Raw genomic sequence first — 47,868 nt, 5'->3', positions numbered from 1 at the left:
GCTCTATTGGTTGGTCCTGATCCTGGGGTCCAAATTACTGCCATGATTGATTCTCCTAATTCTGGATTTCTAAGTGAACAATGAGCTACTAGTAGTTCAGTTTTAAGAAAAGTATGAAAATACTAGTGTTCTTCCAAAGCTTTTACTTTCTGTGCCAATGCCAAAATTGTCTGCTGCTGCTCTTGAACAACTTTGGTTAGTACCCCTACAATATCCATAGAACTGAGTCTTTTTCTATCAGGGGTTGCTACAAGCTCTGGAACATCTTCGGCGATGAAGCCAATATGTTGTACTTTTTCTGTGTCAGCTTTGTACTTAAACTTGACAGGGCTTAGGTCAGCTAGTGTCTCAAGTGCTTCTTTACTGGAAAGTTCAGTAATATTTTCCTTCAATTCTCTGGATGATCCCTGGGCGAATACACCAGTGATTGAGAGATTGCCAGTTGTAGTCAAGGTCATCACATTACCCCTGACTGCTGGGTTAAAGAAATTCATCACGTTGTTGGAACCACCAGTAGCGATATCCCAAGCGGATTTACCAAACGTCGAGAACCGCAATCGGGCGAAATCGTTATTATTAATCTGTACGATAGTAACTTGAGGATTATTACTTGAAGCTACACGAACCTCAGCGAATGTTCCAATTGTCTGTGCTTGTGCTGGCTCATTACCAACAACAAGGGGAAGACCTTTGGCGGCGGCGGCTCCAGCAATGAATGCACCACTTGCCTTAAGAATTTGACTGCGAGAGAACTTATCAGTCACGGTGATACAGCGGATTGTTAGTTGTGGGTTTCTTTAAAACTGCTAGTGTAGAGCTTAAAAATTAGATGCCCAGACAGTAAAGCTTACAGTCATGAAGAACTTGACTTATAATTTGTCGCTGCGGTTAAATAATTCGTCGCTCTACACCTGAATCTAAATTAAGCTTTTAATAAGAAAAACACAGCCAGAAAAAGACTTTAATAGTATGAAGTCGAAAAGAAAATTCAAATTACTTGGTATTATTTGGTCACAAAAAGTCTGTTTTGTTGTAGAACAACAAATTATTTGACCAGAGCGACAGATTGTTTGTCACCAATCCAAATCCTTCTGCATCGCCGCGTCTACTGCGGTCGCTTCCATCGTCTTACCTATCACCGCCAAAATTCCCCACTGCATTTGGCATCACCGTACCAAAACGGGAAAGTTGTACGCGCTTGGCTGAAAGCTTTCCCCCATAAGCATCTTAGCCACCCATTTTTCAAGAACACCCGTAAGTGAAATTGAGCCGAGATAGGTGTAATTTGGCGTAGATACAACGAAGCTTTCAGCAGAGGCAAGATAGACTGAAAGTACTGCGATGAATGACTTTCAGGCTATAAAATTCCCAAAAATACTAATACTAGTATAAGAAAGCCAAAAAACTAAACAAGAACTAACCTAGTAACAAAAAGATGAAAATAAGGCTTTATCTAGTAATCGCATATTTATCGAGCATTTGATTCGCAAGCTTTTGATATTTCGTATAGCATCACAAAGATTTCGCTTAATATTAAATACTTACGAACAGATTATATTAACAGTGTGTGGGTTAGTTAGACTCAGAATTGGCAGTTTAGTTCTATCAAATTAGCTGCTAGCAATAATCCTGGCTTTAAAAAACAAGGAGTTCATTTTTATGCCTCTAAACTATCACTAACTATCTCAAACCCTTATAACTGCGTTTTCGCAAAAATATCAAAATTTTGCCTCAAAGCTTTGAACACTTTGGCTTTGGAGTTTTCGGACAAGTCTATTGATTCGTTTAATACTTTCCAAACATACTCTGAGACTTACGGAACAACTTGATATCTGCTGTTGAGTCAGGATTACCTACTTCTACCTCGACATATTTTTATATTAATTTTAAGTAAATAAGTAAAAAAAGTATGAAAAAGTCCGTTAAAGTCATATCTAAAATAAACTTTATTACTTTTTTTACAGATGAGTGCTGAAGAAGGATTAGTAATTTTAGATACATTTCTGAAAAAAAGCTTAAATGAAGTTCAGGAATTAGTATTTCGGAAAGCTTGGGAAGGGCAAACTTATTCAGAGATAGCAGAAACGTCTGGTTATGACGCTAATTACATAAAAGATGTAGGTTCTAAATTATGGAAGTTACTATCACAGATTTTGGATGAAGAGGTCACAAAAAGTAATTTTAGGTCAGTTTTAAGAAGGCGATCGCGTCGCACCGACTCAGCAGAATCACAAAGTAGCGTTTTTCAAATAAAATCTCAGAATGCACAGGCAGTATTGAGAAATTATCAGCAATTAAGCAAAGAAAGAGGCGAACCTGAAATTATCTCTGAGAATAGGGGTATATCAAGCTTTTCTTTAGAAACCAGGGAACTAGAGCCAAAAAAATCCCTAATCCTCAATTCCGATTTCTTAGAAATCCCTAGTGGTTCAGTACCGCTCAATTCCTATTTTTATGTTGAACGTCCTCCTATAGAAGAACGCACCTATGCCGAAATAAATAAACCCGGAAGCCTGATCCGAATCAAATCCCCTAGCCAAATGGGGAAAACCTCCCTGATGCACAGAATTCTTGGTTATGCAAGACAGACTGGGGTACAAACTGTGCTGATCAGTTTGCAGAGAGCAGATAGTCAAGTTTTCACTAGCTTAGAAAAATTCCTCCGGTGGTTTTGTGCCAATGTCAGTCGGCAGTTAAACCTAGAACTAAGGTTGGATGATTATTGGGATGAGGATATTGGCAGCAAAGTAAGCTGCACCTTATATTTACAAGGATATGTGCTACAGCAAATCGATTCTCCGATAGTTTTGGCTTTAGATGAAGTGAATCGAATTTTCGAGTATCCAGAAATTTGTAGCGACTTTCTACCACTGCTGCGCTCTTGGTATGAGGACGCTTCTGAACTGGAAATCTGGCGAAAACTCCGATTAGTGGTAGTTCATGCCACTGAAGCTTATATCCCGTTAGATATTAATCAATCTCCTTTCAATGTTGGGCTAGCGATCAATTTATCAGAATTTAGTTTAGAGCAGATGCAGGATTTGGCACTGCGTCATCGACTCGATTGGGCTAAAGACGAGGCAGGAGTGAAAAATTTAGCTCCTCTACTCGCTATGATTGGTGGTCATCCCTATCTTGCTCGCATTGCTTTTTATAACTTGGGATGTCAAGAGCTAACCCTAGAACAGCTACTGGAAGAAGCTCCCACAATTGCCGGAATTTATAGCAACCATTTACGGCATCATCTAGCAAACCTCCAAGGACATCCGGAACTAGCAGCATCACTCAAATCGGTAGTTACATCTGTTGAAGGTGTGCCTTTAGAAGCGATCGCTGCCTATAAATTAGAAAGTATGGGTTTGGTAAAACTTAAGGGAAATCGGGCGATACCTAGATGTGAATTGTATCGATTATATTTTCGTGAGCAATTAAATTAAGTTATAAACTACCCACCACAATATGCTTGGCATACTCTGGGTTTTTAAAGCCCAGATACCTGATTAAGTGTTAAGTCACCTAAGTTTCAGTGGGCGTTTTCTGGAGGTTTTAAATGAATATGTATGAATATCAAGTTGGCGGCAGTCTCAAAACAAATGCTCTCACCTATGTGGAACGACAGGCTGACATTGAACTTTATAATACTTTGATTTCCGGTGAGTTTTGTTATGTATTTAGTTCTCGACAGATGGGCAAGTCGAGCTTGCGGTTACGAACAAAGCATCGATTAGAACAAGCAGGTTTTAGTTGTGCTTCTATTGATATGACCCGCATCGGCAGCAGTAATATTACTCCTTCTCAATGGTATAAGGGCATAATAGTTGATTTATTAAGAGGTTTTGATCTATGGGAAAAAGTAAATTTAAAAGCCTGGTGGTCAGAGCGAGAAGATTTATCTGCATTGCAGAGATTGAGTCAATTTGTCGAAGATATTTTGTTAGTCCACCTCAAGAGTGAAAAAATTTTTATTTTTGTCGATGAAATTGATAGCGTTCTGGGACTAAATTTTCCAGTTATCGATTTTTTTACTCTTATTCGGTCTTGCTACAACCAGCGAGCCGAAAATCCAGAATATAACCGCTTAACCTGGGCGCTGTTCGGAGTAGCAACGCCCTCGGATTTGATTGCTGACCAAAATTGTACCCCATTTAATATAGGTAAATCTATTGATCTGCACGGCTTTATGTTGACAGAAGTTGAACCATTAGCAGCAGGTTTAGAGGGTAAGGTAGCTAATCCTATGGCTGTTCTCAAAGAGATTTTGGCTTGGACGAATGGTCAGCCGTTTCTCACTCAAAAGTTGTGTCAGATAGTGGTGCAGGAAAGAAATAGCGAAGGAGGGGAGAAGCATAGAAGCTTGGAAACTGATGATCGCTACAAGTTAGATCATCATTTACCCATTATTAATTATCATCTGATAAATTTTTATTACCAATTTCCATCGTTAATTTTAGAAAAATTAGTGCAAACGCACATCCTTGATAATTGGGAAGCCAATGATGAACCGGAGCATTTGAAGACAATCCGCGATCGCTTACTCAGAAATGAGCAACGTACTGGAGCTTTGTTGGGACTTTATCAGCAAATTTTACAGGGTATTCAAATATCCTCTAATGATGGAGAAGAGCAAATCCAGCTGCTGTTGTCAGGGTTAGTGACCAAAGTGCAAGGGCAACTAATAGTCAAAAACCGCATTTATCAAAAGGTTTTCAACCAAACTTGGGTTGAAAAACAATTAGCCAAATTGCGACCCTACTCCCAAGCATTAGATGCCTGGATAGCCTCAGAGCATGATGACTATTCACGGCTATTGCGCGGGCCAGCTTTGCTTGAGGCTCTAGCTTGGTCACAGGGCAAAAGCTTGAGCGATTTGGATTATCATTTTTTAGCGGCTAGCCAAGAATGTGATCGACGAGAAGTTGAGACGTGGTTAGAGGCAGAGCGTGCTAAAGAAGTTAAAGCTCGATTAATTCAAGAGCAAAAAGCTGCCAGATTTCAAAGATTATTTTTTGTGGGCGCACTCGTTTGGGTATTAATACTCGCTTTAGGATTGGGGATAGTAACTTTCTTCGAGTATGGCAAGGACTGCTCACAGAGAGTCTATCGTGTTCGTTAAAAACTTATTATTAGGGCTTTAGAAGTTCCCCCCTTTTTAAGGGGGGCTAGGGGGGATCTAGGTTTCAGGCTTCAGTGCGTAAGTCCTAGTAATTATAATCGCTATTATTAAACTGAAGCTGTCAACCACCCAATTGTATCGACATTATTGCTGTTGAGCATTGCAGTAAACCCTAGTAAAATACGACGGTATAAGGGGAAAGGTAGCGGGAGCATTCATTGGCGAATGATTTCCAAGAACGGCAGAGATTACCCACAGGCGTACTATCATTATGAATTTTGGAGTCAGGGCGATCGCTTGATCAAGTCGTCGAAGTACATTCCCAAGCGGTTGCTGAATCGAGTTCAGCAGATGGAGCGGAAGAAAGCGGCGGTAAAGGAGATATTACAGGTATTGGGAGTGAAAAATGATAATTCTGAGGCTGTCAGCCCAACGGCTGTTGAAATCTCTGGGCTAATCGAGCCGGAACACGCATCAGTAGGTTACGGGATGATGGCAACCTAGAAGCACCATTCTAGGCAGTTTTGAAGTGTTTGGGAGAGTTGAAGCGCCCGTATTTGATTGAGTTTGAGGAAAAACTATTAGGTTTTATTGAACAAGAATATGGGATTGTAGATTAGGGCAGAGTTGACCTGGATCTTTGAACATACATTGGCATTCATACAGTCGCTATTCCATAACACAAAAGTATTTCTTGGCTCATAAATCTGAACATTATCTCAAATCACCAACCAGGTCTATGGACTCTAGTTTTTTTAATAAGAAAGTCTACAAAAAGTATTAAATTGGCTATATCTACTCAGGTAAGAGGTAAGTTCTACGAGTATGTTATTTAGAACCAAAGCCAGTCAAATTGCTAAAGGCTTTAAGAATCACCAAAGAGCTAAACAAACTTTTACCGTAGTGCCAAAAGTAGCTAGCCATTGCTATGTATTCATGGCATTGATACTCAGCTTGATAAATTTTGGCTGTACTAACACCTCAAAATCTGACCAATCCTCTGTTATCGAGTCCTCTTCTGAAAGTAAAGTCTTGAAAGTATGGTGGGATAAAGGCTTTACTGTAGAAGAAGATGAAGCGCTACAACAAATCGTTAGTAACTGGGAAAAACAAACTGGCAAAAAAATCAAGCTTTCTTTTTTTACCAATGATGAGCTACCAAAAAAAACTAAAAGGGCAATAAAAGCTGGCAATCCGCCTGATATCTTGGTCGGTTACAATGCAAAAACGGAGTTGAATCCACGACTTGCCTGGGCAGACAAATTAGTAGATGTCTCTGATGTAATTGAACCAGTCAAAACTTTTTATCCTGAGACAACGCTAGAAGATGTTCACTATTACAATAATGTCGCTAAAAAACGGAGTTACTATGCAGTCCCCCTTCATCAAGGGACAATTCACATCTTCTACTGGCGAGACTTACTAAAGCAAGTAGGTCGGAGTGAAAACGATATCCCCAAAGATTGGGATAAATTTTGGGAGTTTTGGAAACAAGTACAAGATGACCTGCAAGCAAAGCAAAAACAACTGCAAAAGCAGAATATTTACGGGTTAGGTTTTACTTACTCCATTGGAGCTTCTGATACTTACTACATGTTTGAGGAGATTTTAGAAGCATACGATGTCCAGCTTCTAGACTCCAAAGGTCAACTCCTCATTGATGACCCTAAAGTGCGTCAAGGCATTATTAAGAGCTTAGAGTGGTATGCAAAATTTTATCAACAGGGGTACGTACCCCCAGATGCGCTAAATTGGTTAAATCCAGACAATAATCGCAACTTGCTAAATCGTGCTGTTGTTATGACACCCAATAACACCCTAGCGATTCCTATTGCTGTGCGTCAAGATCGCGATACCTACCTTAACAAACTTGGGACTCTAGAATTTCCTAATAAACCCAATGGCAAACCTATGCGCTACTTAGTCCTCTATAAAGAAGCAGTTCTGTTTGCTGAGTCTAAAAACCAGAAAATAGCCAAAAGTTTTCTAGGTTATTTAATCCAACCAGAGGTAATGGGAAGTTACCTTAAAGCTAGTGGAGGTCGTAATTTCCCAGTACTTAAGTCTGTCTGGAAAGATCCTTTTTGGACAGACCTAACCGACCCGCACATTTCGGTTGTGGCAAAGACATTAATCACGCGCCAAACGCGCTCATATTACAGTGCCCAAAACCCTGCCTACTGCATAGTTTTAGAGGAAAATGTTTGGGGCAAAGCTCTCCAACGAATACTTGTAGATCGTATCACCCCAGAGCAATCAGCAGATGAGGCAATTAAGCAAATCAAGCAAATTTTTGCTCAATGGCATTAAGTCAGAGAAAAGGCAAGTTTAATTATATAAACTTATTTGTTGCTAACTTCAAGAATATATTTCTTGCATAAATGGCAGATAAAAAGGTAGTAAGTTTTATATCGACATCAGCAGCGCTAACTTTTGCCAAAGGTCTGTTGGATTTCAAACCTGAAAACTTCTCGTGTTTTTTCTCGGTTATTTTTTTTCGAGTCGCAAAGTGACCATAACTTATGAAGTTCTGGAATCAGCACCTGACCAATAAAGTTGCCAGTTCATTCTTGCTCTTGTCCCTGGTAAGCGTTGGTGTGGTTGGAGGAGTTGCCTTTATCAAAGCGAGGGAGGCTTTAAAGCAAGCTGCCTTTGATCGACTCAATGTAACTGCAACGCTTAAAGAGGAAGAAATAACCCGGTGGTTTGAAGACCAACAGCGAGATTTTCTACTTACAACTCAGTCTCCAGATGTACAAGAGAATCTTAAGATACTCTTAAGTAGTGAAAAAAGTAACGCAAATTATGAGGCTGCTTATATTGTTGTCTCTAAATATTTAATTAGAGTCGTCAAACTTAAACCAAATCTTAAAGAAATTTTCATTCTCGATCGCAGCAATCGAATTATTCTATGCACTGACAAAAAGCGTGAAGGTCAGTATGAAATTTTAGGCAACATTACTTATATTGAGGAGGTTGAACCAGGAGATACTTTTAACCCAAATTTCTACGTTTCACCGTTGACTGGTAAACCATCGGTTACCTTGGCAACATCTTTGCGTAACACCGCAGGGGTAAGACAAGGTGTGATTTTAGCTCATCTGAACCTAGACCGAATTGATAATATCGTCCGGGAACGCACAGGCTTGGGTAAAAGTGGCGAAACTTATTTAATTGGCTCCTTAATAACTAAAAACACCTTTATTTCTAAACCGCAAGCCAACACGCAAGACTTCCCCGAAGGAATTAGCAGTCAAGGCATTGATGAGGCAATGAGTGGAGTGAGAAGCTTTGGGCTTTATCGCAACTATGCTGGAGTGCCAGTTATTGGAATGTATCGCTGGCTCAATGAGCAAGATTTGTCTTTACTGGTAGAAATGCATCAAGAAGAAGCCTTTGCCCCCGCTCGTCAACTGGCAGCGACTATTGTATTAGTAGGGTTGGTGTCTGTGGGGGGACTATTGATCGGAGTGTATTGGCTGACGCGACAGTTGAAAATCTCTCGCGAACAGTTAGAAAATTACAGCTACCAATTGGAGGTGAAAGCCCAAGAAGCCGAAACTGCCAACCTTACCAAAAGCGAATTTCTGGCAAACATGAGCCACGAACTTCGCACTCCCCTCAATAGCATCCTTGGCTTCACCCAACTCATAACGCGCGATCGCTCTATCAATCCTTCTCATTTGGAACATCTAGGAATTATAAGTCGCAGTGGCGAGCATTTGCTGACCTTGATCAATGATGTGTTGTCAATGTCCAAAATTGAGGCAGGTCGAACAACATTGAATGAAAATAGTTTTGATTTGTATTCTTTACTTGACTCCCTCCAAGAGATGCTGCAAATAAAAGCAGAATCCAAGGGATTACAACTGATATTTGAGCGTAGTCCCAAAGTTCCCCAATGTGTGCATACAGACGAAAGTAAATTGCGTCAAGTCTTAATTAACCTCCTTGGTAACGCCATCAAATTTACTCAATTCGGTGGTGTTACTTTGCGCGTGAGAGAGAAAACTGAAAATTTGGAAACTTCTAATCCTCAATTCTCAATTCTTAGTCACCTTCATTTTGAAATAGAAGATACTGGTCTTGGCATTGCACCAGTTGAGCTGGACAATTTGTTTAAACCATTTGTCCAAACAGAAGCCGGTCGTAAATCTCAACAAGGAACAGGTTTGGGTTTAACTATTAGCCAACAATTTGTGCGCCTCATGGGTGGTAACATTACTGTTAGGAGTACTTTAGGTCAAGGAACAATTTTTACTTTTGAAATCAAAATTAGCCCAGCAGAAATAACTGAAGTTCAAACTCGACAGTTATATCAGCGAGTAATTGGTCTAGAGGCTAATCAACCGAAATACCGCATCTTAGTAGTAGAGGATAAATGGGAGAATCGCCAACTCCTAGTTAAGATGCTTGTATCGCTTGGCTTCGAGGTGCGTGAAGCTGAAAACGGTAAACAAGGAGTAAGCATCTGGGAAACCTGGGAACCGCATTTAATTTGGATGGATATGCGGATGCCAGTGATGGATGGGTATGAAGCCACCAAACAGATCAAGGCTCATTTAAAAGGTCAGGCTACTGTGATCATTGCTCTGACTGCTAGTGCCTTTGATGAAGAACGAACTGTGGTTTTATCTACAGGCTGTAACGATTTTGTGCGTAAGCCCTTCCAAGAAGAAGTAATTTTGAAAAAGATGGCGAAATATTTAGGGGTGCGTTATGCCTATGAACAAGAAGCACCTAAACAAGTCCAATTAGCAGAAAGTTCTGACCTTGAGCTTTTCTCATTAGAAAAAGCGTTGGCTAAAATGCCCTCTGGGTGGATAGCGCAGTTACACCAAGCGGCACTACGTACAGACGAAAAGTTGATTTTCAGCCTGATTGAGCAAATTCCTGAAGAATCTGCACCTCTAGCTAATGCCTTGGCTAATTGGGTCAATAACTTTCGCATTGATAAAGTCATTGATTTAACACAACCAGAACAAAATGGATAAAAATCAGGTTCAGCCACCCAAAGCAAATATTCTACTTGTTGATGATACTCCAGACAATCTGCGACTTTTATCTGCCATGCTAACTCAACTGGGGTATGAAATTCGCAGAGTAATTAACGGGCAAACAGCTTTAAAAACAGCACAAGCTGCTCCACCCGATTTAATTTTGCTCGACATCATGATGCCAGATATGAATGGCTATGAAGTCTGTCAATATCTGAAAGCTTCAGAGAAAACCCGCGACATCCCGGTGATTTTTATCAGTGCTTTGGATGAAGTACTCGACAAAGTTAAAGCCTTTGCCGTCGGGGGAGTGGATTACATCACCAAGCCGTTTAGTGAAGAAGAGGTTTTTGCCCGTGTTGAGAATAACCTGACTATCCGCAGGCTACAAACGCAACTCACGGAGCAAAATGTACGTCTGCAACAGCAAATTATCCTTAGCGAAGCTTCCCAAAAAGCTCGCCAAAAAGCAGAGTCAGCAATGCGACTAAGCCAGTTCTATTTAGACAAATTTAAATATCCTATCTATTTTGTGAATTCGGATGCCCAGTTTGTATATGTGAATGAAGCAGCTTATCGTACTCTGGGGTATACCCGCGAACAACTGCTAAGTATGACTGTTCATGATATTGACCCAAATTTTCCAGCAGTTACTTGGCAGTCAAAATGGCAAGAATTTAGATATAAAAACTCTTTCACTTTTGAATCTACTCACCTTACTCAAGATGGTCGAGAAATAAGCGTGGAAATAACCATCAATTATCTGGAGTTGGACGGTCAAGAATACCATTGTGTCAGTGTCCGCAACATTTAAATTCGTTGACACGGGTAAGATCACCGAAGCTGACGTTTGCCGCCACATAACAGCTAAAACCCTTGCTGTGTAAGAGTAAGAGATTGTAAAATAATTCTGTACAGTCCCACTGTGATAATGAGCGCTCCATCATATCAGGTCGCTCACAAGCACTCGTAAGAGGTTAGAGTGATTGCATATTTGTCAAGAGGGTGCAGGAAAAGGAGACAAAAAATGTTGCTTAATTTTTGCCAAGTTATTCTGTCGTTACAATAATTTTTCATTGCACATCTTAAATGTCAAAAACTTATTTGATCATGATAATCAAATAGAGAGGGAAGGAGGCGAACGTCGTTCGCATCCTACGCACGATTATCATTTTTATTTGAGTGATTTTGAGTATTTGGACTGATTGACAAAATGCATTTTACGTTAACCTCTCACGAATGATACCAAATTGTAATTTCCATCGATTTACAGTTTGAGCTAGATGATTCACATTTTCCATCTAATTTCTGCGACTTCGCACCAGATTTACTACCAACACCTCACCCCATCACTCTAATAGCCCACATCAGCAAGACTTTCCTTTCGGCAAAAAAGAGAGAATCAATTGGGGAGACGATGGACTAGCCTCATCTAGCTCCCGCGATCGCTCTTTATCTCGGTTAATTCTGGAACTTTAATAACAGTTATGGTGATTGTTGCTATCGCTGGGTTTTCCTCAAGAGGAAGATTATTTGATGGTGTACTGTGGATAATCTACTTGCCCATCATTTATTGCGGACGCATTTCTGACCTCAATCTTCAAGAGACGAAAATTAAGTTAACTCAGATTGGTATAGTCATATTATTGAAGCGCAATCTAATAAACCTTTATTGGTTGATCGTAATTTAACGCCAATTTTTTACATGGAGGTACTGCTGATGGCTACTCTGCACCGTTCACCAACTGATAACTGGCTGACGTTACCTGTTGCTGCATGGCAGGATACTTATGAAACACTGCATCTGTGGACTCAGATTGTTGGCAAAATTCGGTTAGCATTAACTCCTAAAATCAATCATTGGTGGCACTCAACTTTGTATGTCACACCCTGTGGACTCACAACCTCGACAATTCCCTATGGCAGCCGCAATTTTCAAATTACCTTTAATTTTGTGCTTCATCAACTCGTAATTGAGACAAGTGATGGTACGACAAGAATCATCGAACTGGCTCCCCAATCTGTGGCTAACTTCTATCAAGCTGTAATCAATGCTTTAAAAGAAATCTCAATTGAAGTGCGGATCTGGACAATGCCCCAAGAAGTTGCTGCTCCAATTCCCTTTGAGCAGGATGAGAAACATACCGCCTACGACAGGGAATATGCTCAACGGTTTTGGCAAATTTTAGTTCAAACCGAGCGCATCTTGACCCAATTTCGCTCTGGTTATGCTGGAAAATGTAGCCCAGTACATTTTTTCTGGGGCAGTTTTGACTTAGCAGTGACCAGATTTTCCGGGCGACGCGCTCCACAACATCCAGGTGGTGTACCAAATATGGCTGATTGGGTAACGCGGGAAGCGTACTCGCATGAAGTTAGTAGTTGTGGTTTTTGGTTTGGCGGTGGCGGACAAGAAGCTTTATTCTATGCCTATGCTTACCCAGAACCTGAAGGATTTAAAAATTACCCCATTGAGCCACAAGAAGCGAGTTATAGCTCAGACATGAGAGAATTTATCCTGCCCTACGAAGTAGTGCGCCAGGCTAACGACCCAGATGCAATGGTACTTAAGTTTTTACAATCTACATACGAAGCAACAGCCAATTTAGCACAATGGGATCGTGCTGCATTAGACTACGCTCCAGTGCTGAAAAGCTAATTTCAAACAATCTTTATCAGTAAATCTGTTCAAAATTCAATACGGCTTTTAAAAACACCTGCCGCGATCGCATTAAAGGTTGATGTGTGTAGTCAGCCCAAACAAGAGTAGCCTTGAAGCTAAAACCAGCACTCCAGTTAAAATTTGCCGCAGATTTCAAGCAGGCGCAGATCCACCAAGTGCATTTCTGCAAGCATCAGCAGTTTCTGTACCAAAACCACCAGCTTTGACATGACGGAGCAGCGATTGGATGATTGGCATAGCGATGCTCATCCCAAATAAAGCATTGAACCCTGCCACAACCACTGGTGCTGACAACACAACTGTAAATTCTGGAAATAACGCTAATACAGCCACTAAGATCAGAAAAACAATTGGTGTCGCAATCCCTGCTGCCTTTGCAGCTTCTAAAACTAAGTTTTTATACTCTTCTACAGTAATGTCGCCCCGATAAAGATCCAAGGAATATGAAATCGCTGTGACTATAACTTGGGTAAGAATAGCGGTTCCTGTCGCAGTGATCCCCAATTTAGCAATTGTTCCAGAATTGCAGATAATAGAATCTACCGCATTATAAACCCGAATATAAAACTGCTCTCCAACAGTCATAACTTCGGCACCGCGACGGAGATTATCAATACCTACTTCCCACAGGATGTTGTTAGCACCATTTGAGCCACCTTGGGAGCGTGGAATGATATGGCTACCATGCTTATCGCTCAAGAATTCACGGATAGTTTTTTCGTCTCCTCCAAGCTTTGATGTGCCTGGAATTTTCTCAAACAGCTTCATGACATCTGTATCAGAGCGAGGTAAATCCCCAGTTCTCAGGCCAGCACGATACCTCAATCTATATGCAATCTTGGGCATCTCTAGGGCTAGTTCTGCAGCTGTCTTAGGCAAGTTTTGTAATGCCTCAGCTATAGCTACACTCGAAGTTGTCACACCAATAGCAGTGCCTTCTAATGCTTTACTGATATTTTGTACAGCTTGAAAACCCTGCTGTGCTGTTGCAGGTAAATCATTAATTGCATTAATACTTGAGGTAGTAATCTCTACAGTAGTATTTTTGATTCCATCAACTACTTCCTCTATCCCCTTTGCTGTATTAGTTGTTGCTTCTTGCGCTTTATCTTTGAGCGTATCTGCCAAATTTCGTGCTTGGTTGATGAAATCCATGTTCGAGTAAACTGTTGTTTTGATAATTTAGTATTTAGTTCAGCTTCTCTCGTCAAAGCTAAGAACCACATCAGCATTAATCATGAACTTTCAAGAAAGTATCTAAAGAGATAGTAAAGAACTTATAGCTTTAGTCTGTGGTAAGCCAAAAACTTAAATATGCTCAAAGTCGCGGATGCCGTCTATGATGCGATAGTACTTGGGATTGCCTTGAAATAGCCAGTATGCCATATTGGTAAGTTAATTAATTTTTGATTACTCGTCTTCATCTACGGCATCGCTAAATGCTGAATCATCCACAGCCAATACAGGCTTGTCCATAGCAGCTTCAATTTTGGTAAGTATCATCCGTTGACGCGATGCCATGACTGCGGCGAGAGGAATAAGTTGAGTGCGGTAAGGTAAATCGCCAGTTGAGAAAAACTATTGATTATCTCCGCTATCTGTTAAATGAGTCTGGTGAGCAGCAATTGGTGATTTTGTAGGATGGCGCTACTTATCATCGCTCCAAAGAGATTCGAGGTTTTTTGGAAGAGATTAATCAAGGCTTAGAAACTGAACAATGGAAAATACACTGTGTTCGTTTTGCTGCTAATTGTCCAGAACAAAATCCGATTGAGGATATTTGGTTACAAGCCAAAACATGGGTTCGGCGTTTCTGTGCGTTGATACCAACATACTCACATTTAAAGTGGATGTTTGAGTGGTTTATTCGACACACTACTTTTGATTTTGCCATTCTTCAGATGTACGGAGTTTGTTCAAAACTCAAATAGGATTCCTATATCTGATGCAATCAGTAATCACTTCAAGCAAAATGCGTTAATTTGAGTGTGGTTAAGCCAAATAGCATGGAACAAACCCACTAAAAAAATTAAGCCAATAATACTACTAATGAAAGCTACTATGATTTCATGCTTTCGTATAGCTTTTTGTATATTAGCGTCGATGACGTTTTCTAATTCTTTGTATAACATTGGATTTAATTTAGCTAAAAAAATAATTTTGTGGGACTTTATATTGACATAAGTTTGAGTATATATAAAATCTAAAACCTCTAACTTATTAAATAAAAGTTATTTTCAAGCAGAAGGAATGTTAAGCGATATAGTTTCAAACCAGCACCTGAAACACCAAAATATAATATCGCTAAGGTATAAATTGGTTAGAAAACTGTAATAATGCTTACCTGATTAATAGCCAAGTCATATTGTGCTTCATAACTCCTAATGATTACTCGTAAATACCATAAAGCTTACTCTTTAAATGTTCAAAATATCCTCAAAATACAATAATTTAACATCCATGAAGCTTGGCTTTTGCAACTAGGCGAAGCGATAACCCATTTGGTTTCATCCCTATATTATTAAAATAGGAGAAAAGAAAAATTTAATTTTTTCTCCTATTTATTTCATGCGTTATACCAATTTATCAAAGCTAATCTTGTTTGAAATAAAGATTGCTACTAGACTAACTTTCAAGCCAATAACTATGAACAAATAAAGCTTGGTATAAATTATTTACGCATGACGAAATAGCTAAATAACAGCGATGCTAAAGGCGTTCAAAGTAGGTACAGTAATCAATGTTGCTAGTAATTGCTGAGAAGAACTGCCACTACCATCTTGGTCAAAGAATAATTGACCAGTTCTGTCATTATAGATAAAACGATCATTTTCATCTAATGAAGAAGTTCCTAAGACAAAACTACTAGTAGCTAAAGAACCTATACTTAATTCTGAACCAAAGCCACTAGCTGAGATATCAATCCTATCTTCACCAGGAGTGAAATCTAAGATTAAGTCACCCCCCTCGATTGGACTAAAATATTGAAATCGGTCAAAACCTGCTCCACCTATTAGCACATCTAGATTACCGCCACCTGTTAAAATATCGTTTCCGGCTCCTCCGTCGAATACGTCATTGCCAAAACCACTAATTAAGGTATCATCTCCGTCTCCGCCAAGAGCACCATCATTACCATCACCACCATCGATGAAGTCATTTCCTAGACCTCCAAGCAAGACATCGCTACCATCATTACCACTTATGATGTCGTTACCATCCCTTCCTTGCAAGGAATTATCTAAATCATTACCGATGATTGTGTCATTTTCAGATGTGCCGATAACATTAATAAAGTTCTCAACATTGAGTGTTAATGGTTGTAAATTGGGAATACCAGAAACAATTACTTTATCTTGAGACAAATCAGTAGAAATTGAAATCCCTGGAAGAGCTGTGGAACTATCAATAATGTTAGATTGACCAATACTACCAATAATAGTTTCAATGTTCGTAACTTTGTCAGTTCCCAGAGTTCCTTTTTGAATATCGCCAGCGATCCCTACAGATACATATTGTCCTAAATTGCTGTAGTCAACAATATCTATGCCTCCTTCGCCCTGAATAATGTAATTTCCTGGACTACCAATAAATCGGTCATTATTTCGAGTTCCCAAAAGAAGATCGTCCCCAAAAGTAGGTGTAACTTTTGGACCTTCAGGAGTACCTTCAATTATAGCTAGATTTTGTGCCATGATTTTTTCCTCAAAAGTAAAAAAGAAAACTGTACTATGCAGAAGTTGCTGTCAGCGTGATTAGATGAATTTGATAAAATCAAGCTACAGATTGCCAGAGTTTTACCCAAATTAAATGTAACTTTTTTATTACAAATTATGTAGATATAGCATAATTTGTAATTTCAAAAATAGCATTTTTTGAATAATAATAATTACTCTGGTTTAGCTGTTAGCTAAGATATTTGTAAAAGCCTTAAATTGGAGACTTGAGACTAGAAAAATGTGACAAAAATATGTTTATTCTTCAAAGCCTCTTCTATAATTTTTCCGTTAATTACCCAGTCTCCAGCCCCTTTCACCTTATAGTTTCCTGCCACTAATTAGACTCCAGTAACCACGGCTTGGTTGAATTTTTATATCAGTAAAACCTGCTTCCTTTAGCATTACTGACAACTCATGGCCTGAGTATTGCTGACCTTCAGTCCACAAAAGCATAGCCATGTTATAGGCAGCAGTAGGATAAGGGCCAGTTTTCTGATCATCGTAGAGCATTTCATGGAGAAGAATCCGACCTCCGAATTCAAGACTATCGAAGCTCTTTTGAGTAAGAAAACGACATTTTTCTGGCGACCAATCATGGTAGATATCGCTATAGAAATGGAGATCAGCCACTGGAAAATCATCGTTCCACCAGTTAAGTGTTTGTGTTTTAATCCGACTCTGCAAGCCATAGTTTGTGATTATTTCTTGAGCTACTTCACATACTGGAGGTAAATCAAGAACAATAGCTTGTAAATTTGACCATTTTAAGGTTGCACCAATGGCATGAGCGCCCGAACCTCCGCCAATATCAACCAGCAATTTGTGTTCTGACAAATCAATAAGTTCTGGCCAAGCTAAAGCAGATCCCATACTGTGACCGTGCATAGCATAGGTGAAAGCGCGTGCCTTTTCAGCCTGTTCTTCATGAGAAACAAATAGTTGTCCATTGTCGTAAACTTGGGCAGAATTGGTAAGGACAGCTTTTTTTAAGCTTTCAACCGAACACAGCTGATCGTTAGCAAATAACATCTCTAAAAAGCCTCCAAAATACGTAGGGCTGCTTTCTAGGAGATAGTCTTGTGCAAGAGAAGTGAGAGAATAAAAACCATTTTGCACTTGCACCAATCCGATGGATGTAAGTACTGTTAAAAGGACTTCTGCTGGACGCTGTTGAATAGCGATCACTTCACATATATTTGTAAGAGTAAGCGGTTTTGAAGCTAAAAGAGGAAACAATTTGAGATTGTGAGCAACAAGAAGCACTCGATTTCTTGCACTGGCGAAGACAATGTTCCACAATAACCGTTCATCTGTGCTGGGTTTAGGAATGGTAACAGAAACAGTTTGATTCATAATATTGAGAAAATTTTGATTGGTGGATTATCTAAATAGCTAGAGTCAAAAAGGAGCAGATGGGATGGGGAGCATAGCAATACGGTTTGGATAAGCTCTTTCCCCCCTGCTCAAGAACAGCCTGCCTCAATGAATAAATTCCTTAGCTAAACGTGGGGAGCATAGCGGAAAAAAGACTGCCTACAAGAGGCGGGACATGAACAGAAAATCTTTTTTCTCTTCTGCCTTCTTGTCAAAGATCAAGAGTCAAAAGTCTAAAATATTAACAATTCACTATGTCTATGACACTTGCGTAATTCCAGCTAAGGTACGAGCATGTTCTTGGGCGCTGCGTAAGCAATGATTCAGGAAACCAGCATAAGCATCAAGGGCTTTACCTCCAATCTCAACCAATACGTTCACATTCTCAGGGTATTCTTGGAGAAAGTTCTTGAGAAGTTTGGCATTAAGTTGGGTATGACCGATATCTACGCTTACGTGCTCTTCCATGAAGGTCAAGCCTTCAGTAATTTTTGAGCCGAGAACTTTTTGAGATTGCTGAATCAACTGCGAACCGTAGCGCACGGATAGCATTTCGATTTCATATTCAATAGCTACCTGAGCAAAAGGAGTATTACTAGCAATCACATCTTCATGGAGTTGGCGGTAACGATGGGTACTTTCAGCTATTGGGAGTGAGAGGAACCATTCTGCGTTTAATTGCTGTGTGTAGCGAGTATTCCAGCTAGCAACTAAAGAGTGAGTATCTTCAATCATCATCAAATGATGACCGGCTTCCTGCTGGGCATGGGTACGCAGCAATTGACCTAGTTCTGTGTATCCTAATTGTAAGCAGCGATCGCCAGCCCGATTGATCCAATCTTCTACTGCATCAGTCATGGCTACACCGTGGGCATTGAAGTAGATTAAATACAGCTCCAAAACTGTAGAATCGATATCTGGAGAGAAAATTTTCTCTAAACCAGAGTTTTGCTCGAATCGTAATCGTGCACTTTCAATTTGAGATTCATAAATTGCATACAGATTTCGTTTGACTTGTGTTTCCAACATAAACATCTATCCTTGATTAAAGTTTGATGGACAATTGAAGCATTACTGATGAACTTTTTTGTTCATCCGTAAGACTTGTGATTATGAGAAAGCTAGATTGATGCTTTCTCATAGCTATAGCCAGAGCTATATTTTTATCTCATACTCTCCAGGAATTGGAGAATGCTGATACCATTGAGCCGGAATATCAATGTCTGGAATTATGAGGCGGCTTTCCATAGGTTCGCTACCGGCTCGGTAAAATTCATGAATTTTATAAAAAGGAACTGGCTTGATGATGCGAGTATGGATATTTAGAGCATCTGAAAAATATTTGAAGATTGAGACATTTGCACAAGCAACTAAAAGATGTGGTTTTTCTTCGTTCATGTGAATGAAGTCTTTAGAGTGCGCTACTCCCATCAATAATTTTCCAATGCCTTTATTGCGCCACTCATCTTTGACAACAAATTTGCTCAATTCCCTAATATTTTTTCCTGAGTATCTGTTGGCTACTCCAACTGGAATCAAGAGCTGTTCAATATCCTCTTCAGTTACTTTAGCGTATCTTTCAGGATTAGTACTGTGTAGATATAATCCCATACATGCTACTAATTCATCATTAACTAATCCCATTAAATAATGATGAGGATACAATTCGATCTTAGCTTCAATATCATAGTGTGATTCCGAGAATGTAATTCCCAGCTTTTTGTAATATATCTCTGATATTAAAGACTGGCATTGATGGTTTTCAAGGGGAGATTTTGCAATTTTGAATTTACAAGTAAGCTTTGTAGCAACTTCAGTTTGCTGTATTAAATCAAGAGTCATGTTTTATTTCCATGATTGATAGAGGGAAAATGAGGCATACATAATAAATAAGCCCTGTATATAATTAACTATTTGTTAGCATCTTGGCTGGAGAAAGATTTGGCGTTATTTCTTGTCTCAAAAGCATTTTCAAAACTTTACCAGTTGGATTCTTGGGAATTCCAGAAACAAAATCAATAGCTTCGGGAATCTTATAAGTTGCTATTTTTGGAGAACAGAATTCCTTGATTTGTGCTTCTGTAATTATTTGACCAGCCTTAAGCACAATGTTAGCTTTAACTATCTCGCCTTTAATGGGGTCAGGAACACCATATACAGCAACTTCGGCAACTGCTGGATGTTGATAAATGATATTTTCAACTTCAGTTGGATAAACTTTAAATCCTGATAAATTGATCATATCTTTCAAGCGGTCAACAATATAGAAGAATCCATCCTCATCCATACGGCCAATATCACCAGTATGGAACCAACCATTTTTAATTACTGCCGCAGTTTCTAAAGGACGATTCCAATAGCCAAGCATGACATTTGGCCCTCGAACTATAATTTCACCCAACTTGCCTGGTTGTACCTGATGACCATAACTATCAACAATCTGGATTTCTACATTATCAATTGGAGTACCAATTGAACCCAGTTTGTAATTCAAGTCATTGTTATAAGTCGCAAATGGTGATGTTTCCGTTAAACCATAACCTTCATGGATAAAATCTCCATATTTATCATGCCATTTTTGGGCGATTTCAATTGGCATTGGTGCAGCGGCTGAAAAGTAATAACGTATGCTCTTGAGATGCTTCGCAGAGATATCTTTATTCAGTATTTTGATAAATACTGTGGGCACGCCAAAAAGCATTGTAGCTTGATATTCACGAAGGCTTTCAAGTAGTTTTTCGAGGTCAAAGCGACGGTATAGAATAATAGTTGCACAGGCACTAAAACCAGTATTTAAAATGGCGTTTTGACCAAAACAATGGAACAGTGGCAAATATAGCAGTAAGCGATCGCTATTACTAAGACGATAACACCGATTCGCTGCGTAGCTGTTAGAAATGACATTGCCGTGGGAAAGAGTAGCACCTTTAGGAAAGCCTGTCGTACCTGAAGTATAGAGAATACAAGCAGGGGCATGGCGTTCCATCTCTAGTGCAGGTGACTCTGGAGAAGCATTAGCTATCAGTTGTGCTAAAGTTGTTCCCTTATTGGCTTTCCCTTCAGCAATGAAAATATGTTGTAATTCGGGTAAGTCTGCCTCTGATATCTGCTCACTTTGGGATTCTGTGGTAATGATAGCTTTGACTGCACAATCGTTGAGAATGTAACTAACTTCAGCAGTTTTCAACATAACGTTGATGGAAACTGCAACAGCGCCAATTTTAAGAATGCCAAGATAAGAAATCACAAACTCTGGAATATTTGGCAAAAACAAAGCCACGCGATCGCCTTTTTTAATTCCTAATCCTTTTAAACCGTTTGCTACTTGCCCTGCTAACTCATCAAGCTGTTTGTAAGTAAAAGATTTATCTTCAAAAATCAGGGCAATCTTATTAGGCAATAAGCGATGTCCTCGCTCCACATAATGTGCGATGTTCATAATTGTAAGTAATTAGGATTGTTGAATGCGGTGACGATTAGCCTCTAGATGATGCTCTAGGCAATAAAATCATCAATCAAACTACTCAATTTTAGTTGGTCACAAGATTGTTAATAGCAGCGACAATTTGTCCACCAGAGGCGATATCAGCTGCAATCCGAGCAATATGTAAGTCTAGGCCTTGTTCGTGGTCATTCCAAATGTAAGGACGGTCAGCAGCAGGTGGCTGTCCGACTACATCCCGAATTGCTATATACAAATCTCTTGTAGCAGGTGATAGGCAAGCACGAGCGTCATAATGTTTAGCGACTGCATAGGTGCGTAAGTCAACTGCTTGCACCACAAACATCAGTGCGATCGCCATATATTGTTGGAAAATTTCTACAGAGTGTCGGGCTAAATTTGCAGAAGCAAAACCTTGACTATTGATATTTTGATTAAATTGTTCGGCATGCGTAGGAAATCTGTCGGCTATGGAATTGCCGTAGAAGGTCAATAACGGCATGATAGAGTTTCCGGCTATTTGCAGACCCTTTAGCCCCATGTTCACACTACGTTCGCTGTTCCCTACTAAAGATGCTGGCAGTCCATTATTAAATTCTGGTGCTACCAAACAGGCTATTTGTACATCCAAATGTTTAGCCAACAACCCAATATAGTGACGCAGCTGATCCATACCGATGCTGACGTACTGTCCTAAGAAGTTACCACCGTGATAACTAGCTTGGTTTTCTACATCAATCAGTGGGTTGTCTGTCGCTGAGTTAATCTCTACTTCAATTTGTTTGCTAATTTGCTCAATACCATCAATAATCGGCCCTAAATATTGGGGTAGACAGCGCAGCGAATAACGGTCTTGAATTAAATGCGTACCTCGATAATCGTGAGAACCATCTAATTCTTCACGAACTAAGGAAGAACCTGCAAGCAAGTTGAGCATTTGAGAAGCAGCCCATTTTTGCCCCGGATGCGGTTTTAACTGATGAATAAATGGGTGAAAGGATTGATTAGTTCCATTTAAACCTTGAATAGCTAAGGCATGAGTCCCCATTGTTAGGGTTAATAAAGTTTTGGTATCGTAAACGCAATTAGCAGCGATCGCAGTCATCACAGAAGTACCATTCATCATTGCTAACCCTTCTTTCGGAAGTAGTTGCAATGGCTCTAAACCGAGCTTTTTCAAGGCTGTGGGAGCATCCATTTCTGTACCATTAAAATCAACGGTGTAGCTAGGATCTAGACCAATCATTGCCCCAGTAATGTAAGATAGTGGCACTAAATCGCCACTTGCACCGATGGAACCAAATTCATAAACATGGGGTGTAACACCAGCATTCAAAAACTTTTCTAAACGCTGAATCAGTTCTAGACGGATACCAGATGCACCATACAAATGTGAGTTTATCCGCAACAACATGGCAGCGCGGACATCAGCCAGTGGTAATCTCTGCCCTGCACCTGATTTGAGAAACCAGACAAGGTTATTCTGCAATAAAGGTGCACACTCAGGCGAGATGACAACATTAGCCATACCACCAAAGCCGCTAGTCACACCATAAATAGCCTGACCAGTTTCAACGGCATGAGAAATATAGTCACGAGAAGCTTGGATTCCTTGTAATACATTCTGATTATCGGTCACGCGTACCAAAGCATCATGACGTGCGACGCTAACGACTTCATCAATTGTCAGAATTTTTTCACCAACAATAATTGTTTCGTCTATCTTTCCTGAGAAAGAAGCTGAATATTTAGAAGTCTTGTCTGTGCTTAAGGATACTGTATTCATCGGAGTTGTTTGGCTCTAAAATTGCAGCTAGTCGTAGAAATATATTGTTTGATCGGTGCGATCCGGCGTTGCTGTCGGAAGTTGGATTGACTTGCTTACCTTAACTGAAACATTTCTATACTTACCAGAGGTAAGGTAAGGTTTTATGCAAAAATGTTGTGTAAAGCCAGCAACACCACTGATCTAAAGTTAAACGAAGCTAGAAACTCGTGTAGTGAACTTTGGCGTTGCAACTGTGCTATTGCTTTTAGACCAACGACCAAAGAATTTGCTGATGCTGGCTAATTCTTGCATTAATTCTTCAAATGCTTCCAATGTCAAAGACTGTGGCCCATCAGAAAGTGCTTTGGCTGGATTGGGGTGTACCTCAATCATCAAAGAATCTGCACCGGCAGCAATAGAGGCCATAGACATAGTTGAAACAAACTCTGATTTACCAGTAGCATGGCTAGGATCAATCATAATTGGTAAGTGAGTCAGGGTTCGCAATACTGGAATTGCAGATATATCTAAAGTGTTGCGAGTATATTGTCGGTCAAAAGTGCGAATTCCTCGTTCGCATAAGATCACATTGGGATTACCTGCTGCCAGAATATACTCGGCTGACATCAACCAATCTTCAATAGTGGCTGCAAGTCCGCGCTTGAGCAGAACTGGTTTACCTGTTGCTCCTACTTTCTTGAGGAGCGAGAAATTCTGCATATTGCGGGCACCGATTTGCACCACATCTGCAATAGATGCAACCTTATCGATGTCACCTGTATCCATGACTTCTGTGATGATCCCCAGCCCGGTGACAACGCGAGCTTGAGCTAACAACTCTAAGGCACTCTCACCATGACCCTGGAAAGCGTAAGGTGAGGTACGAGGTTTGTAGGCTCCTCCTCGTAAAAATTGCGCTCCTGCTGCTTTGACTCGCTGTGCCGTTTCTACAATCATCTCTTCGTTTTCTACGGAACAAGGCCCAGCTACTAAAACTAAAGAATGGTTTTGACCAAAGGTTACAGGTCCATTGGGTGTTGGTACAACGATCTCACTAGGTTCACCATAGCGAAATTCTAATGAAGCCCGTTTAAAGGGCTTATTCACTCGAAGAACCTGCTCAATAAAAGAACTCAAATTTTGGATTTGTCTCATGTCAATCTCTGTCGTATCACCTACCAAACCAATCACTACTTTATGCTTACCTTCCAATTTTTCTGGTGTAATGTCCCAACGACGAAGTTCAGAGCTTACACGCTCAATTTCTGCTGATGGACTGTCAGACTTCATAACGATAATCATTAATTTAAAACTCTCCTTAAATATGGTAAATAATGGGGCTATGCTTGAGACTATGTGAATGTCTTCACTTGAATAGTCAAGTTGAGGTTAAGGCTGAAACAACGGTAAATAAGGCTTTTGATAATTTACTTTACAAAAGTTTACAACGTGTCCCTATTTGCACGTATCTCGGCCGATACCCTATTACGAGCGCCAATTTGGATCACATCTGCGACTTGAGCAACTTTGTCTAGATCAGCTGTATCCATGACTTCTGTAATGAATGGCACTAAGAAAAGCTGAAACACTTGCGGTTTAAGCAGTTTGCAATTGTTTGCGTAATTCATGCCGTGGTTTGGTCATTAAGGGGTCAAGAAATTTTTGGACAACTTGTACATCTGATTCCACTGTCTGGAGCAAGGCACAGCAATGGTGTAGACGAGCGCAAAGAACACGCTCATTTCATCGGCGATCGCTTCCATGACGCTGCATCAAGGAGATCCATCCCTACACTGTTCAATAGTTTTAAAGGCTGTAGTGCTTATAGAGCTTTTCTTAGTGCCATTCAATAATAGCCATTTGAGTTTCTCCTTGATTTAAATCTAGTTAAGGCAAAGGTATTTGGATAAATCTTCCATCGCCTTATTGGTACGCCTCCAGTAATATTACTGGGGACTAGCAGTTACACATTCAATTAGAAGTTATTTGATATCAGGTAAGCAAGTTCAGTTTCAGCTCTTCATTTCACTGGTCTAAATTTGAGCTTGACAAAATCTATGTAATAGACATCTCTAGAAATTAATTATGCGTTACCTGAAACCCTTGTAGAGACGTTGCTTTGCGACGTTTCTACATTCATTTTCGGAGATGTCTAATATACAAGAAAAATTCTGTAGTGGTCTGTCAATTTTCTATTTGTGGATAAAGACGCTTGAAACGGATACGGGCATCCGCTGTTGTGAACTGCCAATTTACAGACCTTTGTGAATGATTGCGTTGAATATACCAAGCCGTTGTTTCTTGTTCTAAAGTTTCGAGATCAGGAATCCGACGATCTAGGCATTGTCGGGTCATTGCGGACAGGGAGCTATGCGGTTTTGTCAGATCCTGCGATCGCTAAATCATTTTATCCGTAAAACAAATAAATTTATACTTATTAAACCGTATTAAGACTTAAAAAGTAAAGATGAGTTTGAGTAACAAGTTGCAAGACTCTCTTTTTTGACCCAAAAAAAAGCTAGGATTCCCTTTGAGCAATAATTTCGAGACAGGGATTATCTATCTTAATGGAAAAATATATATGTGCAACTCTAGATTTGAGTATTGCCTATGGATACCAAATCTTGTAGGGTCTGCCGTCTCTCTTGACTTAACCGGACAATATAGGTCTTGAGCATAATCAGTTATTTAGAATATCTGGTGAGGTTTACAGTTAATAGTCTTTCTATTTCCCTCAAACTCACAATTTTTAGCTTGACAGACCAGTAGTGTAGTAGGGTAAAATTTAATTTGCGTAGAGTCGCCAGTCAGAGTACAGTAAAATGCTGAATGCGTGTGCTTATTGTTGTCTAAATGGCTAGCCTCAAACTTTCGCTTAATGGACTGCAAATTGTCAAACAAGCTCGTCAAGAAAAAGGTTGGACAATTGATAATCCACGCTTTTTAGAACAAGCAAGTGAAATTCTCGAACCTGGGCGTGACTGGGAAAATGCAGAAGTATTTGCTGTGGGTATATCTTTACCGACATGGAAACGCTTCCTCAAAGGTAATGCCATTGATGCCTCTGTATTCAAAGCATTTTGTCAAGTTTTGAGTTTGAATTGGCAAGACTTGCTTGAACGTCCCCTCAACTCGTCTCTATCTGATAAAACCCAAATCCCAAATATTCTTTTGTTCTTTGGGCGGCGTTACGAACTGGCGACACTCACCCAGGCAATTAAGCAAGGAACGCGCTTGATTGCAATTACAGGGATGGGGGGTATCGGCAAAACGGCTGTAGCAGCAAAACTTGCCACAGCTTTGCAATCTAGTTTTCAGCAAACTCTGTGGTTTGGGTTTCATCTGACTCCACCAACGATAGATTCGCTTCCACCTCTACTACCCCAAACCCTGTTTGTTTTTGATGGTTGGGATCGGATTTTGGGTGGCAATCGCGCGGGGCAATATCGTTTAGAATACGAATCTTACGCTGGTTTTCTGCGCTCTGTAGTGCAAACGAATCATTCGAGTTGTGTGATTTTGACCAGTCGAGAACAACCAGAGGGATTAAATACTTTGAGTGGGAATGGTGCAGTTATTTTCCCACTCAGTGGTTTGATGGAAGGGGCAATTGAGCTTTTGCAGCATCATCAACTCATCTTTGATGCCCAGCAGTGGATTGCCTTGGTAAATCAGTATGGTGGCAATCCCTTATTTTTAAACATGGCAGCAAATTTTATTCAGGAATTATTTGCTGGGGATGTGGGAGAGTTTTTAGCTTCTGGAACCTTAGTTACGGGTGAATTTGAGCCATTAGTGGCGCAATGGTTGAGGCAGATTTCGATGCTGGAACAAATCCTAATTAAGTATTTAGCTACACAAGCGCAGGGATTGACTCGTGAAGAAATACTATTACATCTTGAAAATCATCTTTCAAATGGAGAAATTTTGGCTGCGCTTTTATCCTTAAAGCGCAGGGCATTAGTAGAAACTATCAAAGACGATAATAAGGAACGCTTTTTTTTACAACCGGTAATTTTTAAATGCGTCCAGCGTTTATTTCTCTCGAAAGAGTAGCAGCCAAACTCATTTAACCGCCACCACATCCGCCACCACCTCCATCTTCATGCAGAATTGGTATAATTGTGATCGCAACTGAGAATAATTTAATTGTAAAGATTGTGTATAATTCTCAGTAATTTCAATGCTGTTTGCATTTAGCCAATCCTGAATTTATGGCATACTGCATCAATCCAGATTGTTCGCAACGAGAAAATCTCGATAATTGTGCAGTATGTAAAAACTGTAAAACGCCACTTATACTGCAAAATCGTTACCGAATTAAGTATCCTCTGCAAATTGATAGGTATCGCTATACAGAAGTATTTGTAATCGAAGATTTAGTTAATCAGGCTCAACCCAAGGTTCTCAAGTCACTCAAGGAAGTAACGCCGGATTTACTGCGATTATTTGAGCAAGAAGCATCAATTTTAACAAGTTTGCAGCATCCTGGTTTACCTGTTGGCGAAATGCTATTTCCACTAGTTTTGCATACAGGTCGCCAATTGCGCTGTTTTGTCATGGAGAAAGTTGAGGGTGAAGATTTACAGAGTTGGCTTGATCACCATCAATACTTAACATCCTATAAACAAGCATTAGATTGGCTAAAACAATTGACGCAGATTTTGCAATTTGTGCATGAAAATGGCTATTTTCATCGAGATATCAAACCGTCAAATATTATGCTTTGCCCCAATGGAAAATTAATTTTAATTGATTTTGGGACGGCGCGGAATTTGTTGCAAACTATTGTCAATGGAAAATCGATCACGGTGATTCATTCTGTTGGATATACTGCTCCTGAACAACTTGAGGGACACGCTGTTATCCAGTCGGATTTCTACGCTCTTGGTCGGACTTTTATCTATTTAATCACAGGTATTGACCCAGCTGGCGATCGCCGTCAAGATTTACCCAATTGGTTTAAGTACGTTTTGGATAAACAAACCCCTAAAAGATTTATTGATTTGATTCAGGCGATGACGAGTTCTCATCCACATAAACGTCCGCCAACAACTCAAGCCATTCTAGAAAAGATTGAAAATATTGATAAGTATTCATTGGTGCGATGGCAAAAATTATTACTGGGTGCGACTTGTTGTGTTTTGCTGTTCGTTGTTGCAAAATCGCTGTATGAGGCAACAACTCTAGCTCAGACTTGCGATTATATCCTAGACGATCATCTCAGTTGTGGTGAAGAAAGCCTAATACCTGCAAGCTATTGGGGAAATGATCAGCCACCACTAGCAAAGCAATTAGCTATTGAAGAGTATCGCAGCAAAAATTTTTCGGCAGCTTATGATCTATTTAAAACTGCTTTTAATCAGGAGTCAGATCCAGAAACTTTAATTTACCTCAACAACGCCAAAATTCAAATGCAATTTCCACCAGTGCAGATTCGCACGATCGCAGTTGCAGTTCCCCTGGAACGTCGTACTACCATAGGTCTAGAAATACTCAAGGGTGCTGCTCAAGCTCAGACTGAGGCATTGAAAAACGGTCTATCCTTACGGATGATTATCGCTAATGATAGTAATCGTGACGATAGTAAAGCTGGAAATGATGCCCGCAAAATTGCTCAACAATTGGTGAAATATTCAGATTTACTGGCTGTTTTGGGTCATTACAGCAGCGAAGCCACTAAACAATCCCTACCAATTTATACCCAAGCAAGAGTAGTTTTAGTTTCTGCAACCAGCACTTCAGATAACCTCAAAAGTCCTTTTTTCTTCCGTACCATCTCCAGCGCTCGGATTACCGCCCAAAAAATGGCAACTTACGTGTTCTCTCAATTACAACAGAGACAAGTTGCTATTTTTTACAGTCAGGGCAGTGAGTATGCCGAATCTCTATCTGGGGCATTTCGAGAAGCGGCTAAACCGGGTCATGTTATTGATCACGAACCAGCCTTCAATCTCGCCACCGATCACTTTGATGCCAAAGCGGCATTAAATCAAGCAAAAACCAAAGGTGCAACGGTGATTGTCCTTCTCCCAGATCCAGGAATAGGATTGTATAACGCGATTCCCAATGCTTTACGAGTAATTAAGTCCAATGTCAACCAATCTTGGATTGTTGCGGGTAGTACTCTCTACACTTCTGACTTACTCAAACCAGATAAAGGTCTGTCGCTACAGCAAATCCAACGCGTAGTATTGGCGATCACATGGCATCCCTTAAATGATATTAACTCCTTGTTTGTACGCCAAGCTCAAACCCTCTGGAAAATTGCTCCAACTGATATTACCTGGCGAACCGCCACCAGCTACGATGCAGTATTGGTATTAAGCAAAGCCTTGAGAAAAAATCCTACCCGCATCGGCATTCAGAAAACACTTGCAATGCCTCAATTCTGCGTTACAGGCGCAACGGGAGTCATTCAATTTCAAGGGGGCGATCGCCTCAATGGCAAAATTATAATGGTTGGACTGCGATGGCTACGCCCGCCGCAGGCATCGCTACGATTGATTGAGAATCAGCAAAAAAGTCACAAAAAAATGCCGAGACTAAGAATATCTAATAAAAATGAAGAGCGATCGCACTGTGCTAACTTCTAAGTTTGCGTTGGTTGTGATTATGGGAGAGAAGAATAGAGCGATCGCATTAAGGCGTAGATATAGCGAAAACACTGTTGGCGAATTCAAAAGAGACATCTCAAAAAGGAGTAGATCAACATTAAATTCCTACAGTTGGGCATGAGTCAAAATGTCGATGCATCCCCAAAATATTCCTGACATACCCATTGAAACTGTACAGGTGGCTCGTGCTGCCAATCCATTGCGAGATCCCTCAAGGACTTCATCTGCTGACATTGCTGGGGCAGGTAGTTGAAGAACTTCAGGTGCTGCAACCCAATTGTGTACTCGCCATCCCAGACTCTCACGGTGCAACTAAACTCATTCACTACGCTGACAATTGCCCAACAGCCACCCTTTCCTCTGAGTTCTGGGTTGTCCTTGGCAAGGATTTGACAGACTTCCGCAATTTGGTAACTGCTGGGTACTTAGGTGCGTTCCATAATTTGTTGCACCCATATTGAACAATGCAATGCGATGAGTAGTACTTTACCATCGGCTCGTTGTACGCTGTCTGCTAAACCTCTTGTTTTCGCCCAGATGACATTAATTAAGTTTAGCCTTACATTTACTAATCCTTTAGTAGAAGTATATTCCCGACCAAAACTTTTCTTAAGAAAGAGGTATTAATTAAAAACTTTATTAACAATTGTAAAGATCATCCGTGAGAGGTTAACGTAAAATGCATTTTGTCAATCAGTCCAAATACTCAAAATCACTCAAATAAAAATGATAATCGTGCGTAGGGGGGAGAGGGAAGGAGGCAAACGACGTTTGCCTCCTTCCCTCTCTATTTGATTATCATGATCAAATAAGTTTTTGACAGTTAAGATGTGCAATGAAAAATTATTATAACGACAGAATAACTTGGCAAAAATTAAGCAACATTTTTAGGTAAATTCAGTAATCAAGCCAGAAAATAAAAAGCTGAGTTTACTACTATGCCCTTCCTCTGCAAAATGAAACTCTGACCACGCACAACGGCATAATACACCTACTATAGATAATATTGAACTCATACTTAATTTATTAAAAAAGCAATGAACCTTAAATTTTAATGCTGATGCAATATTTTATTTTAAATACCCAATATCATAATTGCCATATCCTGGCAATATTTGGGATGATTAACTATATATACTCGCTTAATAACAGTAACCAAATCGCTATAAACTTAGGAAGAACCAGTATTTAACTCTGTTTAGATAACTTGAGACAACAATCGCTAATAAATGTTCACTGCGGAAAAGAATTGTGCTTGCTTAATATTACAACAACAACAGATATAGCAACATGAAGCCGGGAGCATCCCAGTTTTTTGCAAAGAGGGCGAAAATAAGTCAGGATAAGTAAGGCGAGTGTATTTATTTACCGATGACTCCAGAAAAAAAGCAAGCACTTCAAGAACATATTCAGGCGATCGCTAAAATATTGTACGAAGACACATCACCAGAAAGGCTAACTAACTTAGCAGGAATTGAAGAAGCAGTAAGGAGTCAAATGCAGAAGCACGTCATGCCAGAAGTAGGGGTTTTTTTATCGAAACGGTTACGAGCACAAAAGTAGGGTATAAAAGACGACTAAAAAGTATTTTGGGAGAATTGCCAATCACAAGTAAGCAAGCGGAGAAATTGAAAGTTCCTTCTAGCAATCAATTTATTAAGTTTATCAAACCATAATTTAGGGGCTAGGAGTCAGAATTCAGTTGAGTATTCTAACCGGAGTTAACGGAAAAGTCTCCGGTTCTGCTCCTGAATTCTGGTTTCTGAATTCTTCTTCGATATATATCTTTTACCTTAAACAAACTAAAAGATATTACTTATAAGCATTTTTCTATTCATAAAGATTAAATTGTGTTTAAGGTTACGTTTAAATTTAATAATATACCCTCACTTTTATAGATACAACTTTTGTAGGAAATAGATAGTATCAGAGATATTTTATTCTTCGCTTCATTCCAATAGAGATTTAATAAGGATTAAAAGCATGAAATTTCAAGTAGAATGCAATACAAGCAAAAGTAACAAAGGATGCCTAATTTGTCAGCAAAAGTTTCAGACCCATAAAGCTAGATTAATTATATGCAATGACCAAGGCGAAGGCTATGGAGATATATGCCATCACTGTATATCTAAAGGCGAAAATTGGATTCAATTTCATCTCCAAGAGTTCAGCCAGAAAATGCTAGTTTTAAAATGAACGAGAGCATATAAAAAAATGACCAAAACGGTTTCAAGCTATGATTAGTCATTTTGGCTTAGTATATGACTAATATTTGATTTTTGAAAAAAATCTGTACAACTCGAAAAGGCTGATTTCCTATTTCCTACTTCTTGCTTATCGCGCTTGTGCTGCCCTTCTCTGCGAGACGCTTCTCTTTCAGAGACGCGAACGCGCACCATGCAAATAAGTATGGCTACGCCACGCTGCGCGAACAGAAATCAAAGCGGATTGCTATAGTTTACAAGAGAAGAGTATACGTGAGACAACTGAATGAGTGAGTTGCAAATCGGTACTAGTGGTTGGGTTTATAAGCATTGGATGGATATTTTCTATCCGTCAGATTTGCCTAGTGACCAGCAACTTTCATTTTATGCACAACACTTTACCACTGTAGAAATTAATTTTTCCTTTTATCGTTTGCCAGAACGGTATGTGTTTGAAAATTGGCGCGAACAAACACCATCTAATTTTATTTTTGCTGTCAAAGGTAGCCGCTATCTCACCCACATGAAGAAACTAAAAGACCCGATAGAACCACTATCTCGTCTCATGGAACGTGCATCTGGATTGCAAGAAAAGCTCGGCCCTATTTTATTTCAATTTCCTCATACTTGGCACATTAATCTTGAGCGTCTTCAGCCATTTTTGGAATTACTGCAAACTTACCCACAACAACAATTTACCCTTGAATTCCGTCACACAAGCTGGTTGATTCCCCAAGTTTACAAACTACTGGAAAGTGCAGGTGTAGCCCTTTGCCTACCTGTAAGCCCAACGGTTCCTCTTGATGTGTGTTTAACTGCTCCTTGGACATATATCCGTATGCATAGTGGGCAATGTGATGTTGGCTACAGCGATGAAGAGCTATCTACATGGGCCGAGCGTATCTGTTTATTCCTTACGCAGGGGATTAATATTTATGTGTACTTCAATAACGACCCCAATGGACATGCTATTCGTGATGCTCAGAGATTGTATATTTTGCTGGGATGTTGTTGAAATAAATATTGGTCTTAACTTGATATTAGAGGCAGGCAAGGAAAGGCAACCCCTGCCCCTATTAATAGTTAAAAACTTATTCCTTTACTTCTATGAGATTAGTTGGCTGCCTGATGGGAAATAAGACTCGCATTAACTGAACCACTGGTACTGAGCGCTGCTCTTGAACAAAAACTAAAAATACAAGTGCAGCCATCCGTAGTAAGCCTGAGAGAACAAACAGCCCCAGCAAACCTTCCATAAAAGGTAGAGTCACTAGAAAGCTACCAAGAGTGATACCCATTGCTCCAGTTATACCAGCAACTGCTCCTGCGATCGCAAAGTAACTAGATTGATAACGCAGGGGTGCTATTCCCATCATCAGATTGTTGGTACACAAATCAATTGCCGCCCACGTCCCGCCAGCTAGTATATGCAACAAGGGTAACCAGATCCAAAAAGAAATTTGATCACTTCCAACTCCTAGCCACAACAAAGGTGTTACCGCCACCAAAACTCCCACTAATAGCAGTAGCGGACGATTCCCAATTCGGTCGGCCAGTTTCCCCCACAAAAGCAGCATTAACATATTCGCACCAGTTCCTAAACCGTGATAAATCGTTACCACACTAATATCTATATCCAAGTTATCCAGCATATAGAGGTTAAAGAAAGGAGCGCTGATGTTAACAGCAAAGCACCAGATGCTTAGGTAAAGTACAAACTTGCAAAAATTAGCATCTTTGAGAAAACTAAAATCTATACCATGAGACTGGGGTTGGGATGTGTCTGAACCCGTGGCTGTTAAAAGCTGCGGATTTACATCGGTCATCCAGAACTGACAGATTTGACTGATTAGCCCTAGCAAAATTCCTAGAACCAACATTGCACCATAGCCTTGAAGTGTTCCACCAGGCCAAACCGATACTGCTAAACCTAGCAACGGCACACCAATGAGGTTAGTCAAGCCGACAATGCTATTGCGAAAGCCAAAATATCGCCCCCGCAACCGTTGAGGTACTAACACAGCAGACCACCCAAGCCAAGGCGCACGACCGAAAGCTTCAATGATGTTACCTAGCAATAGAATTGCCAATGTCAACTGTACTACTTGGTATCCAGCCAGATGAGATGAAGTAACCAGCACAATCGCTGGCAGAAGAATCAACCACACCAACCGCGATGGGATGAAGATAGATATGAAATACCATCGAAAGCTGGTAGTTCTGTTTACCAAATATGCTCCCAGTGGTTGAAGCAGATTCACCATCTGAGGAATAGCGGCGAGCAAACCAATTTCTACTGGCCCAGCACCCAACTCTAGCAAGAAATTACTGAGCAACGCGCCGCCGATGACACCATAAAAAATCGTAGCAAAGACACTCTCATAAGTAAGCGCTGTAAGGCTTGTGCGAATTTCTGGCTTAGAAATTTTCAAAAACAGTTTCGGAGTTGGAAAAAGTACCGTCTCCGTTAATGCCCTATCCTCTGAAATTTCTTGAATGGGGACAGGGGGAAGAGAACTAGCTTCTACTGAAATGTCATCTTCTTGGGACTGAACCATATTATCTAATCAATATTTAAAGAGTTAAATTGTTATAACTACTATTAGCTACAATTAGTAAAACTTATATAATATTTCATCAATAAGCTTTAACGCATTGCAATTCCTTTATTGTCCGAAAGGCTAAGGCGTGTTCTAAAACCACTCGTTTAGCCTCTTAAAATTTTTGGATGCCTCTAAATCCAAGCCACTTGCTTTACTTGGGGAGACACCAGACGCTCTTCGCCCCTTCTCCCAAAGGCAGAGGCTAGCGCCTACCGTAGGCTGCCCGAACGCGAATTTATCCTCAAGAGAAGGGCTGTAAGGAGAAGACCGCAAGACCGCATTTCCTTAAAAAGACTTGATTTAGAGTCTCTTAAAGCCCCCTTTTCAAGGGGGGTTGGGAGGATCTAAGACTTTAAAAACACGCCCTAGTTCATAATAAGTATTGACTATATATTGCTTTCGCAGAGAAGACAGACATATAGCTGCGCTTGAGCTTCTAATCAAAAGAGCCAATTAATTGACATAAATTTAATTCTATCTATAGAGATTGCGCTAGAAACTTCCTTATATAAATATTTTTAGCAGGTAATGAATATTTTGTGAAGATAAAATAATTGATATTTCCCAAATTCACTCTTAAGAATTAATACCTTTGCAGAGGAATCTTAAAATTTACCTGGCACTAGTACACATAGACATAAATAATACTAAATTATAACCAATAATCAGGATTGGGGTTTAAGTTGAACTTCTTTGAGTAATTTTACTAGATGACATGGAGATAGAATTTCCAAGATACACTGATTGTCTATTTAACTCCTAATTCCAGCCATGTAAAATAAGGAATATGGAACCAATTGCATAAGCCTTGAGGAAATTATTCACTGGAAATTTCTATCGTGAGGTATGATTGCTCATCTTACGGAATGTGCAACGATGGGCTATGCCCCGCCGGAGGCGATCGCAGTACGAGTAATCAAAATTTTTTATGGCGCAGACGGAAATTAACGATATATCGGCAGATAGCTCCTTAGTTGATCCAGAAAAAGACCTGCTAGGACATGCGAACTTTGCCAAGTATCTAGCGGAAAGTATTTGCAGAATGACCTATCCTGAAGGTTTCGTTATTGCAGTTTATGGTTCTTGGAACTCTGGCAAATCTACATTATTAAACTTTGTAGTTCACTATCTTCAGCAAAAGCCAGAGGAGGAAAAACCAATCATCGTTCCTTTTAATCCCTGGTTATTTTCTGGACACCAAAATATTACAAGGCGATTTTTTGACCAATTAAAAAACGTTTTAAGCCAAGAGTCATCTGTGCCAAAAGGTTTGAGAGAGAGAGTAGCTGATTTTGCCGCCGTTATTTCAGACATTCCTCTACCTTATGCTCAAACTGGCAAGGCATTAGCAACATTATTGGACGATAAGGATAAAGAAGCTGGCGAATTAAAAGAAGAAGTAGAAGACACGTTAGCACAGCAGCAACGGCGAATAGTCGTAACAATTGACGATCTTGATCGGTTGGCTGCGGAAGATATCAAGCAGTTATTTCGTATTTTTAAAGCAATGCGAAATTTTACTAATCTTGTCTATCTTCTGGTTTTTGATAAAGAAGTTGTAATAAGAACAATTGCAGATACTAAAGAAATATCTGAAGAAGCATACTTAGAAAAAGTTATTCAAGTTAGTTTTGAGTTACCTAATCCTGATAAAACTTCACTTCGCAGGCTGCTTTTTGAAAAACTGGATCATATATTTTCTCAAACACCAAAACAACAAATCAACCAAACTCGCTGGGGTGATATTTACTTTCAAGGAATAGAACATTTTATTACTAACATCCGCGATATTACTCGTTTTATTAATACTTTAACGGTGACGTATCCAGCAGTAAAAGATGAAGTAAACCCTGTTGATTTCCTTGCCATTGAGTCTTTGCGAGTCTTTTGCCCAAAAATTTATAGTATAATCCATCAAAATCCTCATATTTTTGTAGGAGAGGTAAACCTTTCAATAGACGAACTCAAGAATCTTCTGAATACCTGGATTGCTCAACTACGAGATGAAGACAAGCAGCCCGTTAAAAACCTGCTAATGCAACTTTTTCCTAAGTTAAAATTCATTTTGGGTAATACTTCTCTAGATGAAAAGCAAGAGTTGGAATGGCGCGAACAGCTACGTGTGTGTAGTTTAGAAATATTTCTTATTTACTTTCGTCTGTCGTTATCAGCAAGTGAATTGTCTAATATTCAGATAAAAATTATCCTTGGTTTGGTTGAAAATACAGAGAAGTTTAGAAATTATTTGATAGAACTTACTAAACAAAAACTTCCAAACGGCACAACGCAAGCCAGGGTGTTTATAGAACAGCTAGAAAATTCCACTGAAGAAATTCCTGTGAATTACATCCCTTCAGTTGTAGAAGCTTTGTTTGATGTCAGCGAGCAATTATTATCTCAAGATGATGAATCTCATAGCATTCTTGCTTTTAGCAATGAAGTTATCATTAGTCGTTGTATCTCGCAACTCTTGCGTCAAATTAATGAAACATCACGGTTTGAGTTGCTAAAAAAAGTAATTACCCAAGGGAAAGCATTACCAATAATTAATCATGAAATTGCAATACTAAAAGAGCAACAAAGTCAATATGGTACAGATAAATCTAACTATGATGAGAAATGGCTAGTGAATGCACAGCACCTCAAAAAACTAGAAGAAATGAATGACAGCATAGAGGTAAAAACTGATACTAACTATGAATAATATAAAATCTGGATTTATTTATAGTGTTTCTTGGTTGCATACAATAAAGTGGGTTAAAAATAAATTTACTTCTTGGTAATAAAAACACTACTACTAGATATATAAATATTCTATAACCCACGAAAGATTTAGATATCTTCAGCACTTTCTAATATCAGGGAATATACTTTAATACCCCCATTGCACTCATGGAATCGTATGACGTTGTAATTATTGGCGCTGGTCATAATGGCTTAGTTTGTGCTGGCTACCTTCTAAAAGCTGGTTACAGCGTCCTGTTATTAGAAGGGCGATCGCTCCCCGGCGGCGGTTCTACAACTGAAGAACTTATGCCTGATGAAGCACCTGGTTTTAAATTTAGTCCTTGCGCGATTAACCATCTGTTTATTTTCTTAGGGCCAGTCATCCAAGAGTTAGAACTGCATAAGTACGGCTTGGAATATCTTAGCTGCGATCCAGTTGCCTTTTGCCCCCATCCAGATGGGAAGTACTTCTTAGCTCACAAATCGGTGGAAAAGACTTGTGCGGAAATTGCCCGTTACAGTCAGCGTGATGCTGAAAAATACGCTGAATATGCCGATTTTTGGCAGCGCTTTATCACAGGGATTGCTCCTTTCTTCAATGCACCACCTAAATCAATTGTTGATATTGCTGGTAATTACAATCTCAATAGTCTGCAAGACTTATTTTCCCTTTTAGGTGGCTCTAACACAACCCTTGATTTACTGCGTACCCTACTCAGCAGTGCCACAGATAATATTAACGAGTACTTCGATTCTGAGTTTGTCAAAGCACCTCTGGCTAGACTCTCAGCCGAACTGAGTTCCCCTCCCTCACAAAAAGCTATGTCCTTTGGGGCAATGATGATGATGTTGCGTCATAATCCCGGTATGGCAAGACCGCGTGGTGGTAGTGGTGGACTTGTGGAAGCTTTGGTGAAGCTGGTACAAAGTGAAGGTGGTACGATTCTCACCGACCAAAAGGTAGAAAAAGTATTGGTAGATGATGGTAAAGCTGTTGGTGTGCGGGTTGCTGGTGGCAAAGAATATCGTGCGAATAAAGGTGTAATTTCAAGTATTGATGCCAAACGCTTATTCTTGCAACTAATGGATAGTAGCGATGTTGATAATAGCGATCGCAACTTGCGCGAAAGGTTAGACCGCCGCATCATTAACAACAATGAAACCATCCTCAAAATCGATTGTGCTTTATCTGAACCATTGCGTTTTGTCCACCACAATCACCAAGATAACTATCTGATGGGTTCTATTCTGATTGCTGATTCCGTCAATCATGTAGAACAAGCTCATAGTCTGATTACCCTGGGCAAAATTCCTGATGAAGACCCATCGATGTATGTAGTGATGCCTACTGGACTCGACCCATCGATGGCGCCAGAAGGCAAGCACACATTATGGATAGAGTTTTTTGCACCTTATCAAATTGCTGGTGCAGATGGTACGGGGTTAAAAGGTACGGGTTGGACGGATGAACTGAAAAACAAAGTTGCAGACAGGGTGATTAATAAACTGGCGCAATATTCCCCCAATCTGCAACATTCAATCATCGCCCGTCATGTAGAAAGTCCGGCTGAGTTGGGAGAACGGTTAGGGACTTACAAAGGTAATTATTACCATATTGATATGACGTTAGAACAGATGCTTTGCTTCCGTCCGTTGCCGGAATTAGCGAACTACAAAACACCAATTGATAACTTGTATCTTACTGGGGCTGGAACTCATCCGGGTGGTTCAATTTCTGGTTTGCCGGGACGCAACTGTGCGCGTGTGTTTTTGCATAATGAGCAACCCATCGCCCAGAAAATCAAGGAAGCGGGAGGTTCAATTAAATCTGCGTTTGCATCTCTCTTGAGGAAGGAATCGGATTAAGAGGCTGTTTGAAAAGTGCTGGGTGATGTATCACAAACTTTAGATCCTCCTAAATCCTCCTTAAAAAGGAGGACTTTGAGAAAACTTTATTGGCATTGCAGGTCGATGCAATGGCATAACGAGTCAATGCAATGGCATTGCAGGTCGATGCAATGGCATAACGAGTCAATGTAATGGCATTGCAGGTCGATGCAATGGCATAACGAGTCAATGCAATGGCATTGCAGGTCGATGCAATAGCATAACGAGTCGATGCAATGGCATAACGATTCGATGCAATAGCATTGCAGGTTAAGGTATAAAGCAGCTTTAAAAGACTTTTGTGTACACGGTAGCCTTATTAAGGAGAGGAATGACCCATGAGACAGGATGAGGTTTTTGTTTTGGGTAAATTTTGTAAGGTTTTTTAATCAAGTTCCTGATGCTTCTTCGCCCAAAGGATCAAAAGTCTAGACAATGCTTACAGATCCTTCCTGTGACGCTTTCAGATTCCCCAATAGACAGAGAACTGCAACTGTAATAGTAACTAAGATGTGGATGTAGGAGAGTGATTAAGGAATATTTACAATGGCAACTGAAACTAATAAAACGATTGAACTATCTACTGAAGCTAAAGCCTATAACGGTGTCGATCGCAATGCTTGGATTATTGGGTGGAATCCCCAACAAGAGTTGTGGAATGGGCGTTTAGCGATGATTGGCTTTGTTTCTTACCTACTTTGGGATTTAGCTGGCTATAGCTTAGTACGTGACGTACTCCACTTGGTTCGTTAAATCTTTGCTTATATTTATCCCCTGTTGTGGGAAATCAATAAAGAACAACTTAGTAGCCTCTTAGTACTTAACTTACTGGTGATGTAAAGTCTAATGCCAAGGTTATAGATGGACGCACTAATACAATTGCGAAGGAGAAAATATGATAACTAAAGATACAATACGTGCATTAGGAGTATTTGCTAATTCTCAAGGAATAGAGCAGGCAATTAATGAATTGAAAACTGCAAACTTTCCTATGGAGAAAGTTTCTGTCATTGCTAAAGATGCGGATCAGGGCGATCGCGTAGGTGAGGCGCAGATGAGCGATCGCATCGGTGATCAAGATGTCAATACAAGCGGGCCAGTAAGAGAGGCACTGGCAGCAAGTACTTGGGGTAGTGTGTTAGTTGGTTTGAGTAGTCTGGCACTTCCTGGCTTAGGAGCTGTACTCGCAGCAGGTTCTGTAGGTGTAGCATTAGTCAGCAGCGTAGGAGGTGTTGCTGTGGGAGCCGCAGCAAATCAGAATTTACTCAAGGCATTAGGCGATTTAGGCATACCCGAAGAGAAAGCCAGAGTTTATAGCGATCGCCTCCAGCAGAGTTATTATTTGCTCATACTAGAAGGCTCACAAGAAGAGATTCATCGCGTTGAACCAATATTACGCGATCGCGGTATTGAATATTGGGGCGTTTATGATTCCGCGCAGGCTTCAAATGGTGAGGGAAACTAGCACTTTGTTCAAAACAAAAAGGTTTGTCATAGGTGTTGCTATATCTGTGCATTGAATCCAGAATTTTTAACGAATTCTGATAGCGATTATTGTGCGGATTATCTTAAGAAAAATAACGGAGTAAACCTGATGCGTACACAGCAGCATACCTGTGAAATCAGCCAAGTCCTAAAAACTTTTGATGCCTTAATCCAGCTATCCCAAGCTAGCTTTGACTATCAGTTAGTGCTGGCAGATATTTGGATAAAGGCATTTTCGGAACTGACGCGGGAGTTGGCCTCTTACGAAGCCAAGGGTGAAACAATTGAGGATTGGCGACAGTTTCTGGAAGTCTGGAGTAATATATTTGACCGAGAATTTGCACAGAAGTTCCGTTCAGAAGATGCCCAGGCAATTCAAGGGAAATTCTTGAAGGTAGGCATGAGTTATTGGGTTGAACAACAACACCTGCTAGAAGGAGTTCGCAAGAATCTTGATCTGCCGATTTGTAATCAGGGGGATGAAAGTCAGATTTAATTACATCTACTTATTTCTACCTTTTTTGTTAATCCTAAAGCTAGATGTGGTTTTTGGGATTAGAGGCGAAATTGTAATAAGTAATCAAATAAGATAAGAACATGAACACTGAGAACGTAACCAATTCTAACAATACCGAACGGACAACACTTGAAGGTGGAAGCAAAGAAGCTCTCAATAAGAAAACCTCTGCCCAATTTCTACTTAGCACATCACTGGGAGTTATAACAATTATCCTAGCTGCTGTAAGTGCTTATTACGGGCTTATTCGATTCTAATCCTATTTATTGAAACACGAAATTTTTGTTTTTTTGATGACATTGAAGAATTTCAGATATAACATAGTCCTCAGCAAAATGTATGGTAGTGCTTTGAGTTTATGAAAAACCCTTATTTGGGTGGAAGCACTGCCATATTTTTCTGAGGTTTGAACTTTACTTTTTTTCATCCAAGATGTTATCAAAAAACGATGCACGAGTCTATCGAACTAATCGAAAAGCTGGTTAAGGGCGTAGATATTTTTAACCGCCTGCGCGAACAAGAGATTGACATTGGGGTTACACCTAAGCAAGAAGTCTACCGGGAAGACAAGGTAGTACTATATCACTTCCAATCACAGGCGAAAAACTTATTTAATATTCCGATCCTAATTGTTTATGCGTTAGTTAACCGTCCCTACATTGTAGATTTACAAGAGGGGCGATCGCTTGTTGCCAATTTACTCAATCTTGATCTAGATGTTTACTTGATTGATTGGGGATATCCTAACCAAGACGATCGCTGGCTGACTATTGATAAATACATCAATGGGTATATTAATAACTGTGTAGATGTCATCCGCGATCGCCACAACTTAGAGCAGATTAACTTATTGGGAATTTGCCAGGGGGGAACCTTCAGTCTTTGCTACAGTTCCCTTTACCCAGAAAAGGTAAAAAACCTGATTACTATGGTTACGCCAGTCGATTTTCACATCAATGAAGGACTTCTCAATGTCTGGAGTGGAACCAGTTTAGGGACACAAGCATTAGATGTGGATCTTCTAGTTGACACTTTAGGTAACATTCCTGGCAACTTTCTCAACTTTGTCTTCGTAATGCTGAAGCCTTTTCAGTTAGGTGTCAAAAAGTATATTGACCTACTGGAGATTGTTGAGTATGAGGACAAACTACTCAATTTTCTCCGCATGGAAAAGTGGATTTTTGACAGTCCAGATCAAGCTGGAGAGACTTTTCGGCAGTTTATTAAGGACTTCTATCAAGGAAACAAATTAATTAAAGGTCAAATTGAGATTGGCGATAAGCGAGTAGATTTGCGAAATATCCGCATCCCAATTTTAAACATTTATGCCGAACAGGATCATCTAGTTTTACCAGCATCATCTTTAGCTCTTGAGAAATATGTTGGCAGTGTTGACTATACAGTGCGCTCGTTTCCAGTTGGACATATTGGTATGTATGTAAGCGGCAAAGTTCAAAAAGACCTACCGCCAACGATTGCTGATTGGCTGAAGGCGCGAGAATAAAATATTCGCTTTCTCAAATGTTTGTATTCTAAAATACAAAATTGTTTAATATGACGTCCTTTCTTTGGGTGGACGACTATACTATTTTTTATTTCTAAAGATTGATTTTTTGCTAAAAATATTATTGTAAATTATTGTTAAGTAAGTTAATTTTGTTTTTTAAATGCACTGAATTTAGTAAAACAATCATTAAATTCAAAGCAATTATTAGCAAAATTATAAATAGGAATCTATTTAAAAAATACATTTATTTTATTACTTTCAATTTTTAATTCACCAACGTGATGAGAAGTATGGAAGAAGTTTATATTGTCTCAGCAGTACGCACACCGCTTGGTAGGTTTGGAGGTGTCTTAGCAGATTTGTCTCCAGTAGACTTAGGTGCGATCGCCATGCGTGCAGCCTTAGAACGAGCCGGAGTATCAGGAGAAGCTTTAGACTTGTATATTTTTGGTAATGTACTTAGCGCCGGACATGGACAGTCATTGCCTCGTCAAGCAGCTTTCAAAACTGGGATTCCGCAAAAGGTGAATGGATATGCAGTAAATATGGTGTGTTCATCAGGAATGATGAGTGCTATTAACGGTGTTAGTGCAATTCGTTCTGGTGATGCCCAAATGGTACTTGCTGGAGGCATGGAATCTATGTCCCAGACGGGGTTTTTGTTATCGCAACGAGCTAGATGGGGATACAAATCCTTATTAGGTTCACCAGAACAACTCACCGATGTTTTACTCCAAGACGGACTCACCGATCCCATCAGTGGGGAAACGATGGGAGAGCAAGCAGAACAACTGGCAACTGCTTACCAAATTACGCGGGATGAATTGGATGAAGTAGCTTTCTTGTCCCAAGCTAGAGCAGCCGAAGCGACTGAGAAAGGCTTATTTCAACAAGAGATTGTACCAATTGAGGTTGCGGGTAAGAAAGGTTTGCAAGTTGTAGATCAAGATGAAGGAATTCGCCCCGAAACCACTTTAAAAACCCTTGCTGGACTTAAGCCTACTTTTAGATCGGATGGTGTGTTCACGGCTGGTAACAGCAGTCAAATATCCGATGGAGCAGCAGCTCTAGTTTTGGCAAGTAAAACAGCAGTAGAACGCTACCAACTCAATCCTGTAGCACGGCTGATTGGCGGAGTCTGGACAGGGGGAGAATCTTGGCGGTTCCCCGAAGTTCCCATCATGGCAGTGAACAAACTTTTAGACAAACTCAAAATGAAAATCTATGATTTTGATTTGTTTGAAAACAACGAAGCATTTGCTTTGAGCAATGTATTGTTCAATCGGGAGTTGGGCGTTCCTTATGAAAAATTAAATGTCTATGGCGGGGCGATCGCTTTAGGGCATCCCATTGGCGCTTCAGGAGCGCGAATCTTAGTAACACTGCTCAACGCTTTGCAGCAGCAAAATGGGCAGTTTGGATTAGCAGCAGTTTGTCACGGGACTGGTGGCGGTACTGCGATCGCACTGGAGAGGCTGAGATAAGTCGTAATTCGTAGTTCGTAATTAAGAGTGCCAGATAGGAATTTTGAATTGGTTTAAGTTATGGCAGGTTTGGGATTGGAAGATCAAGTGGTTTTGGTAACTGGCGGTAATCGGGGAATTGGAGCTGCGATCGTCAATCTGCTTTTGGAGTTGGGAGCTAAAGTAGCTTATACCTACCGCAGCGATGACAATCCGCAGATGGGGAGTTTGGCAATCTCAGCCGATGTCACCGATAAAGCAGCTATGGAGGCAGTGACACAAAAGGTTGAAGAGCAACTTGGCCCAATTTACGGGGTTGTCGCTAATGCTGGAATTACACGAGACAATTTTTTCCCAAAACTGACAACGGCAGACTGGGATGCAGTAATCGACACTAACTTGAAAGGAGTCTACAACACCTTAAAACCCGTTATTCCCAAGATGTACGAACGGCGTTCTGGCTCTGTTGTCTGTATCACTTCAATTTCCGGCGAACGCGGAAATCTCGGTCAGACAAACTACGCAGCATCCAAGGCAGGAACGATTGGCTTGACAAAATCTTTGGCTCTAGAAGCGGCGCGTTACGGAGTGCGGGCTAATACTGTGTCACCGGGATTTATTGAGACTGATATGCTCACCCCGATTTCAGATAAAGTCAAGCAACGAATTTTATCTGAGATTCCCCTGTCTCGCTTTGGGAAACCAGAAGAGGTTGCTTGGGCAGTAGCGTTTCTGCTTTCGCCAATAGCCAGCAGCTACGTCACTGGTTCAGTTGTACGAGTCAACGGCGCTCATCATACATGAGTGGGGCATGGGGGATTGGGGACTGGGGGTTATTAGGTAATATCTTCTCCCTTGCTCCCTGCTCCCTCCCCCCTGCCTCTTCAAAGCCTCAGTCTTTAATAAATGACAAATTCAAAATATTGGGAGTAACTCAACTGTGGATATGGGATTTGAAAAGCGGCAAATAAATGTAAATGGACTCAATATTCGCTACTTGAGTGGCGGTAATGATGATCCACCGTTAGTGCTGCTACATGGAGTCGGTGATAGCGCTATAGATTGGTCTTGGGTAATACCTACCTTGGGAGCTAAACATCGTATCATAGCCATAGATTTCCCAGGTTCCGGGGATAGTGCTAAACCCAAGCGTGAATATTCGCTGGAATTTTTGACAGAATTCTTAGCCGATTTTCTCAACGCTTTAGAAATTCAACGGGCAGTATTAGTAGGTAATTCTTTAGGTGGTTTGATTGCTTTGCGCTATGCATTGTCAAACCCCGAACGTGTACCAGCATTAGTACTGGTAGACAGTATGGGATTTAGCCAAGTGGTCAACCCAATTCTGTCAAATTTGACTTTGCCCTGGTATGGAGAGTTAGCGATCGCCTGGAGCAAAACACCTTTGGGCGCAAAGCAAAGGGCTTGGTCACGGGCGGCGTTGCTTTTTGCCAATCCCTTGCAAGTTCCCAACGCATGGTTAGCAGAACAAGAGCGGCTAGGGCTTGTTCCAGGCTTCCTAGAAGCCAATTTATCTATACTGCGTTCTCAACTATATGTTTTAGGACAGAAGCAGATAGCACTTGAATACCTACCAAAGATAGAGATGCCTACCCTGGTTGTATGGGGTATTAATGACTTAGTTTTGCCAAATTACCAAGCTCAAGATGCAGTCAGCCGTCTAAAGCAAGGACACCTAGCTTTGATACCCAATTGTGGCCACTTACCCCAAGTCGAGCGTCCCGAATTATTTACCGACGCATTAAACCAGTTTCTTGCTTGTCATTTGTGAATGGGGACTGGGAACTAGGGACTCTAGGAATGAATTTTAATTCCCAATCCCCAGTACCCAATCCCCAATCCCCAATCCCTTTTAAGGAGTAACTACTTATGAAATTAAAGCCAATCAATCAACAGGTTGTTTCCGTCGTTGGAGCCTCCAGTGGTATCGGACGGATCACAGCTCTTGAGTTTGCTAGACGCGGGGCAAAAGTGGTAGTCTCGGCTCGTGGTGAATCGAAGCTACAGTCTTTAGTAGAAGAAATTCGCAGCTTTGGCGGCGAGGCAACTTATTGCGTAGCTGATGTGCAAGTATTTGACCAAGTTAAGGCGATTGCAGATAAAACTGTGGAAGTCTACGGGCGACTCGATACATGGGTACATGTCCCTGCTATCGGTATCTTTGCGACTTTCGACAATACAACACCAGAAGAGTTTAAGCATGTTATTGATGTCGATCTGATGGGACAGGTGTATGGTGCAATGGCAGCCCTACCCCATCTGAAGCGTGAAGGACGGGGGGCATTAATCCATGTCTCTTCAGTGGAAGGTACGCGATCGCTCCCCTACCAAAGTGCTTACTCGGCAGCCAAGCATGGGGTCGAGGGTTTTATCGAAGCGATGCGCGTTGAGTTGCAACACGAAAAATGGCCTATCAGTGTTACAAGTGTAAAGCCAGGGGTGATTAACAGTCCCTTCTGGAACAATGGTCGGACGAAATTAGGCGTAAAGCCTGCCGGGATACCACCTTACTACGAGCCTAAACTTGTAGCTGATGCCATCCTCTACGTAGCTGAACATCCAACTCGTGACTACTTAGTTGGGGATGTAGCTAAAATATTAGATTTGGTACAGCGCGTCTCACCACCATTAGTAGATTCACTGTTACTGCTTATCGGCTTCAAGTTACAGCATAGTTCCGAGCCGAAATCTGAAGATGCATCAAATAATTTTTACGAACCTGTTGCTGAAGACGACAGAGTTAACGGAGATTATAGTCACTTGGTTATACCTAGTGTTTCCGACTGGCTAGAAAAAAATCCGGTTCTTCAGTGGGGTGCGATCGCTGGTACAGCAGCATTAGCGTTGCTAGCAGCTCAAGTATTGAAAGAGCAAGGATAAATAAGGATTTTAGTGAAGGAGGCAGGAGCCAGAAGGAATAATTAGATGGGTTATAAGCGCCGTATAACGGCGGGGTTTTAAACCCAAGTTCCTTTTGGTCACAGGTAGAGAACAGGCGATGCACTGAGCGTAGTCGTAAAGCCTGCGGCATTGCCCTCTGCCTTATTTGGTAATATTCCTTGGTATTGATTTTTAGACTGTAAAAAACTTTATAAAGTTGACATTACCCAAGGCAACTTTAATGCTAAAATGCTCTCCTAGTTCGCTACTAAAGTTTAGTTGAATACTCTTGGTGCTCCTGGCAGTAGCTTGCATCACAGCAGTGCCTAAATCATCCAACACCATTATTTTAAGTTCTTCTGGTAGATACTTTTGGTTATCAGTTGGACACACTTTCACAAAAATATTTATTTCTTGCTCAGAAGTGGGTATCAGTCCAACTCTTAAAGCGATTGGTTTACTTTCTGGTTGTCGCCCTAAGTCCAAGAGTATACCTTGTTGCACACTAATAGTTAAATTGTCTGCTAGGTTTTCAGCTAAAGTTTGTTCAGCAGACCTAAATCCAAAAGCTAGCTCGGCTGCTTCAACCCTTTGCCAACCTACATCAACAACATTCATCAACCATTTGCTCAAATGAATTGGTTGTTTTTCTTGTTCAGGTGCTTCACTCAGTTGGACGATCAGCTCTTCGAGCGATCGCAACTCACTTAGAGGTACTGAATTACATTCGGTCACCATTTTAATAAATCCTAATAGAGTTGCTTCTCTTAGGGATTCATTAAGCTGTACAGCTACATAGCCAATTCTGTCTGAGCAAACTTCTGGTGGAATATGAATCACTTTTTCGCCTGGTAACACTGG

General features: G+C 40.4%; 38 protein-coding genes and 2 pseudogenes (1 of these 40 running past the window's edge). 27 read left to right on the top strand and 13 right to left on the bottom strand.

The annotated features are described in order from the left end of the window. Positions 1–122: 122 nt before the first annotated feature. Positions 123–764 carry a tail fiber domain-containing protein gene (locus tag H6G96_RS42880; RefSeq protein WP_190913422.1) on the bottom strand — a complete coding sequence of 214 codons (642 nt, stop codon included), beginning with the start codon at positions 762–764 and terminating at the stop codon, positions 123–125. Positions 765–1,070: 306 nt separating this feature from the next. Here H6G96_RS42880 and H6G96_RS22010 point away from each other — a divergent pair, with 306 nt between their 5' ends. The 9 genes from H6G96_RS22010 (at position 1,071) to H6G96_RS21970 (ending at position 12,769) form a co-directional block, all read left to right on the top strand. Beyond that, positions 1,071–1,262: a hypothetical protein gene (locus tag H6G96_RS22010; RefSeq protein ID WP_190913421.1), complete on the top strand. Its 192-nt coding sequence runs from the start codon at positions 1,071–1,073 to the stop codon at positions 1,260–1,262. Between the two features lie 217 nt (positions 1,263–1,479). Beyond that, a complete protein-coding gene (locus H6G96_RS41510) occupies positions 1,480–1,614 on the top strand; it encodes a hypothetical protein (protein WP_347242263.1) in 135 nt (44 codons plus the stop codon). Positions 1,615–1,964: 350 nt separating this feature from the next. After that, positions 1,965–3,437 (top strand): AAA-like domain-containing protein, encoded by a 1,473-nt coding sequence (locus tag H6G96_RS22000; RefSeq protein WP_190913420.1) that lies wholly within the window; start codon positions 1,965–1,967, stop codon positions 3,435–3,437. 113 nt (positions 3,438–3,550) lie between these two features. After that, the gene (locus H6G96_RS21995; RefSeq protein ID WP_190913419.1) at positions 3,551–5,113 is read left to right on the top strand and encodes an AAA-like domain-containing protein; all 1,563 of its coding nucleotides are present in this window, start codon (positions 3,551–3,553) and stop codon (positions 5,111–5,113) included. A 225-nt stretch (positions 5,114–5,338) separates the two neighbouring features. Continuing rightward, positions 5,339–5,617: a hypothetical protein gene (locus H6G96_RS21990; protein ID WP_190913418.1), complete on the top strand. Its 279-nt coding sequence runs from the start codon at positions 5,339–5,341 to the stop codon at positions 5,615–5,617. Positions 5,618–5,938: 321 nt separating this feature from the next. After that, positions 5,939–7,423: an ABC transporter substrate-binding protein gene (locus tag H6G96_RS21985; protein WP_190913417.1), complete on the top strand. Its 1,485-nt coding sequence runs from the start codon at positions 5,939–5,941 to the stop codon at positions 7,421–7,423. 212 nt (positions 7,424–7,635) lie between these two features. Next, on the top strand, positions 7,636–10,107 hold the full coding sequence (locus H6G96_RS21980) for a hybrid sensor histidine kinase/response regulator (protein ID WP_190913416.1): 2,472 nt from the start codon (positions 7,636–7,638) through the stop codon (positions 10,105–10,107). Further along, positions 10,100–10,924: a response regulator gene (locus H6G96_RS42875; protein WP_190913415.1), complete on the top strand. Its 825-nt coding sequence runs from the start codon at positions 10,100–10,102 to the stop codon at positions 10,922–10,924. The genes H6G96_RS21980 and H6G96_RS42875 overlap by 8 nt, the downstream gene beginning before the upstream one ends. Before the next feature lie 906 nt (positions 10,925–11,830). Then, the gene (locus H6G96_RS21970; protein ID WP_190913414.1) at positions 11,831–12,769 is read left to right on the top strand and encodes a DUF5996 family protein; all 939 of its coding nucleotides are present in this window, start codon (positions 11,831–11,833) and stop codon (positions 12,767–12,769) included. A 156-nt stretch (positions 12,770–12,925) separates the two neighbouring features. Here H6G96_RS21970 and H6G96_RS21965 read toward each other — a convergent pair whose 3' ends face one another. Beyond that, a complete protein-coding gene (locus H6G96_RS21965; RefSeq protein ID WP_190913413.1) occupies positions 12,926–13,948 on the bottom strand; it encodes an HNH endonuclease in 1,023 nt (340 codons plus the stop codon). 416 nt (positions 13,949–14,364) lie between these two features. Here H6G96_RS21965 and H6G96_RS21960 point away from each other — a divergent pair. Then, positions 14,365–14,724: pseudogene (locus H6G96_RS21960) on the top strand (transposase); the annotation flags it as partial. A 762-nt stretch (positions 14,725–15,486) separates the two neighbouring features. Here H6G96_RS21960 and H6G96_RS21955 read toward each other — a convergent pair. The 8 genes from H6G96_RS21955 to H6G96_RS42435 form a co-directional block, all read right to left on the bottom strand. Continuing rightward, positions 15,487–16,488 carry a calcium-binding protein gene (locus H6G96_RS21955; RefSeq protein ID WP_190913412.1) on the bottom strand — a complete coding sequence of 334 codons (1,002 nt, stop codon included), beginning with the start codon at positions 16,486–16,488 and terminating at the stop codon, positions 15,487–15,489. Positions 16,489–16,830: 342 nt separating this feature from the next. Continuing rightward, entirely contained in the window at positions 16,831–17,865 is a 1,035-nt protein-coding gene (locus H6G96_RS21950; RefSeq protein ID WP_190913411.1) for a methyltransferase, read from the bottom strand. 279 nt (positions 17,866–18,144) lie between these two features. After that, positions 18,145–18,915, bottom strand: coding sequence for a hypothetical protein (locus H6G96_RS21945; RefSeq protein ID WP_190913410.1), 771 nt, complete (start codon positions 18,913–18,915; stop codon positions 18,145–18,147). Positions 18,916–19,041: 126 nt separating this feature from the next. Next, a complete protein-coding gene (locus H6G96_RS21940; RefSeq protein ID WP_190913409.1) occupies positions 19,042–19,728 on the bottom strand; it encodes a GNAT family N-acetyltransferase in 687 nt (228 codons plus the stop codon). Positions 19,729–19,792: 64 nt separating this feature from the next. Beyond that, positions 19,793–21,325, bottom strand: coding sequence for a long-chain fatty acid--CoA ligase (locus tag H6G96_RS21935; protein ID WP_190913408.1), 1,533 nt, complete (start codon positions 21,323–21,325; stop codon positions 19,793–19,795). Positions 21,326–21,416: 91 nt separating this feature from the next. Further along, positions 21,417–23,114 (bottom strand): aromatic amino acid ammonia-lyase, encoded by a 1,698-nt coding sequence (locus H6G96_RS21930; RefSeq protein ID WP_190913407.1) that lies wholly within the window; start codon positions 23,112–23,114, stop codon positions 21,417–21,419. A gap of 189 nt (positions 23,115–23,303) precedes the next feature. Continuing rightward, positions 23,304–24,398 (bottom strand): 3-deoxy-7-phosphoheptulonate synthase, encoded by a 1,095-nt coding sequence (gene aroF, locus H6G96_RS21925; protein ID WP_190913406.1) that lies wholly within the window; start codon positions 24,396–24,398, stop codon positions 23,304–23,306. 140 nt (positions 24,399–24,538) lie between these two features. Further along, positions 24,539–24,724, bottom strand: coding sequence for a hypothetical protein (locus H6G96_RS42435; RefSeq protein ID WP_277932940.1), 186 nt, complete (start codon positions 24,722–24,724; stop codon positions 24,539–24,541). Positions 24,725–24,727: 3 nt separating this feature from the next. On the opposite strand from H6G96_RS42435, the gene H6G96_RS21915 reads away from it, so the two are divergent. Continuing rightward, positions 24,728–24,949 carry a hypothetical protein gene (locus tag H6G96_RS21915; RefSeq protein WP_190913405.1) on the top strand — a complete coding sequence of 74 codons (222 nt, stop codon included), beginning with the start codon at positions 24,728–24,730 and terminating at the stop codon, positions 24,947–24,949. A gap of 331 nt (positions 24,950–25,280) precedes the next feature. On the opposite strand, the gene H6G96_RS21910 is transcribed toward H6G96_RS21915, so the two are convergent. After that, a complete protein-coding gene (locus tag H6G96_RS21910; protein ID WP_190913404.1) occupies positions 25,281–25,451 on the bottom strand; it encodes a hypothetical protein in 171 nt (56 codons plus the stop codon). 498 nt (positions 25,452–25,949) lie between these two features. On the opposite strand from H6G96_RS21910, the gene H6G96_RS21905 reads away from it, so the two are divergent. From H6G96_RS21905 to H6G96_RS21885, 5 genes and pseudogenes are all read left to right on the top strand, one after another. Then, on the top strand, positions 25,950–27,152 hold the full coding sequence (locus H6G96_RS21905; protein WP_190913403.1) for an ATP-binding protein: 1,203 nt from the start codon (positions 25,950–25,952) through the stop codon (positions 27,150–27,152). 158 nt (positions 27,153–27,310) lie between these two features. After that, entirely contained in the window at positions 27,311–29,692 is a 2,382-nt protein-coding gene (locus H6G96_RS21900) for a bifunctional serine/threonine-protein kinase/ABC transporter substrate-binding protein (protein WP_190913402.1), read from the top strand. 206 nt (positions 29,693–29,898) lie between these two features. Next, positions 29,899–30,174: a hypothetical protein gene (locus H6G96_RS21895; RefSeq protein ID WP_190913401.1), complete on the top strand. Its 276-nt coding sequence runs from the start codon at positions 29,899–29,901 to the stop codon at positions 30,172–30,174. 910 nt (positions 30,175–31,084) lie between these two features. Beyond that, positions 31,085–31,383, top strand: a pseudogene (locus H6G96_RS21890) (ISKra4 family transposase); the annotation flags it as partial. 820 nt (positions 31,384–32,203) lie between these two features. Beyond that, the gene (locus H6G96_RS21885; protein WP_190913400.1) at positions 32,204–32,932 is read left to right on the top strand and encodes a DUF72 domain-containing protein; all 729 of its coding nucleotides are present in this window, start codon (positions 32,204–32,206) and stop codon (positions 32,930–32,932) included. A 76-nt stretch (positions 32,933–33,008) separates the two neighbouring features. Here the strand turns inward: H6G96_RS21885 and H6G96_RS21880 are convergent, their stop codons facing one another. Continuing rightward, positions 33,009–34,475 (bottom strand): MFS transporter, encoded by a 1,467-nt coding sequence (locus H6G96_RS21880; protein ID WP_190913399.1) that lies wholly within the window; start codon positions 34,473–34,475, stop codon positions 33,009–33,011. Positions 34,476–35,448: 973 nt separating this feature from the next. On the opposite strand from H6G96_RS21880, the gene H6G96_RS21875 reads away from it, so the two are divergent. The 11 genes from H6G96_RS21875 to H6G96_RS21825 all read left to right on the top strand — a co-directional run bounded on the left by H6G96_RS21875 (position 35,449) and on the right by H6G96_RS21825 (position 47,007). Next, on the top strand, positions 35,449–37,224 hold the full coding sequence (locus H6G96_RS21875; RefSeq protein ID WP_190913398.1) for a P-loop NTPase fold protein: 1,776 nt from the start codon (positions 35,449–35,451) through the stop codon (positions 37,222–37,224). A 188-nt stretch (positions 37,225–37,412) separates the two neighbouring features. Beyond that, positions 37,413–39,113, top strand: coding sequence for a beta-carotene ketolase CrtO (gene crtO / locus H6G96_RS21870; protein ID WP_190913397.1), 1,701 nt, complete (start codon positions 37,413–37,415; stop codon positions 39,111–39,113). A gap of 567 nt (positions 39,114–39,680) precedes the next feature. Next, a complete protein-coding gene (locus H6G96_RS21865; protein ID WP_190913396.1) occupies positions 39,681–39,887 on the top strand; it encodes a high light inducible protein in 207 nt (68 codons plus the stop codon). A 142-nt stretch (positions 39,888–40,029) separates the two neighbouring features. Then, the gene (locus H6G96_RS21860; RefSeq protein ID WP_190913395.1) at positions 40,030–40,599 is read left to right on the top strand and encodes a general stress protein; all 570 of its coding nucleotides are present in this window, start codon (positions 40,030–40,032) and stop codon (positions 40,597–40,599) included. A 129-nt stretch (positions 40,600–40,728) separates the two neighbouring features. After that, the gene (locus H6G96_RS21855; RefSeq protein WP_190913394.1) at positions 40,729–41,115 is read left to right on the top strand and encodes a poly(R)-hydroxyalkanoic acid synthase subunit PhaE; all 387 of its coding nucleotides are present in this window, start codon (positions 40,729–40,731) and stop codon (positions 41,113–41,115) included. A 101-nt stretch (positions 41,116–41,216) separates the two neighbouring features. Next, positions 41,217–41,393, top strand: coding sequence for a hypothetical protein (locus tag H6G96_RS21850; RefSeq protein WP_190728567.1), 177 nt, complete (start codon positions 41,217–41,219; stop codon positions 41,391–41,393). Between the two features lie 191 nt (positions 41,394–41,584). Then, entirely contained in the window at positions 41,585–42,640 is a 1,056-nt protein-coding gene (phaC, locus tag H6G96_RS21845; protein ID WP_190913393.1) for a class III poly(R)-hydroxyalkanoic acid synthase subunit PhaC, read from the top strand. 293 nt (positions 42,641–42,933) lie between these two features. After that, a complete protein-coding gene (locus tag H6G96_RS21840; protein ID WP_190913392.1) occupies positions 42,934–44,127 on the top strand; it encodes a thiolase family protein in 1,194 nt (397 codons plus the stop codon). A 60-nt stretch (positions 44,128–44,187) separates the two neighbouring features. Next, positions 44,188–44,910, top strand: a complete 723-nt coding sequence (gene phaB, locus H6G96_RS21835; protein ID WP_190913391.1) for an acetoacetyl-CoA reductase PhaB — start codon at positions 44,188–44,190, stop codon at positions 44,908–44,910. Positions 44,911–45,052: 142 nt separating this feature from the next. After that, positions 45,053–45,898 (top strand): alpha/beta fold hydrolase, encoded by an 846-nt coding sequence (locus H6G96_RS21830; protein ID WP_190913390.1) that lies wholly within the window; start codon positions 45,053–45,055, stop codon positions 45,896–45,898. A 98-nt stretch (positions 45,899–45,996) separates the two neighbouring features. After that, positions 45,997–47,007 carry an SDR family oxidoreductase gene (locus H6G96_RS21825; RefSeq protein ID WP_190913389.1) on the top strand — a complete coding sequence of 337 codons (1,011 nt, stop codon included), beginning with the start codon at positions 45,997–45,999 and terminating at the stop codon, positions 47,005–47,007. A gap of 192 nt (positions 47,008–47,199) precedes the next feature. On the opposite strand, the gene H6G96_RS21820 is transcribed toward H6G96_RS21825, so the two are convergent. Beyond that, on the bottom strand, positions 47,200–47,868 hold the 3' portion of the coding sequence (locus tag H6G96_RS21820; protein ID WP_190913388.1) for a DUF1822 family protein. Its footprint extends 276 nt past the window's final position; the window shows 669 of its 945 coding nt (coding positions 277–945); its start codon lies off the right edge, out of view — the gene reads right to left on this strand; its stop codon occupies positions 47,200–47,202.

The organism is Nostoc sp. FACHB-892, assembly GCF_014698795.1.
GTDB lineage: Bacteria > Cyanobacteriota > Cyanobacteriia > Cyanobacteriales > Nostocaceae > Nostoc.
This window is presented reverse-complemented; position numbering and strand designations above follow the sequence as displayed.

Coding starts and splice junctions, on each gene's coding strand:
- H6G96_RS21965 (WP_190913413.1), bottom strand. CDS start 13,948: ATGGATTTCATCAACCAAGCACGAAATTTGGCAGATACGCTCAAAGAT.
- H6G96_RS21880 (WP_190913399.1), bottom strand. CDS start 34,475: ATGGTTCAGTCCCAAGAAGATGACATTTCAGTAGAAGCTAGTTCTCTT.
- H6G96_RS21875 (WP_190913398.1), top strand. CDS start 35,449: ATGGCGCAGACGGAAATTAACGATATATCGGCAGATAGCTCCTTAGTT.
- phaC (WP_190913393.1), top strand. CDS start 41,585: ATGCACGAGTCTATCGAACTAATCGAAAAGCTGGTTAAGGGCGTAGAT.
- H6G96_RS42875 (WP_190913415.1), top strand. CDS start 10,100: ATGGATAAAAATCAGGTTCAGCCACCCAAAGCAAATATTCTACTTGTT.
- H6G96_RS21830 (WP_190913390.1), top strand. CDS start 45,053: ATGGGATTTGAAAAGCGGCAAATAAATGTAAATGGACTCAATATTCGC.
- H6G96_RS21900 (WP_190913402.1), top strand. CDS start 27,311: ATGGCATACTGCATCAATCCAGATTGTTCGCAACGAGAAAATCTCGAT.
- H6G96_RS21980 (WP_190913416.1), top strand. CDS start 7,636: ATGAAGTTCTGGAATCAGCACCTGACCAATAAAGTTGCCAGTTCATTC.
- H6G96_RS21950 (WP_190913411.1), bottom strand. CDS start 17,865: ATGAATCAAACTGTTTCTGTTACCATTCCTAAACCCAGCACAGATGAA.
- aroF (WP_190913406.1), bottom strand. CDS start 24,398: ATGATTATCGTTATGAAGTCTGACAGTCCATCAGCAGAAATTGAGCGT.
- H6G96_RS21865 (WP_190913396.1), top strand. CDS start 39,681: ATGGCAACTGAAACTAATAAAACGATTGAACTATCTACTGAAGCTAAA.
- H6G96_RS21850 (WP_190728567.1), top strand. CDS start 41,217: ATGAACACTGAGAACGTAACCAATTCTAACAATACCGAACGGACAACA.
- crtO (WP_190913397.1), top strand. CDS start 37,413: ATGGAATCGTATGACGTTGTAATTATTGGCGCTGGTCATAATGGCTTA.
- H6G96_RS21955 (WP_190913412.1), bottom strand. CDS start 16,488: ATGGCACAAAATCTAGCTATAATTGAAGGTACTCCTGAAGGTCCAAAA.
- H6G96_RS21940 (WP_190913409.1), bottom strand. CDS start 19,728: ATGACTCTTGATTTAATACAGCAAACTGAAGTTGCTACAAAGCTTACT.
- phaB (WP_190913391.1), top strand. CDS start 44,188: ATGGCAGGTTTGGGATTGGAAGATCAAGTGGTTTTGGTAACTGGCGGT.
- H6G96_RS21985 (WP_190913417.1), top strand. CDS start 5,939: ATGTTATTTAGAACCAAAGCCAGTCAAATTGCTAAAGGCTTTAAGAAT.
- H6G96_RS21840 (WP_190913392.1), top strand. CDS start 42,934: ATGGAAGAAGTTTATATTGTCTCAGCAGTACGCACACCGCTTGGTAGG.
- H6G96_RS21930 (WP_190913407.1), bottom strand. CDS start 23,114: ATGAATACAGTATCCTTAAGCACAGACAAGACTTCTAAATATTCAGCT.
- H6G96_RS21935 (WP_190913408.1), bottom strand. CDS start 21,325: ATGAACATCGCACATTATGTGGAGCGAGGACATCGCTTATTGCCTAAT.
- H6G96_RS22000 (WP_190913420.1), top strand. CDS start 1,965: ATGAGTGCTGAAGAAGGATTAGTAATTTTAGATACATTTCTGAAAAAA.
- H6G96_RS21990 (WP_190913418.1), top strand. CDS start 5,339: ATGATTTCCAAGAACGGCAGAGATTACCCACAGGCGTACTATCATTAT.
- H6G96_RS21945 (WP_190913410.1), bottom strand. CDS start 18,915: ATGTTGGAAACACAAGTCAAACGAAATCTGTATGCAATTTATGAATCT.
- H6G96_RS21910 (WP_190913404.1), bottom strand. CDS start 25,451: ATGACCCGACAATGCCTAGATCGTCGGATTCCTGATCTCGAAACTTTA.
- H6G96_RS21970 (WP_190913414.1), top strand. CDS start 11,831: ATGGCTACTCTGCACCGTTCACCAACTGATAACTGGCTGACGTTACCT.
- H6G96_RS21885 (WP_190913400.1), top strand. CDS start 32,204: ATGAGTGAGTTGCAAATCGGTACTAGTGGTTGGGTTTATAAGCATTGG.
- H6G96_RS21825 (WP_190913389.1), top strand. CDS start 45,997: ATGAAATTAAAGCCAATCAATCAACAGGTTGTTTCCGTCGTTGGAGCC.
- H6G96_RS21855 (WP_190913394.1), top strand. CDS start 40,729: ATGCGTACACAGCAGCATACCTGTGAAATCAGCCAAGTCCTAAAAACT.
- H6G96_RS21905 (WP_190913403.1), top strand. CDS start 25,950: ATGGCTAGCCTCAAACTTTCGCTTAATGGACTGCAAATTGTCAAACAA.
- H6G96_RS21860 (WP_190913395.1), top strand. CDS start 40,030: ATGATAACTAAAGATACAATACGTGCATTAGGAGTATTTGCTAATTCT.
- H6G96_RS21995 (WP_190913419.1), top strand. CDS start 3,551: ATGAATATGTATGAATATCAAGTTGGCGGCAGTCTCAAAACAAATGCT.
- H6G96_RS42435 (WP_277932940.1), bottom strand. CDS start 24,724: ATGAATTACGCAAACAATTGCAAACTGCTTAAACCGCAAGTGTTTCAG.